A 57671-nucleotide genomic window follows, 5' to 3' on the forward strand; every position below is an offset into this window, starting at 1 on the left:
GCCTCGGGAGACAATGTCAGTCGGTAGGTCATGTACAGCCTCATCTGGTGGTCGGTGATGTGAAGGCCAGGCAAGGCATCGATTCCCTCTTGTCGAGACGAATCAACAGCTTGCACCAGCCGCACCCAGCCGCCAGACCGGTCCGAAAAACGCGACGCCGATGGGAACGGTCCTCCGGTCGGGCTACGCCCTCCCTTCGGTCCGTCCCCATCGGCGCAGTCTCATCCTGATTGTCGCTAAGGTCTCACCTTGATCGCCGCCGCCCAAAGCGGGTTTGAAACTCTTCGCCCATGGCTTCGACCACCCGGTCTCCCATCGCTGCATGTTCGCCCGGATCGATGCGCTCCAGCACCGTCTCCCAGGGTTGCCAACGGCTAGCCATGTAGTTGGTGAACTGGCTTGCTTCCCGCTCCCGGATCAGGTCGAGCGCCGCCGTCGCATCATCCTCGCTTACGTGAGAGACCGCCAGGAAGCGCATGTCAGGGGCGAGATGACTGAGCTCCAGCGCCTCGCGCAGCCGATGTTGATAGGCCAGGTAGACTTCGATGTCGTCTACGTTCGGGTTGCCGCTGGCGAGCGAATTGATCCTGTCGCGCGCGATCTCGTCCAACGCCTCCAAGCGGAAGGCGACGCGGCCGCGCTGAATCAGATCGCCAAGCCGATCGTCATATAACCCGTCCTTGACGTCAGCGTTGATGCGCGCGGTCTGCATACCATTCCAGTGCAAGGTGACGCGATCCTCGCAGCTCGTGTTGGCTTCGGAAGCCTGCGCAAAGAACTGCTCGCGCAATGTCGGATTGGCGGCCGCATGCCGCAGATCATCAGCCACTGCCTGCCGAAACCCGTCACTGCCGTAGTTCACGGTGCCTCGTAGCCTCTCCAGGAACTGTGCGTAGTCTTGGGCGCCGGGCTCATCCGCAAAGTGCTGCCATTCGGCCAGCGTGGCCGGGTCGTCTGCGAGCCAGTGGGCGGCAGCTTCATGCAGGGATTGCTGCGCAAGCTGCGGTGGCGCTTGAGCCGCCGCCAGATGAGCGAGGACGTCGTCCGGCAGCGCATTGTCGGCGAACTCGAGGCTCTCCAGATGCGGGTAGTAGAGGCTATTATTCGGCACAAGAGCATCTAAAAGGCCTTCAGGCAGGCTGGTCAGCCGGTTACCGCTGACATTGAGTGATTGGAGCGTGCTCGGAAGAGGGTCGGGGAGGTTGGCCAACTGATTGCCGCTGACATTGAGTTCAATGAGCCACGAAGGGAGGGATGCGGGGAGCTCGGTCAACTGATTGCCACTGACCGCAAGCGAGGTGAGCCCGCCCGGAAGAGCGTCCGGCAGGCTGGTGAGCCGGTTGTCGTTTGCATTCAGGATCTGGAGCCCGGCCGGAAGGTTTGCCGGCAGGCTAGTCAAGCTGTTGTCAGCGACCTCCAGCTCAGTGAGGGTCGCCGGAAGATCATCCGGCAAACTGGTCAAGCGATTATGGCTAATGAAAAGATGCTGGAGACCGGGTCGGAAAATAGCAGGCAGGCTGCTTAGCTCGTTGTGCCTGGCGCGCAGTTCGAGCAACCTTGGCGGCAGGGCGGCGGGCAGAGCGGTCAGCGAGAGCGAGGACAAATCCAGCGAGCGCGAGCCTGTGCTATCCGAATTCCTGATTCGTCTGCGCCCCTGTCGCCTATTCTCGGCTTCGCCCTGCCCCTCTTCGGCAACCCAATTGTCCAAAATCTGCGCGCGCGCGGAGGCTGGGGTCCGATACCCAGTCACGGTTTCGACCAAATTGGCCACGGCACGATTGAAGCCGCCGAGGTAGCTTTCCTGGTCCGCGTCTTCAGAAAGCGCCGAGGAAGAACCTGCACTCCACTGTGCCTGTCCCGTGTTCATCAATTTCTCCATCGTCAGAACAAGAATACCCCCCGCTTCCCAAGGCCGGGAAGCAGCTAGGTCCGCAGAGCAAATGATCATTCGAAGGCCCGCGCGCGCGGGCCGCGACGGCCGTCCAGTACCTCTTCGACACAGGCCGATACGAGCCCAACCTGGACAATAGATCGATACTGCTGCCCGCACTCTGCCATCTCGTTGGCCAGATAAGTCCGGAGATCCGTCAACGGTGGCAGCCTCCGCCCTTAGCAGGCGCACCTGTCGATCAGCTGACGGGTGTCGCTGCAAAAACACCCAGATAGTTGGGCTCGCCACCAACGGCAAATACCAGCACGGCAGCGATTGTCTTGGCACGAGAGAGGACCGACGCGGACGTTGGGCGTTGGGCGTTGGGCGTTGGGCGTTGGAGCGCGTGCGCTCTTGCATCGCAGGAAGTTGGAGAAAGGCACCGTCGCCACGCGAGGGCCTTATGCTCGAGCCGCGGCTGCGTGGTTATGCGCGGAAACGCGTCAGCGGAAAATATCTTACGGTCGGGGGATCGACCGATCAAATCCAGCATCCAAGGTCATGCCAGCTTCGTTGCGACCGACGCCACTTACGGCGACAGTTTGTCAGCTTATCGAAAGCTCAGGGTCCTAGAGCATTGTCACCGTGGGCTGAGTCTGCGCTCAATTTCATGGGGAGGGTGGGATGGATCCATTTGAGACAGGACATATTCAGCGCAACGGTGGCATCCCTTCTGTATCTTCCGGAGGGCAGGACGGGCAACACGAAGACGCGGCGCAGTGGAACGCGGTCGTCGCAGGCTCCGCAGCAAACCCCGGAGATTCCGCCCATATCGAGGGCGCTGGAGATGAGGTGCTTGAGATTTGGGCTGCTGAACCGGAGGTAGGCCCGCTCGAGGATCGGGAAGAAGCGGTGCGCCGAGTGAACACTCTCGGTGAGACCACTACACTGGATCTTGGATCGCTGTCCCTTACAAGCCTGCCAAGACTGCCGAACGCTGTCGTTGCGCTTGATGTGCCCTTCAATCGGTTGACCACTCTGCCGGATAGCCTCCCTGCTTCGCTCCAGCGTCTTGACGTTAGGGGCAATCAGCTGACCAGCCTGCCCGCGCTTCCGACCGAGCTCAGAGGTCTCGACGCGAGCTCCAACCGGCTGAGGAGCTTGCCAGAGGTCTTACCTGCTGCGCTGGAGTTTCTCGGCGTCAGCCACAATCAGTTGCAGGATGTGCCCGAGGTTCTCCCTGCTTCGCTCCAGTTTCTCTACGCCGGCCACAATCAGTTGACCAATCTGCCGGAGGTCCTTCCTGCCACGCTTCGGTTTCTCGACGTCAGCGAAAACCAACTAACGCGTTTGCCGGAGGCCCTCCCTGCTTCACTGGAGTTTCTCGACGCGAGCCAAAACGAGTTGACGAGTCTGCCCGAGGACCTCCTGCCGCAGTTGGGCACCGGTGGCAGAATAGTTCTGACTGAAAATCCGCTGCCCGAGCAGGTGCTCGCGAACCTGGATACAATCCTAAGCGCCGGGGGCTATGCCGGTCCGACCGTCTACCATTCGCGCAATGACGAAAGTGAATTGTCCGAGACAGACGATGAACAGGCCGATGCTCTCACTGAAGCGGTCGCAAACTGGCTCCGGGGAAATCCACAGGAAGGTGATCGAGAGGTGCTGGCCTCTTGGCAGAGCGTCGCTGAAGAACCGGGCGCCCGACAATACGCGCTCTTCCTTGGCAAACTGTTCGACTCCGTGAACTCTGGCAACGAAGAATTCCGGCAGTCGGTGGCCAATGATCTGCGCCAAGTGGCGAGAAACCCGGAATTGCGTAAGCGCTACTTCCAACTGGTCCTGGACGCCAACCAGAGCTGCGAGGATCGCAGAACTTTGACCTGGAACGGCATGCAGACCGCACGCCTCATCGCAGAGGTCGAGAACGGCGCCTATAACAACAAGGCCAGGCTTCCCGATCTCATCGATCTGGGGCGGGTCATGTTCCGCCTGGACGCGCTGGACAGAATTGCGCGCGAGAAGGTTCACGCGCTAGGCTCGGGCAACAACGTCGAAGACATCGACGCCATTGAGGTCTCTCTTGCTTATCAAAATAAGCTCCGCGAGCGGCTGGGACTGCAACACGTCGCCCCGAACATGCGCTTCTTTGAGGTTTCCGGTGTGACCGACGCTGACGTTGACAGCGCGGAGACATCCGTGCGCAACCGAGAGGCGGCGGAATTCGCCGACTATTTGGCGGTGGACTGGCAACCCTGGGACGACGTTATGAGTCGCATCGCACCCGAAGACCACACCAGGGCGCACGACCAGCTCCTTGCTGCAATGGGGACGGAGTTCGACAGCCGGCTGCAGCAACAGCTCACCGACAAAGGTTTGATCGGGGCCGAAGCTGACCTTGTCGAGGATGCCAAGCTAGAGTTGGGTGCCGCAGTTCGCAAAGAGATCGCCCGTGAGATCAAGGGGGCTCTCAGAGATAAGGTGCTCAATAAGCACGGCCTCACCCTATGACGTGGCCTCTGCCGTATTAGAGCAGCTCCGGCCTGGTCACTCCTAGCTCGTCCTCAACCCGGATCGTTGTCTCAGCCCGCCGGTGCTTTGCCAGACGGGCAGCTCTGATCGTCTCGGATATTGTCGAGACCAACCTTCAGTGAGGGCCGACGAGACTCTGGACTAAGAAATCCTCAAGCGAGGCTGTTGCGGGAGGCTGGTGAGCAGGCGCTTCGTCAGCGGCGGACAGACGTTGTGACTTGCGTTGATCCATGAAGGAGCGGCTCCGAATGCCTTTCAAATCGAGGCAATGCGCCCTCTGTTTCGCTACGCAAGACGGAAGACTTTCAAAGCCTCGAAAGAAGATTCAGAAGACGTCGCCCGCCTTCGTCGTTGCCGCCGAGCAGTGCCTTCGCTTGGCTTTTGAACGTACTCCCCCCGTGCCATTTAAGACCTCCATGTGCAGAACCCGACAGCAAATTTCGATTGTGTCGATCTGAAATCTCAAAGAGATGATGGTCTGAATCAACTTCGCGACCTGGCATGTCAATTGCTGGGAAGTGCCCGCTACATCATGCCACTAACTAGACGCAAAGGCCGAGTCAGACCCGACTTGCCGTCCAAACTAAGTCTCTAGCATAGAAGCGGCTCTGTTAACTGCCGCTCCGCCAACGGAGCCAGGTCATGTTGATCGACACATCCGAAATTCTCGACTCCATTCGCATCAATAGGCAGGAAGCGCAGGAGCGCCAGCCCGCGGCGCTGTGCGAATGGCCTGCCTGCAAGAACAAGGCTACCCATCCCGCGCCCAAGGGCCGCGACCATGCGCGCGCCTATTGGCACTTCTGCATCGATCATGTTCGCCAATACAATCAGTCCTACAATTTCTTCTCGGGAATGGACGCGGAAGCGGTCGCTCGCTACGAGAGGGACGCGCTGACCGGCCATCGTCCCACTTGGAAGATGGGCGAGAGCATCAGCGCACACAAAATGACCGGCAGCACTGCCAATTTTGAGGACGACTGGTATGCCCGCTGCACGCTCGTCGAGCTGAACGGACGCGCCGGTGCCCGCGAAGGCGCGAAGGCCAAGCCTGAGGCGCGCAAGATTTTCAATGTCGAGGGCAACGCGTTGCAGGTGATGGGCCTGAATGCTAACGCGACGCTCAGCGATATCAAGGCGAAGTACAAGGCGTTGGTCAAGCAGCACCATCCCGACGCCAATGGCGGCGACCGCTCCACGGAGGATCGCCTGGTCGAGATCATCAAGGCCTACCAGTACCTGAAGACCCTGGTGCGCTAGCGCTAGCCCGAACATCTCAGCGGACCTCAACGACGCATCGGAAGTGGAGGACGGAACCATCCAGAGCTTGCTCTGGCTATGCGGGCAATTTGACTCCCCTGGCTAACGCTTTCGGGCGACCATGGCGGACAATCGACACGATGACCGGTTCCTTTCGTTCCGCGCAGCGGTCAGGAAGAAGGGCCGGAAAAAGGGATGCGGCAAGATCCTGTGGACCTGACGGCTGCATCGGCCCAGCGGTGAGTTCGTGGAAATGCCAAACGGCTCCTTCCACTCCTGAGGGCTGAGCCGCTACTACCGCCGGTGCCACCTTTGAAGCTCCAACAGGAGGTGCGCACGATTGACCCCTCCGTTCTTCGGAGGCAACACGAAAGTACGAACCTTTCCGGGGACACGCGTTGGCAGTATGGAAAGGGTTACGGCGCAGAAGCGACCGGTCCAGCCCATTCGCTCGGTGGCGCCGGATCAACGATCGATCACGAGAGCCCGACGGATCGCGGGGTTCACGGCCGGTTCTGACATAGCCAGGGCTGTACCGCCCCGCGCCACCTACCTATCTCAAGAGCTCTGCCGTCGCCGCGAGGCAAGGCAAGCATCGTGAACTTGACGCCTTCCACACCGTGCAACGCGTTCATCAAGCACTGGGCTATCGCACGCAGTTGCGCGTTTCCCTGTTCGTGAGTAACCGTCTGGTGAGGCTTTCGATTAGCCGCAAATTTGGTGCCAAGCGCGATGTCGGTCCTAGCCCACGCCGCCGTGATATCCGCACTCCCCCGTCATTCATCCGACGATCGCTTTCGTCTCGTCACCGTTGCTTTGTCGTCCATCGATATGGTTCACTTGGCAGCCAATCTGTGGCTCCTCCGAAGAACACGCTCAGCGACCATCTTGCAGCTTCGCGATCTGTCAGTTGATGGGAGTGAGGCTCGCGGGCTGAGGGGTTGGCCCCGACGCCGAAGGATCGGTATTCAGCATAATAGCTTGTCCTCAACGTATCGGTCTTGCCGGGCGTCCATTCGCGCCACCCTTCCGCGATCACGGGGGCATCTATCTTGGCCGCCAGGAAGACCACTGTGGCGTAGGGGCGCCAAGGGCGGCCAAGTGCGATATAGCCCGCAGCAGGGTCGGCAGTTAGCCTGCAATGATCAAAAACATAGCCACTGTCCTCATCCGGCGCTGCCTTGCTCTGAGCCGTATAGATGACCGCTTGATTTGCGATGCCGTGCAACTCACATTGCCGGAACCAGGCCTTGGCGTTGCCAAATATGAAATCGACATGCCCTTCGATGTAGCAGTTCGAGAAGTATTGTCGTGACATTCTGCCGTTTGGTCCCTTACCGGCAAAGAGGGTGTCCTGGGCACCGAGCAGGCGGACTCGCGTAACGACGTCCCTGTCTCCGGTAACGGACAGCGCTACCGCCTGCGAGGGTGGATTGGCCGGATTGAGGGCGTAGTCGTTCTGGATGGTCAGATTCTCGAGCCGCAAGTCATCGCCAGCGGCATCCAGCGTGGCCGAACGGGCGGTTCCTCCTACATTGATCGCGCCGTCGCCATACACAATGACCGTATCCTCCGGCTTCCTGCCTGTCCCTTCGATATGAATACCGGATTTGGAGATTCTGACCTTCTCGCGATACACGCCCGGCCCAATCCGGACATTTCCGCCTTCCGCCGGCAACGCGTCGATGGCTTGCTGCACGGATTGATAGTCTGCATTTCCGGCATGCGACACCGATACTGACTGAGCGTACGCTGCCGAGATGAAGAAACATCCGGCCAGAAGCGCAGACGGCACCAAAACTCGCATGTGATCTCACTCTTCGTTGTGAGTTCGCGGCACGGTCGACGCAGCCGATGTAAGATAGCGCCGCGGGATAGCCGCCACGCATGGTCAACACATTTGTCGCGCCGGCCCTGCAAACCATCGGACAGTTGCAACCAACTCGGGGCATGAGGCTGACCTTCGTCAGCACCGGTCATCTTGCCCCAGATGCGGAACTCAGCAGCCGAGTTCGGCACCGGGTGTCATGCTTACCGATTGCCGTCGCGGAATGCCCTGGAGCATACCTCCGATCCGCGCAGCAGGGGTTCTGCAGCTCGTCCGGGCAGCGGCGGTGATACGTCAGAATGTTTTGCGGTGAGGTTCGCATGTTCAACTTGCCAAGTCGCGGAATTGGCAAATCGGACATCTTCGAGTGTCACGTCAAGTGCATGCCGCTCGTCCAGGCCGCGCATCAGCAACACACCGGTGTCGCCATGCACATGACGGAGAACGATTTGCCGATAGACCGGAATCCTCGTGCCTTGCGCGCGCGGATCATACTTTGTATCGAAAGCCACCGGCCATCTGTTGCCCCGCATGCACACATACTCATAAGTCACGCTCTCGACTACACCGCCTCGGCTGACATCGCTCTTAATGCGCAGGCCAGACGTCGTACCATCCAGCGTTAGATTACGCACCAATATGTCTCTGGCCCCCGAATTCACCTCACTGCCGATCGACATGCCATGCCCCCAGCCAAAATAATTATCAATGATCGAGATATGGCTGCTTGAGCCACTATCGCCGGCCTTGATTGCGACGTTGTCGTCACCCGTACGGATCAAGCTGTGGGTGACGGTCACATCCTGACTCGCGCCAAGATCGATGCCGTCGGTGTTGCGAGCATCCGCCGGTGAATCGATCGTGAGGCCCCAAAACGTGGCACCTTCGACCCGGCTCAGCGCGACGTGAAAATTGGGAGCGTTGCGCAACGTGACACCAGAGAACGTGATGTCCTGCGCATGGTCGATCTGGATCAATCGCGGGGCGTTCTGGTTGCCGCCCAGGGCTTGGGCGCGGCGGGCTAGCTGCCACCAGCTTTCCGCGCCGCCGCCAATCATTGCCCCGCCCTGACCATCGATGACGCCCTCTCCGTAGATGCCGCCGCCGCGCGTTTTAGAAAAGCTGATGAATGGCCGGCAGCCGTCGCCCTTTTCCGCGATGCGACCACATTGTCCGAGGCCCTTGTCGTAAGCGGCAGGCTCGGGAATGGCGATCAGCGTCGCACCGCGTCCGACCCATAAGGTCACGCCCGATTTCATCTCGAGTGGACCTGAGTGAAACTCGCCGCGCCCGAGATAGACTGCAGCCCCAGCGGGGCAATGTTCAATGGCGTCCTGTAGGCTAACTGTATCGTTCTTGCCGGAAGGCACAGGGCGATCGCAGATCGTATCAGGTGCAACAGGTTCGACGATAGTCCGGCGGTCTTGCGCTTTTGCGGCGGAGCAGACAATCATGGAGGTGAGTATGGACAATAGGACCCAGTTGCGAAAACGCTTTATCATCGACCTGCTCGTGCTTTGTCACACGCATCCTTGCCGCGTGCGTTGTCTTGTATTGAGCGCTGGCTCGATCGAGCCGTCGCGCGCGTCACTGGCCCGCGCAAGATGACATTTATAAGACGCGTAGCAGAGGCCTCCACCGTGCGATCGCGCCGTAGCACCTTGCCTATGCGCGAAAACGACGAAGCGTTGTGCGGTCGTCCAAGATCCAAACAGCTTCTCAGCGTTCTCACAGAGTTTAAGCGCCGACCGGCCCCGATTTGCGGCATGTCAACCGCGCGTCACTCCGTACGCTCGGTCGCATCGACGTTCGATCAAAGACCCGCACGACAAGAACTAACAGCGGCCCACAGGGTCACCCGACACCGAAGCTGCCGTTCAGCCTGGAAGGCGCGCCGCAAGACGTGTAGCGACACGTCGTTGGACGAACGCGCGGCCGGATCGGCTTTCACGGCGGCAAGATCGAGATCGAGCGCCCGCAAGGTTAGGGACCTGGACTGTTCATCGCCGCTGCCGCTAAACTTTGTTCAAGGCGATCCGCTTCGCTTCGATTGAGCCACGAGTCCATGCCAGCCTCCGTCCAGAATCATCCGTATTCGGAGAAGCTTTCGAGAAGCTGACGAAGCTACGGCCGGCACTGGACCGCATTCGCACCGGGAACCCTCTTCCTGGGTTCTCACGAACTTAGGCGACCGCCGTTGCCGGCCCTCTCTCGTCTTCCACGCGGTCAGGACCGCCCGTGACTCGCATGCCTTGCCCCACGGGCATAACAGACGACCGTGTCATTGGATGCGCCCCCTCGCGCACCCTCCAGACAGGTCTACCGGTAATTTAAGCGCCTTGAAGACGGACAAAACGAGCGAACTGGCTGGCTCAAGGTGGAGAGCTCTTTGGCATTCGATTCAGGACATTTACGTGAGCAGCCCCCGAAACAGGCGACTCTAGCCAAAACCCGGCGATGCGTCCCTTATGTGGTGCTACTCTGCGCCCATCCCTTGGCCAACGCACCGGGATCAACCAAAAGCCGAGCCTATCGGCAGTGCCGCACCCAGTTGTCCAGTTCGCCCGCCGCGCTCGCAACACCATGCGTCTCGAGATCTTCGCCAAGCCCGTGACAAAACCTTTCGCCGCTAACGTGCGCGGCGGCAGCTTTCAGCGGTCCCATGATCGACTCGAAAACGCCACGGCAGCATCCTGGTCAACAGGATCATCGACGCTTCGCGATTGGGGCGGTCGTGCGTTACGTATCGAATTGTTTGCCGCAGAGTTGCGCTGGCGTTTATCGATCGAAGATGAGACCGCTCGACGCTCGAGCCTTCGCTCCAGATCCGCCAATCCTGCCTTACATTCGGCGACAACCGATTGGGCGCGAAGCAGCTTGACCTTGAGCTCGTCCTGTTGCCTGAGTATTTTCTCAGGATCCCAATCGTCCTGCATCAGCTCACCGATTTAAGGCCGCCGCTTAGCTTCACGAAGCCAGGCTCGGTATCTCGCAGATACCCGGCGCTTGAGCCACCGGCCAAAACTGACGCAAACAAGCGTCCTGAGGTACAACGCCTTTACCGTGGTGTGCACCCTCTTGTTGAGGACCGCCATTCGTCCCTAGCCTTTTACAAGACGATCGGATTCGGCCCGGCAAACCGGAGCGCGATCCGAAGATGGCAGAGTTCGTGACGCAGGCGCACGGCTTGGAAAGCGCATCAGGAGACCTCTGCTATCGATCGGGCGGGCAAGTTTCATCTGAACACCTGGATTGGGCGCCGAACGAGCATCATGGTCACAAGTGGTTTCGCCACATATTCAAGCAACCGGCATGCCAATGCCGCTTGAGCGTTTTTATGAAGTATTTTCCCGCAGCACCTAGTTAGAGGCGGCGCTCTTGTCGGGTTTGAAACGAACAACGTCTTGAACGAGACAGCTAAAGTCGCAACCATGACGGTGATAGGAGCGCTCACTATGGCAGAGGTCAATATAGAGCAAAGAATCTTGCGGACGTGACCAGAATGCTCTCACCATTTTGAGCGGTGCGTTCGCTGGCCATGGCGCCGATGCTGCGACCGCGACCGCGACCGCGACCGCGACCGCAACCGCAACGACGAGATTGTGTCAGCGACGGCAGAAGGATAGCTGAAGCGCGCAATCCGGGGCGGCGTGTTCATGAGGAAGACAGCAGAAAAAACGCCCGCATCGCGGCCTCGTCGGCTGGCGAAATGGGTAGCTGGCCGTCAACTCACCGACGAACTCGCCGCAACCGCAACACTCGCCAGCCCGATCGCGCTCACGCAGCTCGGACAGATCGCGATGATGGCGACGGATCTAGCCTGGATCGGCCATATCGGCACTGAGGCAATGGCGGCAGCCGCGCTTGCCGGCATGATGTTGTCGGTCGGCGTGACCTTCGCAGCCGGTGTGATCTCGGCGGTGGGTCCGCTCGCGGCCCAAGCATGTGGTGCGGCGGACGGAGCTCTGGTACGGCGCTCGGTGCGCATGGGGCTATGGGTTGCAATCGTTCTCTGGGCGCCGATCATGATTTTGCCACTGCAGGGCGAGTAAATTGCGCTTGCGCTCGGCTACGAACCAGCCATCGCGCGGCAAGCTCAACAATATCTGTTCGGGCTAGCCTCGGGCATCTTGCCGGCATTGTGGTTCCTGGCGATCCGCAGTTTCATGGCGGCGGTCAACTGTCCAACGCCAGCCTTGTGGATCACGCTCGCCGCCATCCCGACCAATGCACTGCTGGCCTATCTGTTGATCACCGGCCAATTCGGCTTGCCGCAACTTGGCTTGTTCGGAGCCGGCCTTGCGACCGGCCTCGTGAACAGTGCAACTTTCCTTGCCGGGATTTGGTTCGTCACACAATATCGCCCGTTTCGCGACTACCAGGTGCTCCGATCTCTGTGGCAGTTCGATTAGCCATTGATGCGGCAGCTCATCGTGATCGGGACGCCGGTTTCGGTTGCCATTTTCATGGAATCGGGCCTTTTTTCTGCGACGGCGCTTCCGATGGGTGTGATCAGCACCACGGCCGTTGCCGCCCATCAGATTGCCTTCCAGGTCGCAACGGCCCTGTTCATGATTCCATTCTGCATCGGGATGGCGGTGAGCGTACGCGTCGGACACGCACTCGGCCGCAACGATCTGTCCGGCATCAGGCGAGCAGGTGCTGCCGGCATGCTGCTCGGAATCCTGATCGCGGCGATTGCTACGATTGCGGTGGTCGGAACTCGGTTTGAAATCGCCGGGCTGTTCATCGGCCAATCGGCCACTAACGCCGAAGCCACGATCAAGCTGACTGCAACTCTCATCCTTGTTGGCGCGAGCTTCTTCATGACTGATGCCGTCCAAAGCATCGCGGCTGGCGGCCTTCGTGGCTAAGGACACACGCGTGCCGCTCCTCTTTGCTGGCATCGCTTACTGGCTGATTGGTTTTTCGCTCAGTTACGTGCTCGGCCTGAAAACTGACCTCGGCGCAGTTGGCATCTGGATTGGCCTATCGATCGGCAAGGCCGTCTACGCGGCCCTTCTCGTACTGCGCTTGTAGCTTTTGGCGGACAGACCTCCCATTGCAAGGACGAGCGATGCTTCAGCCTGAGTCTTCAGCCATCGATCGCGCCTTCGCGCTAAGCACGTCGAGGCGACGCCGAATCTCGCTCCAACGAACCTAAGTTACTCTTCGGCGACGGATGCTTGAGGGCGGAGCGCGATCGACCAATCTCTTGATCTTGCGACAAGTTGACAAGGCCCTCGCACTGCCTGACCGCTTCGGGTCGTCCTCGGCACTCTTGAAGAAGCGGGATCTTATACCGATATCTCGGCCGCACCCCGGCGCCCGCGCACATCGCGCGTAGCGGTGGCTGCCGAAATCATCGCCTCGTTCCAGAGGGTGGGGCTGGCGCGCCTGCCGGAAATAGTCTCCGCGGGACGCCGACGGGAGGCAGGCAGACTCGGCCTTCGGCGCGACATGGGTCTATTCCTAGGGCGTTGGGGCTGCTGCCTCTTCCGGCGCTGGATCCGCCTGCTTCAGGCGCTCTAGGTAACACCGTGCGCGCGAAATCACCGCCTTGGCCGCCGTGTCCAGGACGGGATCGCCGCCGGCAGGCATGGCTTCGACCTCAGCCTTGGCCGCCATTACACGGTGCGCCACGGCCTGAGCAATCTCGGAGACGCGCCGGATTGTCTGCGCTGGAGAGAGCTTGCAGTCGATGGTGAAGCGCTCCCGGTGGTTGCGTCCGAGCTCTTCAGCCTGCTTCTGCCCGCCGATCTTCTGCGCCATGTTACGGGTGATCTTCGGATATGGCGCCGCACAGACGATGTCGTAGCGTGGCGCCATGGCGGCGCCATAGCATGCCGCCCCTCTTGCGTATTTCCCGGCCAAGAGCATCGCCAAACACAAAGTCCGCCTGGATCCGGCCCGTGTTCCGCCAACCGCTTCATGGGCTCGAGGCGTGCGCGACTTCCCGGCTGTTCACGAGCGTACGGCTCGACGTGGCTAGCTGGCCGAAATACGTTGCCACAGCGGCACTGCGACCTGGCTGGTAGAGCTGTGTCTCTGGCTCCAGCGATTGGTCGATGGTCCCAGAAGATCGAACCTCTCAAGCGGTTTACGCGACAGCCCCATGCGTAGAAGAGACGGTCGAAAGGCCGAACGCCCGGCGCGCCGTGACAGGCATCGCCGGACAGGTGCGAGAACACGCTTTGTAGAGCAGTGTCCGGAGGCGGGTCGGATCAGCCAACCCGGAGATCCTCAGCTGAGGTCTTACCAGAACGCCCGGCCTTGAGCTCATAACTTACCCGGGCCCCCTCTTCGAGGGTGGTGTAACCGGCCTTTTCGACGGCACTGATGTGCACGAAGACATCGGGACTTCCGTCCTCAGGCCTGATGAATCCATAACCTTTGGTCGGGTTGAACCACTTCACAATACCCATTGCCACGGCGGCATCTCCATAGTGAACCATTGTGATCTAGCGAAGAGTCTCCCCGTCATCAAGACGGTCGGCAAGAGATGCCCAAAATCGCTCCGCTGATCACGTGCTTGTTTTCTGTATGGCGTGGTCTAGCTGCGGCCGCATGTGCAAGCGACAAAAATCCTGACGTCGACGACAGTTTCGCCGCAAGGCTTCAGCCCAGATGACGTTTTGATATTCGCTTCACTCGTCGCGCACCACTGGCTTACAGAACAGTTGCGTAGCCTCGAACATGCCGCGCTCATCCAGAGCCGGCGGATGGTTTTCATCGACCTTGAATGACAGCCGGCCGCCAACTCCTTGCGCGGCCTGGAGCAGGAATGTAAATCCGAGCGTGCCTGCATGAAGATGCCTGACATGTTTTCTCAAGCACGAAGACGCTCCCACGGCTGCGCTTTGGCTGTTCGTCTTCCGAGGTCGCCCGCACGTCGCGCCCCGTCGGACGAACAGGGCGTGCCGAGACAATCCTCGAGGAAGCGCATTTGGCAAGTTATCCGCTCGTCCTGTTGTATTCGGGCGAAGCGGCAAACCCGCTCGACAGCGGCAGAGCCTGTTCAAACCGGTAACTTGCGCATCTGACGAACTTCGTCGCGCCGCCGGCTGCTCACCAGCCTCTCGCAGGGTCCGATGAATTCACCGGAGCAACGTGAAGGCGTTGAGATAACCGTCTCGATCTGATCTGCTTCGATCAGCCCGTTGACGGAAGTTTACTCAGAACAAAGCCGCCTCCATGCATAGGTGTATTCAAGCGCCAGTTGACGAGCGTGTTCCGTGAGATTGGCCGCGGCGCTGTGTCCCCCGTCGATGTTCTCGTAATACAGGTAAGGTTGGCCCAGCGCGGCGAGCTTCGCGGCAGCCTTGCGGCCGTGTGCTGGATGCACGTGGTCGTCCTTGGTGGAGGTAAGAATTAAGGGAACGGGATAGGTTTTGCCCGCCACCAGCTTCTGGTAGGGCGAGTAGCTTTCGATCCACGCACGCTGCTCGGCAATGGCGGGGTCACCGTACTCGCCGATCCAAGAGGCGCCCGCGCCCAGCTTGGTGTATCGAAGCATGTCAAGCAGCGGCACCTCGATGATCGCCGCGTTGAATAACTCGGGACTTTGGGTGATTGCCGCGCCAACGAGGAGGCCACCCTGGCTGCCGCCAATTACTCCAAGCCGGCGTGGACTCGTGATCTTGCGGCGGATCAGGTCCTCGGCAACGGCAAGGAAATCATCCCATGTCGTCTGCTTCGTTGCCCCCTGGGCGGCTTGATGCCATTGTGGGCCAAACTCGCCGCCTCCGCGCAGGTTCGCAACGACATAGGCATTGCCCTGTTCGAGCCAGAGCCGCCCCCCCGGCCCCAGATCAGAGGGCAGAAGCGGAACCTGGAAACCGCCATAGCCATGGAGAAGTGTCGGAATTGCGCCGTCAAACCTTGCGTTCTTGGGCCGCACCAGAAAATAGGGAATTGACGTGCCATCACGCGAAGTGGCTTCGAGCTGCTCCACGACATGCTTGGACGCATCGAAGGCAGACGGTGTCTTCTTCAATTCCGCAAGTCTTTTGCTTTCCGCATCAAAATACCAGACTGAAATTGGTCCGAGATAGCTCGAGACGGTAAACTTGACCCGGTCCGCTTCGTCGTAGGTAACTGACAGGCTGACACCTGTATGTTCCGGCAGCGGTATGGGCGTCGCGGACCAAGCTCCCCGAGCGTACTTATAGACGAGCGCTTTGCTCTGAACGTTCTCAAGGATCGTCAGGATCAAGAATTTCTTTGTGGCGGTTAACTCGCTGACGGCCTGGCGGGGTCCAGGCTGAAAGACAAGCGAGGCTTTGGCGCGCAACGGATCCTGCTTCCATTCGTCGAGGTCATACGAGATCACCGAGCCCGCCGTGAAGCGGTTGTCCTCGGACGGCGTCCAGTCCTCGTCAAGTTTCACAAGCAGGCGGCCGCACGCGAGCGCGACGATCGCGGCCTTCTTCGGCAGATTGAGCTTGACGGGCCCATCGGGGCGGAAGACCACATATTCGGACTCGAAAGAGCTGATTGCGCGGACCGCGCCGGTCGCATGAATATGACGCTCGCTGTCACGAAGCACGAGGGACTGCGTCTCACTGTCGGTGGGCTCGCCACGATAGATCTCGCGAGCCTCACTAAGCGACTGAGCGCGTTTGAGCTCCTTCACCACAAAGGGGTAGCCGGCTTGCGTCAAAGTCCCCTCGCCCCAGTCCCGTGCAACAAGCAGTGTGTCACGATCGACCCAGCTGACGTCCTGCTTGCCCTCCGGGAGACTAAAGCCGTCCGCAACGAAGGTCTTCGCGGTGCGATCGAACTCCCGCATGGACACGGCCTCCTTGCCGCCATCGGAAAGACTAATTAGGCAGAGGCGCTCTTCAGGCGGAAGGCAGCTGGCACCTCGAAAGACCCAATTTCTATTCTCGGCGACGGCCAAGGCGTCCACGTCGAGGATGGCTTCCCACTTTGGGTCCTGGCCACGATCGCTCTCACGCGTGGTGCGCCGCCAGACGCCGCGCACCTGGTTCTCGTCTTGCCAGAAATGCTCCAAACCGCGCCCTTCCAATTGAATATCTGCGATCCGATCCTTCTGCAGGATGGAGAGCGCCTGTTCGTAGAAGTGCCGATAGCGAGGATCCGACTGAAGCACCTCGAGCGTCTTCTCGTTCTCGGCGCGAACCCAAGCCACTGCGGCTGGCCCTTCGATCTCCTCGAGCCAACGGAATGGATCATCAGTCAGTGCCGCATCGGTTCGCTCCTGTGAAAGCGTCGTGGAGATCAAGCAGGCAATCGCCATCAGCGTGGCGAACAGGAGTGATGACTTCATGGATTTGCTCCGGCTGACGTCCAGCGGCCAGGCTCGCCCCGAGTCAATCAGAAGCAGCGGAAAGCACGCAAGCGCGTGACACAGCGCGGCTTGCGCTATGTCGCGCCCCCTCACTGCAAGCTGCGTGCCGACTAAAGAGTCGCAAGTTTCAACCGCTCCGGTTTCAGCACGATTGTCCGCTTCCCTTCACTGGTTGCGAAGCAGACACCGACAACGTGTCGACCGGACAGTCCGTCAGATGGCACCGGTCTTTTCGGATTCAGCAACCAAGAACGGATGCTCCGCCTGTGTAGATCCCTTCGAGCGAGTATATTTGGCAGACTTGTCGACGGGGATCATCATGACAAAGAGCAGCGCCTTTCCCAGGGGATTGCACTCAAGACGATAAGGGCAGAAGCAAGGACTACGGCTCCTAGTAGCAATGCGTCTTGAGCTCGAGGCTCTAACCAGACGGGTTCAAGCGCCGGGTCAGGTTCTATCTTTCGATAAGTTGACGAAACGAAGCTGTCATCAGGAGTTCTTTTGTCGCTAGGGTCAGGCTCAAACAGTCCTGACCCTACCGGCGGAAATCGGCTGCACGAGCCCGTGGTCCTTCAAAGGCGTACCACCCGGACGAAGGGGCGAGATGTCGATCGAGAATGTCCGCTGCTGGCGGAGCAGCCTGGCGGGCGCGAGGCGAGTGCGAGCCACTCTGTGCTAACGAGGCTTGCGGCCTCCATTGCAATGGGCAGCCTTTCCGGCGCGGAACGACCAAAAGCTCGCTGATGCCGACGCCACTTGCATAAGCGTCGTTTACGGGTACGGAACAACGCCTTGGCTGCACACCGCCCCCTCCACTATGGATCACTCCCGTGATACCTTGATGCAGCTCGTTCACTCATTTCCGGTCATCATCCAGGCTTGCGCAACCTGCAAGAACCGCGTCGGCGTTAATTCTATTCGTTCCTCTGTGCTGCTGCAGAACAGCGTAATCTGCCGTGCTGTGCTCCTCGCCTGCTCAATCCTACCCGACACCGGGCTCTTGTTCGGGACGACCGCTGAGCGAAGCTGTGACTATCGGCAGCTCCCAGAGCCTGTCCTGAGTGTGCATCAGTCGGGCCTCTAGCGCTTCATAGGCCTTCTTCTCGTCTGCACGCGCGGCCTCCTTCAGGGCGACATCCGCGAGGTCGATCTCGTTGTAGGTGGCCAGCGCCACGGCATGGTTCAGGTACAGCGGCATCTGAGTCACGTTGGTCCAGCCGCGACCGATAATAAGGCACTGATCAGCCGGAACGGTGACACGGCTCTTGTCCAGCTCACGGACATAGTCTGCCGACCAGCAGCAACATCACCGCACGAAAATGCGAAGGACAGCGCTTCGCGTCTCCAGCAAGGTGGGGTTGTGAGCAGGCTACAGCTTGTGCTGGTCGCGGCTGACTCGCGCCAAACGAGCCGCGCGCAATTTGCGATCCAGGTTGTACCGGAGCGACCGCAGTGTAAGCGTAGCTCTGCGGCCCTTTTGATTGACGCTTGACGTCTATTTGAGCCGCGTGGCGCGACGCCGCGGCTTCCAAATTCCGGACAATGCGTTGACGGCGGCCTCGAGCGTCTTCCGGTCGACGACGTTGGGATCGAACTGTTCGGGCCCCCAGAGGCGCATATTTTCATGTTCTGGATGGGTAGGGTCGCCGATGGCGTCGAGGTAGTCGGCATAGCCTGGCGCACCGCCGACGTCCTCCGGAGGACAACGACCGGCGGCCTCGAGCAGGAGGGGAAGTCCCTCTATCGTCGTGTTGTCGAACCATTTTTCGAGTTTGATCACATGGTCCCAGCTGTCGCCGAAGTCATAGAGATAATGGATCGTCTTGGCGCCTGTCTCTTGAACGATATCGGAGAGCCGCGCCTTGCGGGCATCGATCGGCTGGGGGCCAAAATCACCGTCGGGATCAGGGATGCCCCAACGCCCTTCGCCAGCTAGGAACTCGAAGAGGTGGCTGTTCGTCCAGCCAAACGCCGCCTGAAGCGTCAGATGCAGCCGATCAAGGCGCAGGGTGACGGGTACGACAAGGCAACGCATCACCTCCGGCTTCACGTCCTTGAGGGTTACCCTGATCCGGACGGCGGTCGTGTTCAGGCTCATGCTGCCAGCCTCGGATCGTGCGCATGCATCGTGTAGGTCGACGCCCAGGGAAGCAGTTCGTCCAGTCGCGCCGCAGGCCAGCCATTGACGAGCTTCGCAAAAACGTCGGAGAGCCAGTGCTCGGCGCTGACGCCATTGAGCTTGCAGGTTTCAATGAGCGAAGCCAGCAATGCCCAATTCTCGGCACCCTCGTCGCACCCAGCGAACAGGGCGTTCTTGGCATTGAGCTTGATCGGCCGCATCGCACGCTCGACTGCATTCGTGTCCATCTCGATGCGCCCGTCATCAAGGTAGAGCGTCAAGCCGTTCCAATGACGCAGCGCATAGCGCAAAGTCTTCGCCGTGTCGCTTTTCTGCGCAAGGTGATCAAGCGTTGCCTCAAACCACTGCTTCAAGGCTGCAGCCAGAGGCCGGGCATGCGCTTGTCGGCCCGCGCGGCGCTCGGCATCAGATCGGCCGCGGAGGGCTTTCTCGACCGCATAGAGCTGGGCGATGCGCGCGAGGGCCTCGCGGGCAACCGGAGCCGGTGCCGGCGAAGCTTCGCGCTCGATCTTCACAAACTGACGCCGTAGATGCGACCAGCAGAACGCGAGCGTACCGGACAGGGCGTCCGCACGCGTCTCTCGTGTCATGGTCTTGTAGGCCTCATAGCCATCGCAATGGATGATGCCACGGTAGCCTTCGAGCAGCCTCAAGCCATGGACGGCGCCGCGGCCCGGTGCATAGGCATAGATCATCCCAGGTGGGTTAGGTCCGGCCCAAGGCCGGTCATCGCGCGAGAGCGCCCAGAAGTAGCCGGTTTTGGTCCTGCCACGCCCCGGATCCAACACTGGCGCCGGGGTCTCATCGACACAAAGCTTTGCGGAGGCGAGCAAAACCTCGCGCAGACGGCGCCACAAGGGCTTCAGCTCCTGGGCAGCATAGCCGACCCAGAAGGCGAGCGTGGAACGATCAATGGCAATTCCGTGGGTCGCCAGCATCTGCGCCTGGCGGTAGAGCGGCAAATGCCAATGATACTTGGCGTCGATCACATGCGCGACGAGCCGCTCGGTAGGCAATCCACCCCTGATCAGTCGCTCGGGAGCAGCGTGCTGGAGAACCACGCCCTGGCAGGCGCGGCAGGCCAGTTTGGGCCGGCGGGTGACGATTACGCGATACTGCGCCGGTACGACGTCCAGCCTCTGGCTCTCATCGTGACCAATCTCAACGAGATCGCCTTTGCAGGACGGGCAGCAGGTTGCAGCCGGCATCAGTGTTTCAACGATGCGTGGCAAATGCTCCGGCAACTGACCGCGATTGGCCCTGCGCTCGGCAGCTCTCTTCTCGCATGTTTTGGGATTGGCACGATCCTCGGCTGCTTCGAGAGCCGCGACGGCCTGATCGATATCCTCCAGAACAAGCTGGAGCTGATCAGCGTCAAGCTTTTCCGAGGATCGACCGAACTGCGCATCTTTTGCAAGCTTGAGCAACCGCTCGAGCCTGGCGCAGCGCTCCAGCAGAGCCGCGGCAAAGGCACGCAACTCGGCTGGATCGCTCGGCAGCACATCAGGCAAATCACTCATTGGCCCGAGTCTGCCATGCTTCGCGCCCCGATGCAGCGAAGATTTTATGCCCTACGCAAGTGCTTTCGGCTGCGGGATTCGAGGTGCGTGCATGCGTGTCCAATCCATGCCGGCCAGAAGCGCCGACAGCTGTGCGGCGTTCATCCGCATTACACCGTCAACAACCGGCGGCCATTTGAAGGCGCCACCCTCAAGCCGCTTCCAGTACAGCACAAGGCCACTGCCATCCCAAACGACGATCTTCACCCGATCGGCACGCTTCGCACGGAAGACCACTGCCACGCCCTTCATCGGATCGTGGCCCAGCGTCTCCTTCGCCAAGAGTGCCAAGCCATCTGCGCCCTTCCGGAAGTCTACAGGTCGGGTCGCAACGTAAATCATGAGGCCAGCGGGAGCCGTCAGCATGAACGTGTCCGGCGTAATGCCACAAACACATCACTCAGCACGGCAAGCCCAGGCGTTCCGCGCACCTCCACCCGTGCCCCCAGGAACTCAACCGTAACAGCGGCAGCCTCCGACGATCCGGAGGGCGCGGCAGCCGCCGGCAGCGACGTCTCCGACACCAAAGGCACGAATGATAGTGTATCCGCCGAAGCCGGCAGCACCAGTTGACCTGAACGCGCCCGGCGCCGCCAGTCATGCACCTGCTGCGGCCGGCAGCCATGGCGGCGTGCGATATCTGTTACAACCGCACCTGGCTCGAGGCTTTCCGCGACAATCTGTGCCTTCAAATCATCCGGCCACTGCTTCCGGCCTGCGCCAGCATACACTTCGATACGCTGCGTCAACGGTCGTCTTATGTCGTCCGAATGGTCGTCCATTATGAGCACCCTTGCCGAAGATGACTCTTCTAACGGTGCTCCCAAGGCTGCGCACAGACAATCTGAAGGGCCTCGGCGCTACGCTTACACCGCAGTTGATGCACATCGCAGTCATGATTCCATGTTGCGGCTGTTATCGAGCTGGAGGACGAAGTCGCCCCAAGGGTTCGCCTCTCAGAGGCAGAAAGGCGCCTTCGCGCGCGCTCGTCAGGGGCTAGTAGCTGGCCTCAAATCAGGATGCCGTTTCCGCCATTTATCACGCGGCCCGGCTCGATTGCGCTTCGGTTTCGCTTCGGTTTACATCTTTGTCGAAAACGAAGGCCAGATCTCTCATCCGAAAGGCCGGCTCTTCGGCTTCGCTGCCTGCCGCGCCGCAGAATGCCAGTGGAAACGCCCCTCATCCCTACTTTGATCAAGTTGGGCCTTTGTCACGGAAGATTTCGTCGTATTTTCACCCTCGAGGATTTCCTGCGCAGAGCGGCCATCTCGCGGCGGAATTCGTCTCAGGCTCGGAGGTGATTATGCAGTACGATCGGATAGATGCCCGCATCCTCGAGATCGTGCAAAAGAATAACCGTCTGACTTCAGACGTGATTGGCGAGATGGCCGGGCTTTCTCCTACCGCGTGCCAACGACGGTTGAAGAGGCTCCGCTCGGAGGGCATCATCCAAGCCGACGTGTCGGTTGTATCGCCAAGGGCGGTCGGACGACCTATTCAAGTGCTTGCACTGGTGACCTTGGAGCGGGAAAGCGCCGATATCATCGATCGATTCAAGAAGGCCATCAAATCATCAGTTGATGTCGTCCACGGGTTTTACGTCACGGGCGATGCCGACTTCGTCCTGTACATTACCGCGCGGTCCATGGAGGAGTACGAGGAGTTCACGCGGCGCTTCTTCTACGAAAATCGCGATATCAAGGGCTTCAAGAGCATGGTCATATTGGATCGCGTAAAGGTTGGATTTGCTGTTCCGGTGGAGCTGCCCCCAAACGATTGATTGCTTCGATGCGGGCAATCGTCTCGCGCCCGCAATCGAGATGTTGACCAGACCGTTTCGCTCTCCTGCGGCTTCTTGGGATCTCAGTCAGGAATAGAGAAGAGATGCCCGTAGAGCCGGGTTATATGGCAATGCCGTGGACGCAATCAATCGTACCGCTAACGGCAAGGTGCAAGAGCAAGAATGTGGCACTTGAGTTCGAGCCGGCGCGAGCGCCTCCATTCGCCTGGTCGAAATTCGTCGAAGACAGGCCCCTCAACGCGGGATTTGGGCGCCGCTGAGTAACTCCCTGCATCAATCAAGATGAAGATGTCGCTATAGTCTTAATCGCGTTCTCGTTGCGCTCAGGCGCAGGCGAGCGAAGGCCTCCTGCCGGGTGAGGGACCATGACCGATCGCGTGCCCGCCGTCCCCGAAGTGCTTGACTGCTCTCAAGATAGAGCTGTCCCACAGCTGCCTGGTCCACGACCGGAGCCTGTTCGTTCTCTTCAGATGCGTCCTGCAAAACGGCCCTTTGTGAAGAACGTGATCTTGGCGCGTCTTTCACTCCAACAGCTTGCGGCAATAGGGGAGTGTCTCGAGCCGGTCGTCTTGAAAGAACGAATGGTTCTGCAAGAGCCAAAAAGGCCGGTCGAGCACGTCTACTTTGTAGAGAGCGGCCTCGTGTCGCTCAGAGTTGTTGCCGCGGGCAGTATGCTCGAAACGGCAGTCATAGGTTATCAGGGCGTGGTCGGCACTTCCTTCTTGTGGGGAGGACATCTTTCGACGCATCAATCTGTCGTCGTTTTCCCCGGAAGCGCGCACAGAATTCGCGTCGAAGATCTTCGTCGGATCATGAAGGTGCATCCCGAGATCAGAGACCATCTGTTTGAGTACGTGCAAGCGCTGACATTTCAGTGCGTCCAGACAGGATTGTGCGGCGTTCGGCACCATCGTGAACAGCGCCTCGCGAGCTGGATTTGCCTTGCTGGTGAAGCTATCGACTCCCGCGTGCTGCCAGTCACCCACGACTACTTGTCCTCGGTGCTGGGACTTCGCCGCGCCGGTGTGACCGAAACCTTGATCCGCTTCGAGGAGCAAGGCTTGATTCGCAAGATGCGGGGCGTCTTGCAGATCGATGAACACAAATTGCTCGAAGAGAAAGCATGCTGTTGCTACAAGCTCGTCTCAGCTGCCTATGCCTCTTTACAAGTCCGCACTCTCGGCGAAGAACAGGCGAGCTAGCAACTCGCGACTGGCGTTTCTGCGTCCTCTGAGTTCTTGTGACGCGAAGTTGAGGCAAATTCGCCCAGAGAAAGGTCATCCGTCACGAATCAATCGTTCCTGTTGCGCCGTGTAGCTGGCGGCGAGGTAACCAATCGGTGGCGATGAAAAACCAACGGGAGACGAACATGAAAAGCAAACCGAAAGACGTTCGTCCGCACGGAATCTTCGTAGTGAGCGAAGGTGATAACACCTTCTGGACCGCGCCGCGTAGCTGCACGAGGACGGCAAGGGCTTCAATATACTGCTGACCGCTATGCTTAATGGCCGCCTCGTTATCCGCGAACCGAAACCGGCTGAGGAACGCCGATAGGCCGCTCCGGCACGGCCGGGCGAGGGAGCCCAAACAACCGGCTCCGCAACACCGTCATTCATGGCGATTGCGTCAAGGTGACGCGAGCCATCGCCTGCGCATCCGTGGATTCCATCTTGAACGACCCGCCCTATCTCGTGAGCGATCGCTGACGCGACGGTCAGACCGTCCCCAACGACAATAACGGCGATTGGTTTAACCGGCCTTTCGAGAAATGTACCGCGTCCGGAAGTCCTCTGTGCGTTTCCTTGAAAGCCGGCACGAGCAGGCATACCTTCTTGCCAAGGGCGACGTGGCCTTGGGCCTTCGCGCGCCCGATATTATCGACTGGTCCTTACACCGGCAATTGCCTGCATCCGACCCAAAAGCCGACCTCTATTTTGTGGCCGTTCATCGAAGCGTTCGGGCGGCGTCGTGCTCGACCCGTTCTGCGGTTCAGGGTCAACCCTGGTCGCCGCGAACGCCAGGCCGCCGGGACTACCTTGGCATGGAGCTTGAGCAGAGGCATTGGCAAAGCGCACGACGCCTGACTGGCCAGATGACGCAGCTAACGGATCGGGTGACGCCTGCGAAAGATCGAATTCCGGCACGCCGGCAACGAAGCGAGATCCTATGGGACGATCGCGATGAGGCGACGCCGATATATTGACCTGTAGAGACCCGAGGGGCGAGACTCGCACCTTTGCTGCACGGTATGAGCAAGCGGTCCATGAAGACAGGCCATTCGCCAACGGCGCTAGTTGCGACCCGACGTGGCATTGAGGCGAGTGGTGGCTCGTTCGTAATACGATTGGAGCGCCCGGAACAAAACCTCCAGAGTGACCCATCCGTTGACCAGCTTCCCCCTGAGTTCGCGACCCAGTCCCTCGAGCGCATCAAAGGCGGCAACCACTGCTGAAGCGTCGGCTTCAGTCGGCTCATTCGCGGCCAGCGCCGGTCCGAGGTGAAGAAGCCAATCGATCGCCGCGATCCGCGCATCATCCCGCGTGATCGACGGAAATAACTCTTCCCAGTGCGCCTCCACCATACCGCGCAGGACGCCGAGGCCGACGGCAAGACCCTCATATCCCTCGACCCGAAACAAGCCATAGATAGCCCAGGAGGCGACCAGCATGTCTTTTGACCGGCTCGACAAAATGTTGAGCGACAGAGTATTGACCTTGCTCCAGTCAACCGCAGCCGGTCCGTCCAGGTCCATGAGCCGAACCTCGGCCTCGAGCCGTTTGAAAGCGGCTGTCTGTCGAATATTGTTGCCGGCAGGTCGAGGGTCAGGCACAGGCGCAGCACCGTAGCGCGAACGCATAGCAATGTTATCGCGGACTACGATCCAATAATCGATCATGCTGACAAAACAATACGCGCATTGAGATGGGTCGCCTCATTGGAAAAGTCGATTTCATGCCCGGCCCAGACAATGAACTGAGAGCCGATGATGTTGTAAGCCACCACTGCCGCTCCTTGCACGGGCGCTGCTGTTGACATGCCTCAATCAAGGCTCATGCCAAATTCCATAGCTTGATTGTAAACGCTATTTGCTTAGTCGGACGTGTCATGGGCCCGACAGCATGTTGCACACCCGACATCAGAGACTCTGGGGGCCTTAGGCCGGGGCAATGATTGGCCCGCGGCGTCGCCTAGGGCGCAGCAGAACCGCGTCCCGCGCACGCCCCGATAGCAGGACGCGGTCGATGATTTTTCACTCCGAGCTAGACGGTTTCGTGGACTGGGGACCGGAGGCTCGAGGAGCGATTAGACATGATTCCTGCGCGGCAGCGCCGAGACGCACCAATTCTGTGCCTCGGTCAACTATCAACTCTCGTCATTGATCGAGATGACAGCGCCGTGTCACCTATCGAGTGATGAACGTCGGCCGGTCAACGCACAGGCAATCGGCATGCAAGACCACTCGCAATCTCTCCTCGCCAACGGCCCTGATCAATCCGCTGCCCCCTCACTTGTTGAGCTGCTGCGCGCTCAAATCAGTTCCAGCAGCGAACTTTCCTTCCTCATGGAGGCGCATGATGGACTCTCCGCCGCGATTGCTGAGCGCGCAGGCTTCAAGGGTCTCTGGGCGTCGGGCCTGTCGATCGCCTGCTCTCTTGGATACCGCGACGCCAACGAGGCGTCATGGAGTCACCTCGTCGACGTGGTCGAGCGGATCGTGGACTCAAGCCAACTTCCTGTCCTGGTTGACGGCGACGGTGGCTTCGGGAATTTCAACAATGCTCGGCTGCTGGCGCGCAAGCTCCTCCAGCGGGGCGCTGCCGGCGTCGCACTGGAGGACAGCTGTTTTCCGAAGATGAACTCGTTTGTTGGCGATCGGCACCCCCTCGCCGATATCGACGAATTCTCCGGCCGCTTGCGTGCCGTAAAGGACGCAGTCGCGGACGACTTGGTGCTCGTGGCCAGGATCGAGGCGCTGATCGCCGGGCATGGAATGGACAAAGCCATTTTGCGCGCTCACGCTTACGCCGACGCAGGAGCCGACGCGATCCTCATTCACTCGCGACAGAGTACAGCGGACGAGATACTTTCGTTCGTGAACGCCTGGCAGAATCGGTTGCCCATCGTGATCGTTCCAACCAAATACTATCGAACACCGGTCTCAGCGTATCGTAATGCCCGCATCTCCACGGTGATCTGGGCCAACCACTCCATGCGAGCCGCAATAGCGGCAATGCGGCAGGTCTGTGGTCGCATCATCGCCGAGGAGAGCGCTGCCAGCGTTGAGCCCAACATTGCGACACTCGACGAGCTATTCGAATTGTTGAGGTACGACGAACTCGCCGGCGCAGAAGCGCGATATTTGCCTCACCCCTTGACGGACGACAATAGACTTCATCCACACAGCGGCGTTCATTCCTGACGGACCGATATGCTGCACTTCTTCCCTTGCAGTCAGGTTTGACTGCAACCCTGCAACGAACTCCTTATTGGAGATACCCTCAAATGGTGTAACAGCCCTCACCCTGCCAAACGTGTAGTCTGACCGTCGCGCGGGCTCGATGTGTGATGGCAGACACCGCAGCGAGAACCGCGCGGGGGCTATCTTCGAGCGGGCAGACTTTGCGCCCTGCGGCCCTAGGCCCGACGGCCTGAGACACTCATCGGAGCTCTTAGCGCCTGGAAATGGCGGAACGCAACGCCGTGCGATGAAAGGACGAAATGGCAACCAGTGCTCCCAAGAACGCGATCATTCTCGCCGCCGGCCGCGGCTCCCGCCTCCGTCCTCTGACAGATCTGCGCCCGAAACCGCTGGTCGAGGTCAACGGGACGGCGATCCTCCATAACGCCCTGCGCAATCTAAAAGCCGTAGGCGTAGAACAGGTGACAGTTGTCGTTGGTTACCGGAAGGATGCCATTCAATATGCCTGCGGTAGGCGCTTTGCCGAGCTCGAAATCAAATATGTCGAGTCAACGGTTTTCGATCGTACCGGGAGCGCCTATTCCTTGTGGCTGGCGCGCGACGCGCTTCTTTCCGGAGACTGCTTTCTTCTCGAAGGCGACGTCTTCTTCGAAGAAGATGCGTTGTCCTACCTGATGATGAACCAAGCAACAGACGTCGCTGCGGTCGCTCCCTTCAATGAATTGATGGAAGGTTCGGCAGTTCTGTTGTCGGATGGCGGCCTCATCACAGCTTTCCGCATGAAACAGACCGCTGCAAACCTTGTCGCGGGTGGTCCGACACTCTTCAAGACGATGAATCTGCTACGATTTTCAGCGACAACCCTCAGGGCAACGATCGTTCCAGCGCTCGACAATATCATCGGGTCCGGAGCTACGCAGGCCTACACCGAGGAGCTCCTTGCCTATCTAGTGGAACAGCGTGGCCTACAACTCGCAGCGGCGCGCTGTGACGATCTCAGGTGGTACGAAATCGACAGCGCCGAAGACCTGCGCGTTGCGGAGCGCATTTTCGTAGAGAGACGAATGCGTCCGGCTTGCCGCACGAACTGAAGAACAAAGTGAGACCGCAATGCTAAGCTGCCTGAGCTGGCTCTGGCGGCACCCGCTCTCGGTAGTATTGCCCGATCTCACAGTCGTGCTTGTGTCAAGTTGCAAGAAGAGCTGAAGCAACCTGTACAGGCTCCCTTGGCTTCCCGCTGATATGCAAGCCACGCTAGCCAAAATGGTTCTAAATTAAGGATGGATTGTTCTCTCTCGGCAAGGTCGAACAAGCGATCGGCGCTCCCTCAAGTGCCTGCCGGCAACGATCGAACATCTTGTGCGAGCGGCGGCATTCGCTGGCAAGGTTCACGGCGCGATCAACCACCAAGACTCGTAGTTGATCTGGAACCCGCAAGAATGTCACCAATGGCAGATGAACGTCGAGCTAGGCGAGCGCAGATGCAAGAAGTTTGCATGCGAGATCAATCACACCGCGCCAACGGCCCTGATCGAGGGTCTATCCTCAGTCGCAGAAATTATGCGCGCTGGGATCCGCCCCCACCACTGCCGCGTCTTTCCTCGTAGAAGGGCGTCATAGATTCTCCGGCGCGATCGTAAAGCGCGCTCGGGTGCGCGAATCACTATGTGGCCGGTGTCCATTCGCCGGCTCATCGCCTGCAATCAAGCCTGATCATGCGGTGCCCGACCAGATTGCCTACAACGATCATAGGTTTCGACCGGCTCAGAAGCCCGACAGTCAGCACAGGAGGAACGCACATGTTGGCGCAGCGGATTTCTTTGCTTTCGGGTTCGGGTACTGCCGCAGCGCGTGAGGCAGCCAAAGAAGCTGCTGCGGCTGGTCATCAGATCATCGACCTTGCAGCCGGCGAAGTCATCATCGAGCCTCCATTATCCGTGCGTGAGGGAGCGATTGCCGCCATCACGGCCGGTACAAACCGGTATACCGAGTCCGTAGGCCTACCGACGCTGCGCACGGCCATCGCCAAAAAGCTGTCGGCGCAAACAGGCATCGATTGGAATACTGACAACATCGTAATCACGGCTGGTGCAAAGCAAGGGCTCCTCGACGCCGCATTGGCCGTGCTCGATCCGGGTGATGAGGTCATTATCATTCGCCCCTGTTGGCCGACATTCCCGTCCCAGGTTGTTCTGGCCGGCGCAAAGCCGGTATTCGTTGATGCTTGCCCGCCGAGATATATTCCGGATATCAGCGCTATCCGTGGCGTGGTCGCGCCGCGCACCAAGGCGATTATCATTAATTCGCCGAACAATCCCACCGGCGCTGTCTATGATCGAACGACCCTTCAAGCTATTGGCGATCTTGCAATTAACTACCAGCTCTGGATCATATCGGACGAATGCTACTCAAGCTTTGTATTCACCGGTGCGCGCCATGAATCCATCGTGAGTGCGCATCCGGGCGTACGTTCTCGAACGATTCTCGTCAACGCCTTTTCCAAAGAGCTGGCGATCACCGGATGGCGCCTGGGTTACTTCGCCGCGTCCGGGAAGATCACTTCCGCGGCCAGGAAGCTGCAGACCCACACCACCTCGAATGCCAACGTGATCGCGCAGCACGCGATCTTACACCATCTTCAAGTCAGTGACGGCACCTTTGAACGCGAGATGCATCAGCGTCTGGCCGATGCCCGCAGTATGGGTCTTCGCATCCTGGCGGGTCTGGAGGATGCAAGCCCGCCGAACGCCGATGGCTCATTCTTCTTCTACCTTGATCTCAGTGGGCTGGTCTCCGCTCTGCCGGCTGGAGTTCCTGTCCGATCCACCGATGATATCGCACGATTGCTCTTGAAGGAGGCCGGCGTAGCGTCGGTTGCCGGCGGTACGTTTGGCGACGTGAACGGCCTTCGCCTCTCCTTCGGCGCTCCGCCAGACCTGTTGGTGTCGGGACTAGAGCGCGTGGTCGAGACTTTGAATGGCCTGAGGACCAGACAAGCAGTGGCCTAACCCTCAGCGGATGGAGATTTGATGTGCTCAATGGCACAGCGGTTGGAGCCCTTGGCGGTGGATTGGGATCAGGAATGCGCCCTCACCTGGGATACGTTCCAAAATCCTTGAGGGTCTAAACAGGCTCCCAATGCTGCAACGCGTCGCCGTGCAGAACTTGCCGGCTAACCTTTGTCTTGAGCTACCGCAAGCAATTCATCCGACGGTTCAGCCGTCGTGAGGAGATAGATACCGGATCGGTCCACAACTTCAGTTTCGGTCGGACTGGCAGCATTCCCCATAGCTCGGTTGGAATCTAATGCTCGGCACCATCACCATCCAGGAAAGGAAACATGTCCTTGGAATACGGCATTCACGGGACGCAGACTTCGAACGGTCTCATCCATTACCAAGCGGATCTTGGCGGCTATTATGCGGTCGACGCATGAATCAGCGGCTCGGCGGTCGGGCTGATGGTCGATGTTTTCTTGTATGGGTCGAACACGTCCTCACGGCCGCTGCTCAAGGCTCGGCGGCCACAGTGCTGGGTGCAGCGATACACAATTGTCCAAGAACGGCAGTGGGCATGAGTGGAGCATGCAATTTCGCATTATCAATGCACTGCGCGAGGCCCCGTGCCGCGCTTGGCTCACTAATAGCAAGGCTACCGCGATGATCGGGTACTTGCTGGACTATGCAAATGCGATTACGGCCTTCGGCTACCTATTTGCCGTTATCGGCCTCTTCATGACCCTCAATGGCGAAATAGAGTTCGGCGCATCGGCAATGCTCTGGACGTGGTTTCTGGATCATTGGGACGGGCATGTTGCGCGCAAGACCAATCATCTCCGTTCCTCAGACGTTGCGAATTTCGGAAAAAGCTTTGATGGATTTGCGGACTTCCTGCACGGCATCCTCTTCCCCGCGACGATCATTATTCTTATCGGTAAAGGCACGATATTGTCGCTTGTCGCGAGCTTGATTTTGATATCAGCGGGCGCAATCAGGCTGAGTTATTTCGAAAATGTCGGGCTCACAAAGGATACAAAGTTTACCGGGATCCCGGTTTCATACGATACACCACTAGTTGCTGTCCTGCTGCTCGCCCGCCCGTTGTTGCCGGACGATATATTCGCGACGATTACCGCTGCGGCATTCATCATCCTCGCGCTCTTGCATGTGACAACAGCAATCCGCGTTCCAGCCATTCGTGGAGCCGGGGTGCCGATCGCAACTGGTTTTGCCCTAGCAGGCTCGATCGCGCTGGCCTCGCTTGGCTTCGCGATAGGTCATCTCTAGCAATCATCCCTGACCTGGCACAGGATCATACAATGGCCGAGCTCCTAGATGTTGCTCATCACCGCGTGTCATCTTCGGCGATCTCTATAGATCTAGCGCGAAACTTTCCGCCACCCGGCCCACTTATCCGAAACCGGCTTGCTCTTGCGTTTGATGGGCTCGAGCGTGCTGACATAGCTGGAGCTATTCGGTTTCCCCGCTTTAACGGAACGGTACGAGATCGATCCGCCGCAGCAGGATGGGTTGCCCGGCGCCTGCGGGCCGCTCCTGATCAGGAGCGAATCATTCTATCGAACGGTACGCAAAGCACTTTGCTGATGCTTTTGGCCTCGCTTGTTCAGCCTGGCAATATCCTGTTGACGGAGGAGTTAACGTACGCGGCAATGAAGCCAATAAGCTCACTGCTCGGGATAAAGCTGTCTCCAATCAAGATGGATCACGAAGGCGTAATTCCCGACGTGCTGGACGACGCTTGCATCAAACTTGGAAGTGAGGTGCGGGCTCTATATTGCATGCCGACGCTACACAATCCTACGGCGGCAACCATGTCGGTTGAACGTCGCACCGCGGTCGCTGAGATAGCCCGGCGGCATAACCTCTGGATTTTTGAGGACGACATCTACGGAGTTTTGCCTGAGATCGCGCCGCCGCCGCTACAAACATTTGCGCCCGAACGCACATGGTACGTCTTTGGCCTCAGCAAATCACTAGCGGCGCAATTGCGCGTTGCATACACCGTCGCGCCAACCGAGGGAATGGCACGCGAGGTGTTCTGGCCCGGTGTCAAGACAACCAACTGGATGGTCGCGCCACTCATTGCTGAGATTGCGACTCTGTGGCTTGAACAGAGTGCTGTCGAGCCGCTCTTGGAATCAGTTCGCCGCGAAACAAATGCTCGTCAGGACATCTTAAGGAATTCGCTTCCGTCTTGGACCATAAGAGTCCCGCCATTCTGCTACCACGTATGGCTAGAGTTGCCTGAAGATTTGTCCGCCAAGGATTTCGAGCTAGCTGCGCGAAGGCGAGGCGTATCCATTACAACGGGCGACTCCTTCTCACCAACATCCGGCGGATTTTCTGCTCGGTTTCGAATTGGAATCGGCTCCCCTTCTGATCATCAGAGCCTCCGGGCTGGATTGGGCATTCTGAATGACATCCGCGGCGAACTGGCGTCGACTTAGATGCGAGCAAGGAGGGTTCGATGCCGAATCCCCAGGTCCACGACACGATGGCCTCTCCGCTAAGCACGACACACATTAGCAGAGCGCCAGGCTTTCTCCTCGCCGATCACACGCTTCACATCGGGAGCGTGAAGGAGGCAGACTGTTACGGTCTAAGAAAAGCAGGGCTTCAACCGGCAGAGGCAAGAGCCGTGCCGGCCTATCCGTATGCAAAAGAGCAATTCCATTTAGCTGCGTTTGCCGGATTCGAGCTTGTGTCAGTGGCAACTTTCCTACTTGAGGACCAGTCGCAAGATGGCACCTACTCCGCGGTCGGATTTTCATGGCGCCTAAGAGGGATGGCAACTCATCCTCGGCACCGCAATTCCGGTTATGCGACTGCCGTACTTGAACACGGTGTCAGGCTCCTTCGGCGTCGACAGGCGTCACTTCTGTGGGCTAACGGGCGAAGCTCGGCAATCGGATTCTATCTTAAACACGGCTTTATCCGTGTTGGCGATGAGCAAGTTAAGCCCGGGGTCCAGCCCCACTACCGCATTGAACGACGACTGTAGCCGTCGTCGCTGTCTTGGTTCAACCAGAAGCTAACGTGGTGATATTCATGACATGCTCGGCTCTGTCAAATCTCGGGAATTTTACCAACTCGGCCTCATACTACGGCGATCGGCCGCGATATGATCCAAAGGTGTTGGACATGCTATCGTTGCTGATCCGCAATTGCTTTCCGAATCCGGCGGTGGCCGACGTTGGCGCCGGTACAGGTCTGTTGACGCGCGAACTCGCGGCGCGGGCATTCGCTGGTACCGCAATCGAGCCCAATGACACGATGCGGCAAGAAGGGATAAGGCACTCTGAGTCCGGTTTCCCGTTCCGATGGCTCCATGGCAGTGGCGAGGCAACCGGTCTCGCTGATCAAAGTATCGATTGGCTCCTGATGGGAAACGCGTTCCATTGGACAGACATGGACGCCGCTCTCCGAGAATTTCGCCGTGTCTTAACGCCGGGCGGATTCTTTACACCAATCTGGGTGATGCTCGACACGGAATACGACCCGACGGTCCAGTCTATTGATCACCTCTTATCGGAAACGGTTCCTTCTTTCTCACGCCATTCAGACGTCGTTCTCGAATTCATTAACAATCTTGGCGCCGCCACGAGCGACTTCTCTGAACATCGCATCTTTTTGGACTCTCGTCACTCCGAAGTTATGTCTAAAGATCGATATCTGAACATGTGGCGATCAAGGAACGATCTCCAGAGTGCATTGAATGCGCAGGAATGGGATAGTGCTATTCAAAGGATCAGTGGGCTGTTGATTGAAGACCGTGTTGTATTGAAGCTGAGAACGTACACCTGGATTTTTGGACAAGGCGTATCCGACTAACGAGGATGACTTCGGGGGCGTCGCGCTAGTCCGGCGTGGTGCTATCTTCTTGCAGGCGACAAGATCTTCCAATGTGTGGAATGAAGCCATGGCGGACATACCAAATGTAAGGTTAGTTGGAATCGACTACGATCGCCAAGGGAAGAGCCACGGGTACATCGGAATTCAGCATTCCACAACCCGCTCATGCTATTACTGGCTGCCGGTGCCTATCACCTGCATAAGGAACGGCTCAGGTCCAACTGTACTCCTGATATCAGGCGTTCACGGCGACGAGTATGAAGGTCAGATTGCGCTCTCCAAGCTTGCTGCGGACCTTCGGCCTATTGATGTTACTGGGCGTGTCCTTATTCTTCCAATGGCGAATTTTCCGGCAGCAAGGGCTGGCACGAGAACTTCCCCAATTGACGGCGGAGATTTGAACAGACTCTTTCCCGGCGAGGCGAATGGCAGCGTGACCCAACAAATCGCCGCCTACATCGAACACGGATTAATGGCCATATCCGATTTCGTTATCGATCTCCATGCCGGCGGCTCGTCAATCATGCACGTAGCTGCTGCGATAGTGGTTGCCGAAGGAGATGCGCTTCGCTTTCAACAGCAGATGGCGCTGGCCGAGGCTTTCGGGGCGCCATACTCGATCGTTTATGCTTCACGATCGCAACCTCATTTTGGAAGAATTGCGCTGACAGCGAGCGCACGCCAGGGTGCGATAGCGATAGGTGCTGAGCTTGGGGGCGCCGGATCGGTGACTTCCAGTTCACTCTCTTTAACAGAGCAGGCACTCGTTCGGGTTCTGCACAAAATCGGTGTTCTAGCCGAGATCAGTGATGCTCCGCCGCCAATGAGAACGCAAATTCTCTCGTCTGACCAGCCAGACACCATGACTTGGGCAATGGAAGCGGGCCTATTCGAACCCTCCGTGACCGTGGGCAGTGAAGTTCGACGTGGAGATCTGGCTGGACGGATACATATTGTTGATAGTCCCGGCCGCTCGTCGACAGAATATCGTTTCGACCAGGACGGCATTGTCACCGTCGCGCGATTTATGACGCAGGTTGAGCGCGGCGATTGTCTTTATCGAATTGCGTTCAAGCGGAACGCTCACAAAGATGGGCATCAGTATACTTCCGGCGTTGCGGACCCACCAAGGTGATCCGAGGACAAATATGGCGTTCTGGACAATGCGGCTTAGCGCCCCAATGTATGAGCTGATCGATTCCGTCCACCTTGAGAGGAGATTGCCGGGTCAGACCTGGTGTAACCGAGAGGATAGAAACTGAGGCTGTCGCCATCAATTTTCGGTCGCTCTCGGTCGTTTCCAGCCCTAAGAGAAACGCGCGGTCAACAGAGGGGAACAATGTGTAAACGTCCAAAGGTATTCAACACGTCGTGGGACGAATTTACCGGCGAAGGCGAAAACTATGACCGCTCCCAACCCGGTTATCCGTCTGATGTAGCAAAATTGATATCGCAGCACATTCAACGCGCCCGGCTCATCGCAAGTATTGCGGATGTCGGCAGCGGAACTGGCATTTTCACTAGGATCCTAGCGAAAGAACTGGATGGCATCGTTCCGATAGTCGGAGTTGAACCCAATCTCGACATGATCCGGGTGGCAAGGAAGGCTATGCCACCTGACCTGCAGGTGAGCTTTCAAGATGCGCCCGCAGAACAACTGCCTTTCCCGCAAGCCTCGCTATCGGCGATAGTATCCGCTACGGCTGCGCATAGATTCGATCGAAAGAAATTCTTTGGAGAAGTTGTGCGAACGGTTCAGCCCGGCGGTATGGTGGCGCTCGTTCACAATCGACATCGATACTGGGATAGCGAAGCACTAACTGAGTTTCACCGTTATATTGAGGGTTGTATCCCGGAATATCGCCGCGGCGCCTTTACTAACAAGGATGGAGGTTACTCCAACGTGGATTTTCGATCCGAGCTGTTGGAAGACGATCATTTTTCGGATGTAACGGTACGGTCGTGGGAATGGGACTTTGAGACCAACTTGGAGCACTTCGTCATTGCGGGGCTTTCAACAAGCATCGTTCAGCGATCCGCTGAGGTGGTCGGGCGCAATAAAGTGGTCGAGTTTCTGCGCGATCTCTTTCGTCGCCACTCCATCGACGGCTCCTTGAGACAACCGTATGTAACCGAGGTAACGTACGCGATTGTGTTTGATAGGCAACTCGGCAGATTGAATCAATCAACACTCCATGAGCGTTTGCTGCGCCATACAGTCTTTCGTCCCGGGTCTAGACTCTGACCTTCCCCAAAGGTTTGTGCGGTTATGGGAGCGAAAGGTCCTGGCGCGGAGCTTTTGTCATAGCTCAGCGTCAAGTCCCATCGCGATTGGCGGCGGTGAGGCTCACAGCATAGTTGTCGGCTTGAGCAGCTCCGCCTTGTTCTGATGGCCGACCGCGATTGCATCCTTGCGTCTGCGGCTTTCGGCAACTATCTCATTGTAGAATTCAACAGCGTTTGGGTCAAAATCGCAACGCGGACGTGGTTCGGCGACAAAGTTTCGATACTTATCGATTCCCCGCACTAAGGTCGCGCTGTCCCTAAATCCCCTGGTCTGACTGACGTGCGCAGCGACGTATCTAACGGTGATCCCTAGGCGTCGCGTGTCCGACAAATTCGGCTTTGAACCATGAATGAGCATGGTGTGATGGAGAGAGATCTGGCCGGGACGAAGCTCCAAATCCACGGCCTGATCTTCTTCGACATTGACCTCGACGTCCTGCCCTCGGCTCAATAAATTGTTTCTATCGCTGGTGTCTCTATGCGGCAATTGGCCCCGGTGATGGCTGCCGGGAATCACTCTCATGCATCCGTTCCTGCGGTTGCTGGGCGTCAACGCCACCCAAGCCGTGACAACGCTCGGTTCGGAAAGCCCCCAATATGTCCCATCCTGATGCCACGTTACAAAACTCGGGTCATGAGGCTTCTTATCAAAGTGGCCGGTCGCCCAAGCCATAATATCTGGCCCAAGCACGTCCTCGACGGCATCCAAAATACTCGAACTTCGCATTAGATCATTGAGCCACATCATCAGCAGATGGGGCTTTATTTTGGACCGCGCCCACAGGTCTGGCTCTCGATTTTCGAGATCCTCCATTCGCGCAAGGAATTCAGCAGCCTCTTCGATTGAAAGAGCGTCAACTGGGCAGACGAACCCTTCCGAACGATATTGTTCAACCTGGGCTTCACTCAGCATTTTGGGCATCTTTTCTCTCCTTGATAGCCAGTTGAATGCTCTGGCCTAAGCGAAAAAGCACTTTGGCAGGAAATAGCCACAGATCCGCACCCACCACCAACCATCACGACATGCTAAGGTCGCTCGAGCTGGGCCCCGCTGGAAGTTGGCGGCTGACCAGATGGTTCTTGCTACCTCATGGCGCCGGAGCGCGAACATTTCGGCCTCCACACAAGAAAGCGCAGATTAATTGACCCAACCACCCGAAACGTAGCAGGCGCTGTCCACGTGGACGCGGCGTAGCGTCTGCGCGTAGGCATCAAGGCACGCGTCAAAGACCTCTTCGCGAATTGACGGGCCAACTTTGCCTGACGGTGCGGTCAGCTCACGGAGCACACGCCCGGTCATGCTCTGCGGCACGGCCAAGCCGAGCAGCTGGAGCATCGTCGGGGCCAGGTCGCAGATGCCCGACGGCACCGATGAAAGGCAGGCCGCAGCAGGGAAGGCGGAACCGGCGACGATTCCCAAGGCGGCCAATTCCTTCGGGTGCAGCCCCCCATGCAGGCCGAGGCCTGTGCGACGGTCGTTGTCGTAAAAAGTGCCCCCGACCAGGCCGAACGGATCGAGGCCGTCGTCGGCGCGAAAGGAAAAGGCGACGTCCGGCGCGCGAACATGATCCGCGAAGACGAGGCGATTTGAGAGGCTTCCTGGGGCGGTGCCGTTAACCTCGTCCTTCGCACACGTAAATACCGGCCCGCACCATGGCTGGGAGGTCATGGTCGCGACTAACTGGGCAACCTTTCCCTCGTCTGGATCGGCAAGATAGAGAGCGCCGACCTGGCCAGGCACGACCACAACGTCAACGTCGGGAGCAGGCGCGACCCCGGGCTTGAAGCCGGCTGCACGCAGGCTGTCGGCCACTGAAATGCGCGTATGGCCAGTGATGTGGCCATGGTCCGAGATAGCGATGATCTGCACTCCGGCCTGTCGGCCCTCGACCTCCCACCACTCGAGCACGCGGCCAAACTGACGGTCGCAATGGCTAATGATAGACCGAGTTGCCTCAGCTCCCGTGCCGTGAAAGTGAGAGGTGACGTCCGGCTCGCCATAGGAAAGGATGGTGACATCGGGCCGATATCTCGGCCAGATAACATCGAGGAAAGCCGAAGTGATCCAGTCTTGTCCGATACGGTCCGGCTGCGACTTGGGGGGGACCGGTGACAATGGACTGATACTCGCTTCCATCTCGGCCAGGACATCGTCTGGCGTACAAGCCTCACGGAAGTGACCGGAGAGGCGAATGTGGCCAAATTCCTCCGCCTTGTGGTGGAACAACCGGGTCGTACCTGGGGTGTTGGTGGCGAGCACGGCGAGGCTGCGCCCGTGCGCGGACAATATCTCGCCCAGCGAGGGAACCGAGTAGAGCTTGCCTCCGCTTGCCAGATCAAGATTGCGAAGGAGAATGGCGTCCGCCGTGTCGATGTAGCGCGGCGGCACTACCTCGCGGTCTACATACTTGTTGCCAACCATGCCGTGACGGCCCGTCACAGCGCCTGTGACGAGGCTAGGAAATGCCGAGCGCGTCTCACTTGGATACACCGTTCGGTGATTTCCGAGAGTGATGCCCGCATTTGCCAAACGTGTCAGGTTCGGCGTTAGCCCCGAACTGACAAGATCTGGACGCAGTCCGTCGAAACTCACGAGTAGAAAATGTCGCTTCTCGTGAGGCAACGGCCGCTCCTATCCTATTGTCAATGCATCGCTGGGTGCGAGCTACGCTGCAGCTCGTAAGTTTCAGACCAGGCGTCGATTACGAAGACATGCTAGGCTCCAACACACTCCGATACGCGTCCCGCACAACCTCTAAGCCTCGTGAAAGTTGATCACGCGTGAGCACAGTGCCCAATCCTACTCTAAGCGCCTCCGGGGGAATGCGATCCCCGACAACGAATGCGTCGCCGTGCCCGACGATGACATTCCTGTTTTGCGTCAGTCTCGCTATTTCGAGGCGCGCTCCGGATTTAGGTATTCTAACCCATAGATTCAGTGCACCAGGATTGGTCGTAACCGGGATCCCGTCTAGGATTTCCCGCGCGAGTTCATGCCGGTGATCCATCTCAAGACGGACAGCGCCGACGATCTCATTGGCGTGGCCCGACAGGACAAGGTTGGCTGTGACCTCCGCATTCAACGGTGCCGGCATCCAATATGTCGACTTAACACCAGGCCAGAATGCACGGCCCGCGGCCGCGCTGTTGGGTGCTACGACATAAGCCACCTTCAGCCCTGGTGATAATGACTTCGCCGTCCCAAGAATGTACCAAGAGATTTCTGGAGCCAGTGTCGCAAATGGAGGTGGCGCGTCGAGTGGAAGAATACTGTAGATGTCATCTTCTATGAACTGAACGTTATTTAAGCGCGCGATATCGACAACTGCCTTCCGGCGCTCAAGCGTTGTTGTCGCCGTCGTCGGATTATGCAACGTCGGCATTGTGTAAAATGCACTTGGCTTATCTCGCTTACAGACATCAGAAAAGCTATCGGGCACTAATCCGTCATCATCGATGCTCACTGGGCAAAGCCTAATGCCAAGTCTCGCTGCCATCGGTTTGATAGCTGGATAAGTTAGTTCCTCCACAGCTATCACGCCACCTCGGCCAGCAATGCTATCGAACAACCGGTCAATTGCGCTCTGCGTCCCATTCGTAACAACAATCCTGCTGATGTCTGGAAGCGAGCCAAGTCGTAGTGAGGCAAACCCCGAGCCCGCCCTGCGGTCTTTCTCGGTGCCCATGAATCGATGGGACCCGACCAGGCTGCTAAGCTGCTCTTGCGTCATAACTTTGGAAAGAGCGCATCTATACCGCCGCTCGAAAACGTCGGCTACAATCGGCGGCAGATTGCCACTCAGATTAAGTGAGCCATCGCAGAGTGTTGGGTCGGTCTGACGGGTGACTTCCCGCGGTTCTTTCATACTCGGTCTTTCACTGTTTCTACGTTCAACTTGTTGATGCGTATCCGACAATCCGTAGGTCGTTCGTCTGCACTTTCGGTCGGCGTCGAGCTGCCTTTTCGTCGACTGCGTGAGCCAACGCCCTCTCCTGTCCACTCCGCGCCTTTTAGTTTCCCCCAACCGGCGATGAGCGTCCTGTCAAGAGCACGTCATGGGCCAGCTTGTTGGCAGCCCGAGTTCTCGACGAACAATGTCGGTGCCTCTGACCAGAGCCCGAATCTTCCCGAAAGCTACCTCGCGCGGTAGATGCCACATCCCGCAATCAGAACTCGGATGAAGCCTCTCCGGAGGTATTACCTCCAGCGCGTCTCGAATTCTCGAAGCGATATGCTCTGGCGTTTCAATATTCGTTGTCCCGAGATCAAGCAGTCCCAAGACGACATGTTTATCGCCACAATGGCGTAGCAGATCCGGCTGATGCCGTGGTTGCTCGTACTCTATGCTCATTGCTGTCAGACCTTTGACGCTTGCAAGTAGTTCTAACAGCTCGGGATAAGTCGGGCTTGGCGCTTTGCTTTCCTTCGAATACGCGTACCCATAGCAAACATGCACCGTTGTCGGCCGGGTCAGCCCTTCGATCATCCGTTCGATTGGAGCGATGCCGAGTCGCTTGGATCGGCTGAAGCGAGAATGCATGACGGGATCGTCAATATGCAGCACCGCCGCACCGGCCTTTTCAAGAGCGAGCAATTCTTTATTGAGAGCCGCCGCGACAGCCATCGCAAGCTCGAGCTCGTCGTGGTAATATTCATCGGCCAATCGGTCGATCACGGTAAACGGCCCGACAATCTGTGTCTTGAGCGGTCTGCCGGTTTGACGCTTCGCAAACTCGAGCTCTTTCACGGTGATTGGCTCAAGCCATTCGATGGGACCGACCACACGAGGGAGACCATCGTCATCCTCTCTCGACCATTCGCCTTCTTCTTTGAACTTGACCGTGTCGATTTCCGAGGGAGGCACCACGATATTGGCCGGCCGAGCAATGTTCAGCCCCCCCAGCCTGGAAATGAAGTGCCGGTCCCATGCTGACCGCCAAGGCTCGCCATCCGTCAATAGATCCATGCCAGCTTTTTCTTGATCATAGATGGATAAGCGCGCAACGTCTGCTTGTGCGCCTTCCAAGAGATCGGACTCAATCAACCAAGCACGACCGCCCAAACGATAGATTTCATTGTGCTTGATCAGCCAAGTAGGCTTTGTGTAGCTTCCGACAAGCTGGGTTGTAAGAGGATGAAGCATTTTTCGCGGTCCCTGTGCATGAATACGGTACAATCTTTGTGCGCCATCACGATTGTGTGTCGTGGCGCGCAATATCTTTCACGGCGCAGCGTCGTGCACGTCGCTTATGGAATACGACTGGTAGGCTACGGATAGACTGCGCTCTGAGACTTACTTTAGGAGCGCCTCAACATCCTTTGTCATAGCCTCAAGAGCAACGTCGGGCTTCGTTTTGAGTGTGACCACGGCCCGCAGCTGCTCACGAATTGTGTCGCTAATCTTGACGGCGTTTCGTCCGGGGAATGCGGTCCAGCTCGTGACAATCGGAAGCTCCTTCAAGCTTGTCAGGTAGAGCGGATTCTTGCTGTAGAACTTTCCTAATAGGCTTGGGTCACTTGCTGGAAGCTCGTTACACGGCATCATGCCAGTTTGCTCAACCACCAACGTCTGTGCGACCGGTCCTGTTGCGAACTTAATGTACTCCCACGCTGCCGCTTGCTTCTTGGGATCCCTGGTCGTCAGCATATAGATTCCACCACCCGCAGGTAACCTGGCATTACTTGCTGAACGCGGCAGGGGAGCTGTCCCGATGGAGAACTTGTTCGCTGAGGCTCTCAGGAGATTGCCCAGCTGCGCGCTGGACCCCACGTAGATCCCAAGAACGCCAGCAGCAAACGATTGTCTCGCCTGCTCACGGGGCATGTCGGACGTGCTCGACTGACCAATCTCGCTCAAAGTCGCAAGGGCGCTCAACCCCTCCGCATTGTTGAAGCCAATCTTTCCTTCTGACGTCACGAGTTGTCCGCCTCGGAGATTGAGCAGCGCCTGAAAGGTCCAGTTACCGTCCGCTTGGTAGTCGAAAAAGATTCCGGCCCGCTGGTCGCCGAGGGCGGTGATCCTCTTAGCGACTTGCAAAATGCCTTGCCAGTCGGAAGGAAATTCGCTCGAGCCTTCGGACACCGACCGAACGAGATCGGCGTTGTAAAATATAATTGGCGTTGAGATGCGGAATGGTAGTCCCCAGATTTCGCCATGGTGTACCCCAAGACCGGTAAGCGCTGGGCTATAGCCCATCGATGACCAGTCTTCTTCTTGCTTGATCAATGAATCCAAAGGCTGCGCCAAGCCACGATCTACGATCTCGCCGAAAAGATTGAATGCATGTTCAGCAACGTCAGGTCTATTCCCCGTGGCACTGTCAAGAATAGTTCGCTGCAGTTGATCTCCCCACGCTTCTACTGGTGAATCCAGAACGACAGCGATGTGGGGGTGCATCTGGCTAAAGCGCCGGGCGATTTCCTCTTGTATCGGCTTCATATAGGAATTCACGTAAGAGACGCGAATGGTGACCCGATCCTCCGAATAGGCCGGGGAGCCGCCGAAGACCCAAACTACGACGCAGAGCATTGCACATAGGCAGCTTTTCATTTTCATAGAGCTTTCCGTTCGAAAGTACCGCGATTTCTGATTGTATTATTAGCCTCACCTGTCCCACTGTCGGCTAGGCCACTTATTTCACCGCTCCTCCGGTCATGCCTTCGACAAACCATTTCTGAGCGGCAAGGAAGGCGATGATCAGAGGCATTACGACGAGAGTTGATGCGGCCATGAGGGGGCCATAATCATTGCCCGCCTCCTCGTTCTTGAAAACCATGATGCCGAGAGGCGGCGGCATCAGCGATTGATCGCGCACGGCGATCAGTGGCCAGAAGAGATCGTTCCAGTGACCGACCACCGAAAAGATGGAGAAGGCGATGAGAGCGGGCAGCGCCATCGGCAGCATGATCCTCCAGACGATAGCCAGTTCAGAAAGACCGTCGAGGCGCGCGGCGTGCACCACATCATCGGGAATAGTCTTGAAGAATTGACGGAACAGGAAGATCCCGAACGGCGAGATGACGTAGGGGAAGATGAGTGCGGCATAGGTGTTAAGGATGTCGAGCTGGTAGCTGAGAATGAAGAGTGGCAGCGAGAGAACTTGGTGCGGCAGCAACAGGCCGATGAGCACCATGCTGAAGAGTAGGTCGCGACCAGGGAAACGGAGCTTGGCGAGTACGTAGGCGCACGGCGTGCAGACCAGGATCTGGAGCACCAGGATGATCGCACAGACGAGAACGCCATTGCCCATGTAGCGCGGCAGCGGCACTTCCGTCAGCGCCTTGGTGTAGTTCTCAATCCCGTAGAACCGCTCCGGCCAGAAGGAAAAGGACACCCGGAAGATCTCGCTTGCCGGCTTGATCGACAGCGACACCATCCACACAAAGGGGGCAAGAATCAGCGCGCCGGTACAGAGCAGCACAGCGTGGCGAAGAATGGTGGTCGGCAGCGACAGGCGCCTGGCGGATTTGAAGGCGCTCATTGATAGTGCACCCTGTTGCCCATAATCCTTGCCTGGACGAGTGTGAGCGTCACAACGATGGCGAGAAAGACGACCGCAACGGCGGCACCAAATCCGGTGCGCAAATACTCGAAGCTCTCCCGGTACAATGTGTAGAGCAGCATTTCGGAGGCGTGCCCGGGGCCGCCCTGGGTAAGCACTTTCACGGCGTCGAAGGGCTCAAATGCCCTCACCGCCACGACGATGACGACGAACATCGAAACCGGCCCCAACATCGGGAGCGTGACGATGCACAGCCGATCAAGCCAAAGATCGGCACCGTCGACGTCGGCGGCATCGTATAAATCCTGCGGGATGCTCTTCAGGCCGGCCAGGAACAGCACCATCGCATAGCCGAGGTTCTGCCAGATGCCGATGATGGCCAACACTGGAAGGGCTGTATTCTCGTCTCGTAGCCAGTTGGCAGTTGGCAAGCCTATGACGGCGAGCGCCTGGTTGACGAAGCCGATCGTGGGGTGCAGCAACGCCTCCCAAGCGATCGCCATGGCCGCGAGTGTCGCCATGAACGGCAAAAAATGGATGGCGCGATAAAAAGAGCGCAAGGACCTTCCGCTTTCGATCAGCACTGCGATCATAAGACCGAGGATGACCGAACCCGGCACGACGATCAGAACGTAGACGACGGAATTGAGAAGCGACGCCCTGAACCCAGCGTCGACGAAGACCTCGCGAAAGTTGGCAAAACCTACGAAGGAAAGGGAGCGTGCTCCGAACTGCCAGTCACTGAGTGCGATGACAAAAACTCCGGTCACTGGCAGCAAGAACAGGACAAGCAGAAAGAAGACTGCGGGTCCAGCCAGCCCCCAAGCCACCAGCGTCTGCGCAACGGCAGGGGCACGAGCCGGCGGCGTGGCGGGGATTTGGGCCCTTCGAGCGCCGCCAATTGCAGAGTGCTCGACGCGGACACCGGAAAGGCAAAGAGGCTCGCTCATCGGGCGATCTCCCGGATCGGTGTGACCGATGCTCGGCCGGCTTCCACTTCCCGGCGCAGCCGCCGCCCATCACGGGTAAAGAGCAGCACGCGATCCGGCCGGACGCCGACATGCAGGGTCTGACCGACGGCGATATGAGGCGCCCGTTCCGCCAAGAGCCGTGCGATCACCAGATGATCGACGCCCGCCAAATCAAAATGCACAAGGAGATCAGAGCCCATGTGTTCGATCATGCGGACGGAACCGGTCAGCACACCCGGTCCGCCATGGTCGGCGAAATGAAACGCCTCGGAGCGAATCCCGAGGGTGATATGCGCGCCGGCGATCGCGTCGACCTCGATGGCAAGCGCCGATCCGGCCACATCGACCACGCCTCGTTCGCGCACCACGCCGTCCAGCATATTGATTTTGGGCGAACCGATGAATTCAGCGACGCGGCGGTCGTCGGGATCGACATAGATGTCCTGCGGCGCAGCGACCTGCAACAACTCGCCGTCGACCATTACGGCCACTCGGTCCGACAGTGTCATGGCCTCAGCCTGGTCATGGGTAACATAGACGAAGGTGCCGCCGAGCCGCTGATGCAGCTCCTTGATCTCGGCGCGCATCTGCACACGCAACTTGGCGTCGAGGTTCGACAGTGGCTCGTCCATCAGGAAAACAGCCGGATGGCGCACCATGGCTCGGCCGACGGCCACGCGCTGGCGCTGTCCACCGGAGAGCTGCCCTGGTTTGCGCGCCAGCAAGTGGCCGATGCCGAGGGACTTGGCTGTACGCATGACTTCCACGTCGATCTCGGCGGTGATCCGCGCCGTTTCTGGCAGCAGGCGACCGACAAGGGGAAGCCTCTGGACGGCCGAGAGCCTGCGCATCCGGAGCGGCAGCGCCATGTTAGAGGCAACGGTCATATGGGGATAAAGCGCGTAGGACTGAAACACCATCGCCACGTCCCGCCATTTCGGCCTGAGGCCGTCCACTGCTCGCTTGTCGATCAAGACCGAACCTGCGTCCTGCACCTCGAGTCCAGCCAGAATACGCAACAGCGTCGACTTCCCACATCCTGATGGCCCCAGAAGCGTAAGAAACTCGCCATCCGCTATCGATAGTGAAACGCCACGCAGAACAGACGTCGGGCCATAATTCTTTTGGATGCCGTCAATCGATACGGATGCCATGGTGGTTATTTCCACATCATTATGAGATCTTTGCGAAGCACAATGAGAATTGCCTATCTCACTTTGACTGCCCGCCGATGTGCAAGACCTTCAAGACCTACTTTGCTACATCCGAATGACGCTCATCGAATAATTCGATACTAACTCTGCAACATGCGATAACGAGGAGGAGTGGCCAAAAGCAACGACATGCTCACCGCGACACGTTTCGTGGATATCGCTAGCAAACAGCAAACAAAGCCTACTTTGTGCAGCGAAGAGCCTTGGCATGATCCAGGGCTCCATCAACACATCTCTCTGTCCTGGAACGCCATCTTAACTCGAGGTTTGTCGATGGCGCACCGATGCAATCGATTGGCGGGGCTCCATTGGCACCTCGCCTGTTATGTCGCCAAGCTAGACATGATCCTGTTCACTACCCCGCACGCGAGGACGCGACCAGCCGAAGGAAAAGCCGCCCTGTCGTGAGCACCTCATTCAAAAACCTGGACGTGGTTCGTTTCAAACCTTCAAGCTTTTGATTTAAAAATTGGATGCGCGGCGGTCGAGGCGATCAGCTTGTTGGTATATGCCATTCGACCGAGGGCCGCGCGATGCGTTGGGTAACGCGCGGACCGATTGACTTTTTTGCACCGATTTGATCGAGGTGAGAAACGCGGTCTGCATGATCCGCAATTCGCCGCCCGGATGCCGACCTATCGCGCCATTCTCGCCCTGTCGCTGACCGTTACCTCCAGGCTTGACGCACTCCCCTCACATAGTCTGCGCACCATCAAGCCTGAAGATCCTCACGTCGCCCGTCCCTGTACCCTGTCGATGACGCGTATCCGCAACGTGGCCATGCCCGGCGGACTCCATTTTGAATGATCGCAACGATCGATCGTCTCATTCAAAAACGAGATAGCATGATTAGTTACGCCGTTTGAGAGCGAGTAAAAGCCCTTGAAACTCTTCCCTCTAGGTTCGCGGGTGCTCTACCTTGTCTCTCGTTGCAGAACGGCTCAATCTCGTCCGCCCCTCCGAAACCAAGGCTATCACGGCTCGTGCCGCCGAGTTGCGGGATGAGGGAGCCGATGTGATCACGCTTAGTCAGGGCGAACCGGATTTCGACACGCCTTCCGCTGTTTGCGAAGCCGGCATCCAGGCGATCCGCCAGGGGCGAACGAAATACACGGCGATCGCGGGGATCAAGCCGCTGCGTGAGGCGATCCGCACGAGCTTCGGCCGCGATCACGGACTCGATTACGATATCGACCAGATCACGGTGGGTTGCGGCGCCAAGCAAGTCATATTCAACGCACTCTTCGCGACCCTCAATCCGGACGACGAGGTGGTGATCCCGACGCCGTGCTGGGTTTCCTATCCAGATATGGTGACGCTCGCAGGCGGCAAGCCGGTTCTCGTCGCCTGTGAGGAATTCCATGGCTTCAAGCTGCGCCCGGCGGCGTTGGAGGCGGCAATCACGCCTCGCACCAAATGGCTGATGCTGAACTCGCCGTGCAATCCGACCGGCGCAGTCTACAGCCGCGACGATTTGCTTGCGCTCGCCGCGGTGCTGGGCCGCCATGCTCACGTCCATGTGCTGTCTGACGACATTTATGAAAAGCTGACTTACGATACCGACTTCGCTACCATGGCTGCGGTCGCGCCGAACCTCTACGAGCGCACGCTGACAATCAGCGGTGTGTCCAAGTCCGACGCAATGACGGGGTGGCGCGTCGGTTACGGCGCAGGGCCACGGGCGCTGATCAAGGCTATGAACCTCATCCAAGGTCAGACTTCCTCGCACACCAGCTCGATTTCACAATATGCCGCCATTGAGGCACTGTCCGGCGATCGCAGCCATATCGAGCTATTCGCGAGCGCTTTTCGTCAGCGCCGGGATCTCATTGTTGCCAAGCTGAACCAGGCCGAGGGGCTTTCGTGCCGCGTGCCTGACGGCGCCTTCTACGTTTTTCCTTCCTGCTCTGGTGTTATCGGCAAGCGCAGGCCGGGCGGCGAGGTGATCAAAACCGATACTGATTTCGCCCTATATCTGCTCGACGCTTTCGCCGTGGCTGTTGTGCCTGGCAGCGGATTCATGGCCTCACCCTATATCCGCATTTCCTACGCCTCCTCGCTCGAAGACCTCACTCGCGCCTGCGATCGCATCACCGCTGCCTGCGCGGCCCTATCCTGAAAGAATGCCCGATGTCCCCTGCCAACAACCTCCGCGCTCGCATCGCCGAGACCAGCCTGCTCCACATCATGGCCGCCCATAGCCCGCTTTCGGCCCTCCTCGCAGAAGAAGCCGGATTCGACGGCCTATGGGCTTCCGGCTTTGAGCTGTCGGCGCTTCTTGGCTTGCCTGACATGAGCCTGGTCTCGATGACACAACATCTCGACATGCTCCGGGCGATCGCCGGACGCTCGACGCTGCCGATCGTCGCCGACATCGATACGGGCTATGGCAATGCGATCAATGTCATCCACGCCATCAACGAATACGAGCGGGCCGGCGCCAGCGCCGTCGTTATCGAGGACAAGACCTTTCCCAAAGTATCAAGCCTCATTGCCGGCGGGCGCCAGGATCTGCTGCGTGTCGAGGAATTCCAGGGCAAGATCGAGGCCGCCGTTGCGACAAGACGAGATCCGGATTTTCTCGTCATCGCCCGCACCGAAGCCTTGATCGCCGGCTTAGGCGAAGCCGACGCCCTGCATCGTGCCGAAGCCTACGTGGAGGCTGGCGCTGACATGATCCTGATCCATTCGAAAAAGACAGATTCCTCTGAGATCGAAAGCTTTTCGCGCGCCTGGACCGGGTCAGTGCCGCTCGTGATCGTACCAAACGCCTACCCAGATCTCGACGGCGAACGGGTTAGGGCGCTCGGCAATATTTGCATGATGATCTACGGTAATTACGGCATCCGCGCCGCTGCAACTGCAATGCAGCAGACTTTCCGTCGGATACGCGCCGACGGGGGCGTTCAGAATGCCCATAAGGACATTCTGCCCGTCGAGGAGATTTTCAGACTCCAGAAAATGGAGACGGTCAGAGCAGCGGAAGCTCGCTTCCTTTGCTGAATGATTCCGGCCGATCTTGACTATCGACTTTGAACAGATACACCGCCTCTCCAGTCTTGCTCAGGCGCTGTGCTAGTTCGCCATTCACCGAAGCACCTGAGCTACCGCGCGCTCGCGAAAGTCTTTGTGTCCATAGCGAACAGATCGACCGCCGCGGCTACAATGAAGGCGCGTCTAAGAGACCGTGACGCAAAATTAACTATAAAGACCATCTCGCCGATCGTGTCGCTCCAGCAAGATGCTTTGCTCGCGATATCGCGTTTAGAAGCAGCAATCCGGCCATCGACATCGAAAATCTGATGGAATATGCATTTTTGGACATGCCCTGCCGAAGGAGCAGGCTTTCGAGAAGTTACCGGAGAAGATGACGACCGAACACGATGACGTCCCCCTCAACGCGATCTGAGTATTTGTGACGATCGCCCAGGAAGCGTGACCGGCGCAGCTAGCGTGTTGAGGACGACGCAAAGCTCGGTTAGTTGCTACCTTGACGTGTAAGACTATCTCGGGGCAGACCTCATCGAAAGACGCGGTAGGCGGAGCGGCTTGACGAAATTCGGAAGGCTTTTTCAAACACAATTTGTGAACCGCTGAGACCGTGTGTTTCACTGCTCGGAGAATGTGCCGGCGGTATCGTCCGGGCCAATCGAATTGTGGTCCGCACGTCCCTTTCAACCTTCGCCTACTCTTTGCCGATTCCAACTCTCCAAGCATTTTCGTCCGAGATGAGAGGCGCGATCGTAGATGTGATAAGTTCACTGTCATCGCCGACATCTTCCGACGATTTCGACATTTTGACTGCACGCGATCTTTGTGTCATCGAAGCGGCCGACGATTGGAAACTCTTACAATTAGCAAGTCGTGCGCGTGGGCGCTCCAAATCACGTGAATGGCAAGAGCCTCTCCGTCATTCGATCGATGCCGATTCTGAATGTCACATCCCGACCTGACATATGCCAATGTGGCTAAGGGCGATGAACCTGACTTCAGCAGACATAAAGTCGGGGCCCCGATAGATCATAACTATCTCGCCCTGCCGGCGTTCATGACAGGAACTGCCTTCTGGTGGGCCGGAAATCATTGTTAGCGATCTGGTGCGCCGGGGGCGATTTGAATGTAATACCGGGATCACGTACTCCCAGTGGCATGCGGTATAGGGCGTATGCGGTCGACCGCAGTGATAATCCTGAAATCGACCGCGCTTTCCGCCGGTGGCTAGTCCGCCTTTGTAAAAAGACCGCCCTTCTGGACAACATCTAGCGACATACCATGAGGCTACGGCTACTAAGATGGAAGATTTGAACGCCGCCCCCCAACGAATCGCTCCGCCACATGGCCCGCTGCAGCACCAAGCTTTCTCGAACGCTGTCTGTTGAAACGAGCGGATGAATCCGTTGGATGGTCCGCAACCAAACTTCGGGCTCCTCAACAAGCGTTCTCGTGAGAAGGCCCTTCTGTCGTGCCATCCCTACAATGCTCAAGCGCTGGTGGCTAGAATCGAACAAGGATCATGCTGTGAATACGATCAGCTGTTCCACCACGAACCCCGTTCGCGTCCGGAACCACCAGCGTTCGCGATCCATGAAGATACTCGAGGCCCAAGTCGACCGATGGCACAGGGCTGTAGATCAGATTGACACTGGTAGCCCACAAGCTGCTGTTGATCGCGCTTGAGGTCGTCGTGAATTGGGTCACGTAACTCGGGTAGCTGAGACTGGTGGCTGTAATGAGGGCATTAGCCTGAAGATTTGGAAGAAGCTTATACTGCAGCCCAACAAGGCCAGCGGTCGCCGTCACCGTATCGATTTGAGCCGCCTGAGATGTTACACCAGGCAAACCAAAGTTGGTTACCGCTCCGAATCCTTGACTGACCGTAATGAGATAACGACCGATGCCGGGTCCATAGTTTGCCGTCGCAAACAGCGCCAGACGGTTGTCCAAGAGATTCAGCCCGCCGGTCGCACCTACACCGTAACCTATGGTCGATGCGTGATATCGTTGGGCGAGAGCGGAAGCAGCCTCGTTGTTAATTCCAATGTTACGGACCATCCCTCGGAGGGCGAAAAATGCGTTGTCCCCTCGCCAGATGACGCTCGCGGCGCCATCTGGGACCGAGCTCAAGGTAAAGCCTGCGCCACCATTAGAATCTGGATAACTCGTTCCAGCTGTACTTGTGACGTCGCTGTAAGTGTTCTCCAAGCCCACACTAAACGTCGTAGCGCCATAACTCTTTCGGTATTGAATGGCCGCTTGGCGAACAGCGCTCGTTCCGGGCGTCGTCCAGTCAGAGACACTGCGTAGTGGGTTAAGTGTGCAATCGCTGAAGACCGAGTAGGTCTGTCCTGCAACTACTGACCCCCAACCATCCGTATTGCCAAATTCTCCAAAAGCCAGCCGAAGCCTTGTGGTGAAGCTCGATGCAGTTGTCTGACTCGTGGGATCGGACTGTCCAGCCCAATCGACCTCGAAGTAGGTACGGGCAGCTCCGAAGCTTTCGCTAATTGGAGTTCTTGCATCAAGGGCAACGCGAGACCATCGAGCTCCGACAGCAACGTCTCCGGGAGTTTGGAGACCTTTCGGCCCACCCGATAGCGGAAGGGACGGCACTGCAATATTGTCGGATCTGTTGCGCGGACCGAGATCTCCGTAGGCATGAACCTTTGCATAGCCAGAAATCTTGAACGACGTGCTGCTGCCCGGAACTCGCATGCTCCCGGGAAAGCTTCCTTGTAGAGGATCCGCTCCACTCTGCGCCGCTTGCGCCTTCGCGCGAGCAGCTTCAGCCTGAAGTCGCGCCTGCTCTGCGTGCGCGCGTGCCTCTTCTGCTTCTTTTTGGGCGAGCTTCGCTAAATTGGTCCCAGCACGATCGCTGTGGGCCTCCGTTTGCTTGGCGGCTTCAAGTGACTGGACGCGGGTCTGCAGACGCCTTAGCGCTTTCTTTAGATCGTCCAACGACTCTTCGGCATGAGCTGGAGAAGGATACAAAAGCGCCCAGCCAACCAGGGCGCTCATCGCGAGCCATCCCGATGCAACCAACCTGCTGGCTTGCCGCGACCGCGCAAAATCAGGTTCATATCTAGTACACAACTGTCCGCCAGATCTTTTTAGCACTGAAGCCCCCACATATGCGTAAACATAGCCAGCCATGTTTTTCACGTTGGAAAGAGAATCGTAGATGTCGGTGTTAGCCGCTAAGGCATTGCGCCTAATAGCCGAGGGAGAGACGCGTTCCCCTCAAGCCAATTCGTGTCGACGGGAGTCCGCGCCGCGCCAGTTCGTTTCTGTAGTGGCAACCGCAAAGCTTCTCACGCGAGACAAAGCCCGTGTTCACGCAAGATCCCGACGCGCAGCGTTCGCCCATCAACAGGTTGAGGCATGCGCACGATATAGTGGTCGACCTTTTACACGATCGCCTCGCACGACTATCTGCTGGCGCGCCCGCAACGCTGCGAAGTCGAATAACGCTGGCCGTCAATGCAGGCCGCACATGGCCGCAACGACGCAAGCCAACGCGCTTGGTTGAAAATGTCATGCCTTAGTCCCTAGCCAGACCTCGTTTGCGCCGTCGCAGATATCGTTGGGATGCGATAGGCCAGTGACAGACATCAACTAATCCGATGAACCCTTCTCATTTGACGATTGACTTGTTCGAACGGTTTTGCCCGTCCGTTTGGCGCCGGATCGTCTCCACACGACGCGCGGACTTCCTGGCGTCCTATCTGCAATTGGGTAGTCGCCAGCTCGCAAGCGTAAGGGAAATGTTGTCGGTGCTATCAGCCAGCTCTAGGGTCTGTACCTAATTTGCGAACTCTGATTCCCTCGCACCAGGTTGATTCCGCGCGGGGGACTTCGATGCGCAAAGGACTGTTCTGGCTCAACGACAAGCAATGGGCTCTGATAGAGCCGCATCTGCCAACGAACCAGACCGGTCCGGTGCGCGACGACGATCGACGCATCATCAGCGGTATCATTCACATGCTTCAGTGCGGCGCACGCTGGCGCGATTGCCCGCCCGACTATGGTCCGTACACGACGATCTACGATCGTTTCAACCGCTGGGCCAAGCGCGGACATTGGCGGGCGATCTTTGAAGCGCTCGCCCGCTGCGGCAGAGACGGCGTGACTTTGTCCATCGACTCCACCACGATCAAAGCGCATCGCTCGGCGAGCGGCGGAAAAGGGGGGAGCATGAACAAGCGATCGGCCGCTCGCGCGGCGGGCGGACCACGAAAATCCACGCGCTGAGCGACCCTGGTTGCAGACCTTGCGCATTTCATCTCACTCCGGGGCAAGCCGCAGATATTGCCGCAGGGCCGGCCCTCTTGGAACTCGCGCCGTCCATGTCTACCCTCATTGGCGACAAAGGCTACGATGGCGACGGCTTTCGAGCCGAAATCGTCAATCGCGGCGCCAAGCCGGTCATTCCAAACAAATCCAACAGGGTAACCCTCCACAGCTTCAGCAAACGTACCTATAAAGGGCGCAATGTTATCGAACGCTGCTTCTGCCGCCTCAAGGATTTCAGGCGTCTCGCAACTCGCTACGACAAACTCGCCAGGAATTTCCTGGCTACAGTTCACCTCGCCGCCATCGTTGCCTATTGGATCAATTGAGTCCGAACCCTAGAATGAGATTTCGATCATAATGGACCGGTTGCTATCGAACCATCGCTGCAGCACCGCCTGTCGCGCAAGTTCTTCTCGCAAGTCCTTCTTCCGCAAGCCGTAGAAGTTCTCGCGCGTCCGCCGTTGCCGGGGGCGTGAACTACACCCATCGCCCGGTGCCCCCCGAGCTTCTTCGGGGTTGGACCGGCAACCTGAAATCTTTGCCGATTGGTACGCCAGTGCTAGTCTTCAGCTGCTGCAAGATGCGCAGTCGCGCAATCGAAATCTGCAACCCTTTCCATGCACGCGCAACTCGAGTTCGAGCCTGCGCTAGCCCAGGAGAATGCGAGCAGTCCAAGATGTTTTCGAAGAAAATGGGTAAGACAAAGGGGGCACAGCAGGTCATAACCGACTGGCTGGAGGCCAATAAAGACGAACCGCGCGGCTTCTTCGAGATCCGCAGCGGCGGCTTTGCCGTCCAAGATCCCGGCCTCCGTAAGGCAATCATGGACAAATACAGCGCCTTCACTGACGACCGAGGCCCGGCAGAAGTTCTATTCGATATCGCAAAGAACCGCGGGTGGCGCGACGAAGACATCGATCTGCTGGCAAAGGTACGGGACGGCGGCCCCCCCTTGAAGGCGCGAGTCACGGCAGTGGATCAGGATAGCGTACGGTCCCCCCCCCCGACATACCAGCAGCGGTCGTGATCCGATGGACAGACGCTTGCCCTACCGCGTATCCGCCACTCTCCATCTCGCGAGAGCGTTTCCGTGCGTATCGACTAAGCGGCCGAAGGTGAACATCTCCCTCCCGAAATCAATGAAGACTGCAAATAGCCGGAGTGATGAGGGGGTGTTGCAGCCCCTATGCATCGACCGCATCGCCGGGCCCCACATCAATAGCGCCTGCTCGCTGAACCCCCCTTCTCTTCTCAGAACTGATAGGAGAACTCCGTTTCCGTTTGGGCTATTCCTTCCAGGCTGAGCCGCCCAGCCAAAGCCACAGCCAATCGGCGGCCAATAGCCGACCTTTAAAGTCGCTGATGCTGGTTTCGAATGCAGCGATGTGAGTAGCACATAAGTCGATCGCGAGCCGGAGCACCTCCGCTATGGTTGTTCAACATGAGTGTGAGCTGTCATCCCATCGAAGGGGCATGGTGATTGAGGCCCTCGATTCCCGTTCAAGTGACTGCGCTCCGCCGATTGTTTTTGTCGGTAGAAATCGGGCCGGCAACTGGGTTGCCCGCGAAAAACGGGGCGCATTTGGCGGGCTTTTTATCAACCGCGCTGAAGCTCTGAAATACGCTCTTTTCAAGAACGGACACCATCCAGAGAGCATCATCGAAGTGGCGCGTGAGATCGAGCTCGATATTCCCAGCCCGTGAAGTGCAAAACAAGGATTGACCGGCCTTCTGCATCCCCCGACCCGTCGGAGCGGACACTCGCCAACCGATGTTCTCGAGCGTGCGCACTTCAACCTTCAATTAAGCAGCCCACTGGCTTTCCCCTGCAGGTTCTGTCGATCGACAATCACGGCCAATCATTGCTTCCGCTCGATGAGACGTCACATCGTTATAAACCTGAACATTAGCCGTCCTGCCTCGTCACTGTTCCATCTAGCACGCGGTTCATTACCCAAGCATAGCACAACAAACTAGTCGATTTCATTTGGATCGGCTATCGGGAGGTGGAATACGTTCGCGGGCTTAACGCCATCTCGTTCGCAGCGATACTCAGAAACACCCCGATCGCGGCGTCCGCCGCAAACATATTCAACTTGTAAACTCGAATCCGCTAGATCATCGAGAACGCAACCTTCGCATTGGTGGTCCGCGAAAAGGTAGTTCATTGAGCTAGTTAAGCTTCGTGAGGATCGCCCGAACTTGGTTGAGCGCGAAGAGCGCAAGAGTATCGTGCAACGTCTACCAGCAGCGCACCTTTTGAAATGCGTTTACGGACCATCATTGCCATCTCGGTGTCCCGCCGCACCGTGTACGCCGCTTTTCCGATGACCACGATTTCAGTACCTAAGCCGCTAGGATCGCGACACTTCAATTTGCGACACGTATACGACCGCCGCGTCCGCTGCAGGGGAGACGGAACGATCGCAACGTTGGCATTTGGGATCCGACCGGCCGTCACGCCTTCAAGAGCGTTATGCGCCGATGATCTCACCTCGCCCAGTGGTACGCGGCGCCCCGCAATGCCGATCGGCGACGAAATCGAAGCACGCCCTATTCATAGTAACAGCGCCTGTATTATGGCTATACAGCTGCGCACATGTAATTCGCCTCGCATTCCGCCGGAGCAACCAAAGTCGCCCCTTACATTTTGCTAGATTTGCATCAGCGGCAACGGAACCGCGGCCGTTACTCAATAAGACGCATACGCCGCGCCTTGACAACGCATTGGATACGGGTGCTCGTTTCCAGCTTTCGCATTGCATTTTTGACATGAAAGTTGACGGTGTTCTCGCTCACTTTCAGGATGACTCCGATGGCCCAGGATGTCTTGCCCTCCTCGACCCATCGTAAGCACTGTCTTTCCCGTGCCGACAAAACAATCTCTTCATCCGCCATGAGTTTCTCCCGGAGCAGAGAGGACGTAGGACGAGATCAGCAAATGCCATACCAGTCGGTGGCACCGCAAACTCTGGCGGCAGACCAAGATTTTTGGGAGATTTTCCGGCGCACTTCTCCAGGAGACTGCGGTTCAACTGCAGTCCTATCGACGGGATCGCGACATACGTCGACAACGCAACAGCAGTATTTCCGACAACCGTAGCAGTCGATATTTGCTCAACATCAATGTGAGCTAGATATCACCTTTTGGCCAAGCGTTCCTCTCCCGCAAGGGGTGAATGCTCCGTGAAGGGCCGTAGCACCTGGCTCGCGAGCCGAGACCCTCATTTGTACCAAACCAACGTGTCGGCTGCGATCCACCATTACAACAGCCCCGCGTTCGGCGCCAATCCTACGGCGATAATGCAAGCTCTTATCGCCCCAATCAACTACCAAGGCTGGTCATTGATCGGACTCACAACAAAAAGGATATGAGCAGTAGGGTTTGTGCCAAATCGAAGCTCGGCCTCCAGGACTTCTGCATGAAGTATCGTCACAATCCACTCGGCCCAACGCAGGTCATCAATGCACTCGGCCATCGCCTGTCGAAATACTTCGCGCCCAGGTCTGCTCGAATGGTGAGCTCTCGTTTGTGATGGAGGCGCATGACGCCCTGTCCGCCACAATCTCTCAGCGCTCAGGATTCAAGGGGCTCTGGGCGTCTGGCTCGTCGATTGCTGGCTCGCTCGGCTACCGCGATGCCAATGAAGCTTCATGGACCCAGCTCGTCGAGAGCATCCAACGCATAGTGGACTCGACCGCGCTAGCTGTGTCGTTGACGGCGACGGGGTTTGGGCAACTTCAACGATGCCCGCCTCCTCGCACGCAAACCCCGTCAGGGTCGCGCGGCGCGCGTCTCGCCTGAGGACTAAGATGAACTCGCTCATTGGGGAACGGCATTCGCGCGCCGACTACGACGAATTCTCGGGCTGCGAAGGATACGGTCGCTGAAAACCTGGCTCTCGCGGCTAGGATCGAAGCGCTGATCGCCGGCCATGGATTGAACGAAGCCATCTTGCGTGCTCACGTCTATGCCGATGCTGGAGCCGATGCAATCTTCATTCACGCGCGAAAGAGAACCGCTGACGAAATGCTTTCGGTTGTCACCGAGTGGCGGAACCGGCTACCTGATTGTTCCGACGACATACTATCGAACGCTCTCAGCCTATCGTGGTGCGCGCATCTCCACGGTCATCTGGGCCAATCACTTATGCGAGCTGCAGCAGCTGCAACGCGGCGTGTCTACGATAGTATCCTCGCTCAGGAGGGCGTTCCGAGCATTGAAATCTCATATCGCCCCAGTCAGCGAGATCTTCGAGCTCCTGGGGTATGACGAACTCGCATTGGCCGAAAAGCGATATCTGCAGCCCCTCTAATCTATGGTGACAGGTTTTGTCACCTAACGTTGCCCTCCTGAAAAGCCGCCGCGATCCGAACACCCATCGCCTCTCGTCAGTCTTGCTTCGGTGTCAACCAAGACTCGAGTTTCTAATCCTGGCGACGCTTTGACACGGCGGAACAGCTTTCCCCTGCCAGTTGATATTCCAAGCGCGGATGACGATGATACCGACGTGTTATCCACGATGGTCATGGGTTAACGTCAGAGAACGTCGCATTTACTTTAGGTCGGGAGCGTATGCTTAAAAGGGCAGTCCGGGTTATGGCGTTAGCCAGATCAGCTTGCCATCGATGAGCGCCTTCGCCGCGGACATCGCTCAAGCCGATCGGACGGCCCGGCTCAACCATATCTGCGAGCCACGTCTGAAAGAATCATGCGCCGTTGCGTCAACGCTCACGCGCGCCTCCCTCACCAGATTGTAAAAGGGATGTGGGACTATCAGGCCGGTGCTCATGTCCCTCCAGCACGGCCAA

The 57671-nt window shown here is 58.1% G+C and carries 46 protein-coding genes and 3 pseudogenes; 25 read left to right on the forward strand and 24 right to left on the reverse strand.

The window, feature by feature from the left end:
• Nucleotides 1–256: 256 nt before the first annotated feature.
• A pseudogene (gene nopM / locus CVM73_RS30520) lies at nt 257–1867 on the reverse strand (T3SS effector NEL-type E3 ubiquitin ligase NopM); the annotation flags it as partial.
• A gap of 687 nt (nt 1868–2554) precedes the next feature.
• Here nopM and CVM73_RS30525 point away from each other — a divergent pair.
• Nucleotides 2555–4381, forward strand: a complete 1827-nt coding sequence (locus CVM73_RS30525) for an NEL-type E3 ubiquitin ligase domain-containing protein (RefSeq protein WP_100235496.1) — start codon at nt 2555–2557, stop codon at nt 4379–4381.
• Nucleotides 4382–5044: 663 nt separating this feature from the next.
• Complete coding sequence (locus tag CVM73_RS30530) at nt 5045–5662, forward strand: DnaJ domain-containing protein (RefSeq protein ID WP_100235497.1); 618 nt, start codon at nt 5045–5047, stop codon at nt 5660–5662.
• 805 nt (nt 5663–6467) lie between these two features.
• On the opposite strand, the gene CVM73_RS30535 is transcribed toward CVM73_RS30530, so the two are convergent.
• Together CVM73_RS30535 and CVM73_RS30540 are read right to left on the reverse strand one after the other, a co-directional pair.
• Nucleotides 6468–7469: a pectinesterase family protein gene (locus CVM73_RS30535; protein ID WP_100235498.1), complete on the reverse strand. Its 1002-nt coding sequence runs from the start codon at nt 7467–7469 to the stop codon at nt 6468–6470.
• A 224-nt stretch (nt 7470–7693) separates the two neighbouring features.
• Nucleotides 7694–8992 (reverse strand): glycoside hydrolase family 28 protein, encoded by a 1299-nt coding sequence (locus tag CVM73_RS30540; RefSeq protein ID WP_100235499.1) that lies wholly within the window; start codon nt 8990–8992, stop codon nt 7694–7696.
• Nucleotides 8993–11146: 2154 nt separating this feature from the next.
• Here CVM73_RS30540 and CVM73_RS41670 point away from each other — a divergent pair.
• The 4 genes from CVM73_RS41670 (at nt 11147) to CVM73_RS41685 (ending at nt 12530) form a co-directional block, all read left to right on the forward strand.
• The gene (locus CVM73_RS41670; protein WP_347338474.1) at nt 11147–11542 is read left to right on the forward strand and encodes an MATE family efflux transporter; all 396 of its coding nucleotides are present in this window, start codon (nt 11147–11149) and stop codon (nt 11540–11542) included.
• A gap of 114 nt (nt 11543–11656) precedes the next feature.
• Nucleotides 11657–11902, forward strand: coding sequence for a hypothetical protein (locus CVM73_RS41675; protein ID WP_347338470.1), 246 nt, complete (start codon nt 11657–11659; stop codon nt 11900–11902).
• 6 nt (nt 11903–11908) lie between these two features.
• On the forward strand, nt 11909–12364 hold the full coding sequence (locus CVM73_RS41680; RefSeq protein WP_347338471.1) for an MATE family efflux transporter: 456 nt from the start codon (nt 11909–11911) through the stop codon (nt 12362–12364).
• Nucleotides 12357–12530 (forward strand): hypothetical protein, encoded by a 174-nt coding sequence (locus tag CVM73_RS41685; RefSeq protein ID WP_347338472.1) that lies wholly within the window; start codon nt 12357–12359, stop codon nt 12528–12530. Before CVM73_RS41680 ends, CVM73_RS41685 begins: the two co-directional genes overlap by 8 nt.
• A 432-nt stretch (nt 12531–12962) precedes the next feature.
• Here the strand turns inward: CVM73_RS41685 and CVM73_RS30555 are convergent, their stop codons facing one another.
• The 9 genes from CVM73_RS30555 to tnpA all read right to left on the reverse strand — a co-directional run bounded on the left by CVM73_RS30555 (nt 12963) and on the right by tnpA (nt 21284).
• Nucleotides 12963–13319 (reverse strand): HipA domain-containing protein, encoded by a 357-nt coding sequence (locus tag CVM73_RS30555; protein WP_158237618.1) that lies wholly within the window; start codon nt 13317–13319, stop codon nt 12963–12965.
• A 395-nt stretch (nt 13320–13714) separates the two neighbouring features.
• Complete coding sequence (locus CVM73_RS30560) at nt 13715–13921, reverse strand: cold-shock protein (protein WP_208639263.1); 207 nt, start codon at nt 13919–13921, stop codon at nt 13715–13717.
• Nucleotides 13922–14137: 216 nt separating this feature from the next.
• Nucleotides 14138–14323, reverse strand: a complete 186-nt coding sequence (locus tag CVM73_RS39395) for a hypothetical protein (protein WP_146006674.1) — start codon at nt 14321–14323, stop codon at nt 14138–14140.
• Nucleotides 14324–14661: 338 nt separating this feature from the next.
• Nucleotides 14662–16782: a prolyl oligopeptidase family serine peptidase gene (locus CVM73_RS30565; protein ID WP_100235544.1), complete on the reverse strand. Its 2121-nt coding sequence runs from the start codon at nt 16780–16782 to the stop codon at nt 14662–14664.
• Nucleotides 16783–17785: 1003 nt separating this feature from the next.
• Nucleotides 17786–18001 (reverse strand): hypothetical protein, encoded by a 216-nt coding sequence (locus tag CVM73_RS30570; protein WP_208639264.1) that lies wholly within the window; start codon nt 17999–18001, stop codon nt 17786–17788.
• Nucleotides 18002–18298: 297 nt separating this feature from the next.
• Nucleotides 18299–18901, reverse strand: coding sequence for a plasmid pRiA4b ORF-3 family protein (locus CVM73_RS30575; RefSeq protein ID WP_100235503.1), 603 nt, complete (start codon nt 18899–18901; stop codon nt 18299–18301).
• On the reverse strand, nt 18898–20463 hold the full coding sequence (gene tnpC / locus CVM73_RS30580) for an IS66 family transposase (RefSeq protein ID WP_100235504.1): 1566 nt from the start codon (nt 20461–20463) through the stop codon (nt 18898–18900). The genes CVM73_RS30575 and tnpC overlap by 4 nt, the downstream gene beginning before the upstream one ends.
• 51 nt (nt 20464–20514) lie before the next feature.
• Entirely contained in the window at nt 20515–20868 is a 354-nt protein-coding gene (gene tnpB, locus CVM73_RS30585) for an IS66 family insertion sequence element accessory protein TnpB (RefSeq protein WP_100235505.1), read from the reverse strand.
• Nucleotides 20862–21284 (reverse strand): IS66-like element accessory protein TnpA, encoded by a 423-nt coding sequence (gene tnpA, locus CVM73_RS30590; RefSeq protein WP_100235506.1) that lies wholly within the window; start codon nt 21282–21284, stop codon nt 20862–20864. Before tnpA ends, tnpB begins: the two co-directional genes overlap by 7 nt.
• Nucleotides 21285–21805: 521 nt before the next feature.
• Here tnpA and CVM73_RS30595 point away from each other — a divergent pair.
• The 3 genes from CVM73_RS30595 to CVM73_RS41220 all read left to right on the forward strand — a co-directional run bounded on the left by CVM73_RS30595 (nt 21806) and on the right by CVM73_RS41220 (nt 24355).
• Nucleotides 21806–22282, forward strand: coding sequence for an Lrp/AsnC family transcriptional regulator (locus CVM73_RS30595; protein ID WP_100235507.1), 477 nt, complete (start codon nt 21806–21808; stop codon nt 22280–22282).
• A 386-nt stretch (nt 22283–22668) separates the two neighbouring features.
• The gene (locus CVM73_RS30600) at nt 22669–23505 is read left to right on the forward strand and encodes a Crp/Fnr family transcriptional regulator (RefSeq protein WP_100235508.1); all 837 of its coding nucleotides are present in this window, start codon (nt 22669–22671) and stop codon (nt 23503–23505) included.
• Nucleotides 23506–24271: 766 nt separating this feature from the next.
• The gene (locus CVM73_RS41220; protein ID WP_245452473.1) at nt 24272–24355 is read left to right on the forward strand and encodes a site-specific DNA-methyltransferase; all 84 of its coding nucleotides are present in this window, start codon (nt 24272–24274) and stop codon (nt 24353–24355) included.
• A 238-nt stretch (nt 24356–24593) separates the two neighbouring features.
• On the opposite strand, the gene CVM73_RS30615 is transcribed toward CVM73_RS41220, so the two are convergent.
• Nucleotides 24594–25199, reverse strand: a complete 606-nt coding sequence (locus CVM73_RS30615) for a type VI secretion system ImpA family N-terminal domain-containing protein (RefSeq protein ID WP_100235509.1) — start codon at nt 25197–25199, stop codon at nt 24594–24596.
• On the reverse strand, nt 25196–25339 hold the full coding sequence (locus CVM73_RS39840; protein WP_158237620.1) for a hypothetical protein: 144 nt from the start codon (nt 25337–25339) through the stop codon (nt 25196–25198). The genes CVM73_RS30615 and CVM73_RS39840 overlap by 4 nt, the downstream gene beginning before the upstream one ends.
• A gap of 481 nt (nt 25340–25820) precedes the next feature.
• On the opposite strand from CVM73_RS39840, the gene aepX reads away from it, so the two are divergent.
• From aepX to CVM73_RS30660, 9 genes are all read left to right on the forward strand, one after another.
• Entirely contained in the window at nt 25821–26723 is a 903-nt protein-coding gene (gene aepX / locus CVM73_RS30620; protein ID WP_245452474.1) for a phosphoenolpyruvate mutase, read from the forward strand.
• Between the two features lie 299 nt (nt 26724–27022).
• Nucleotides 27023–27814 (forward strand): phosphocholine cytidylyltransferase family protein, encoded by a 792-nt coding sequence (locus tag CVM73_RS30625; RefSeq protein ID WP_100235511.1) that lies wholly within the window; start codon nt 27023–27025, stop codon nt 27812–27814.
• 708 nt (nt 27815–28522) lie between these two features.
• Nucleotides 28523–29731 (forward strand): pyridoxal phosphate-dependent aminotransferase, encoded by a 1209-nt coding sequence (locus CVM73_RS30630; RefSeq protein WP_100235512.1) that lies wholly within the window; start codon nt 28523–28525, stop codon nt 29729–29731.
• 576 nt (nt 29732–30307) lie between these two features.
• Nucleotides 30308–31009 carry a CDP-alcohol phosphatidyltransferase family protein gene (locus tag CVM73_RS30635; RefSeq protein ID WP_245452469.1) on the forward strand — a complete coding sequence of 234 codons (702 nt, stop codon included), beginning with the start codon at nt 30308–30310 and terminating at the stop codon, nt 31007–31009.
• A gap of 32 nt (nt 31010–31041) precedes the next feature.
• The gene (locus CVM73_RS30640; protein WP_100235513.1) at nt 31042–32190 is read left to right on the forward strand and encodes an aminotransferase-like domain-containing protein; all 1149 of its coding nucleotides are present in this window, start codon (nt 31042–31044) and stop codon (nt 32188–32190) included.
• Nucleotides 32191–32237: 47 nt separating this feature from the next.
• Nucleotides 32238–32744, forward strand: coding sequence for a GNAT family N-acetyltransferase (locus CVM73_RS41825; RefSeq protein ID WP_430641325.1), 507 nt, complete (start codon nt 32238–32240; stop codon nt 32742–32744).
• Nucleotides 32745–32884: 140 nt separating this feature from the next.
• Nucleotides 32885–33574, forward strand: a complete 690-nt coding sequence (locus CVM73_RS30650) for a class I SAM-dependent methyltransferase (RefSeq protein ID WP_158237621.1) — start codon at nt 32885–32887, stop codon at nt 33572–33574.
• A gap of 88 nt (nt 33575–33662) precedes the next feature.
• Nucleotides 33663–34730 (forward strand): succinylglutamate desuccinylase/aspartoacylase family protein, encoded by a 1068-nt coding sequence (locus CVM73_RS30655; protein ID WP_100235516.1) that lies wholly within the window; start codon nt 33663–33665, stop codon nt 34728–34730.
• A 204-nt stretch (nt 34731–34934) separates the two neighbouring features.
• Nucleotides 34935–35840 (forward strand): class I SAM-dependent methyltransferase, encoded by a 906-nt coding sequence (locus tag CVM73_RS30660; RefSeq protein ID WP_100235517.1) that lies wholly within the window; start codon nt 34935–34937, stop codon nt 35838–35840.
• Between the two features lie 102 nt (nt 35841–35942).
• Here the strand turns inward: CVM73_RS30660 and CVM73_RS30665 are convergent, their stop codons facing one another.
• From CVM73_RS30665 to CVM73_RS30700, 8 genes are all read right to left on the reverse strand, one after another.
• The gene (locus CVM73_RS30665) at nt 35943–36803 is read right to left on the reverse strand and encodes a phytanoyl-CoA dioxygenase family protein (protein ID WP_100235518.1); all 861 of its coding nucleotides are present in this window, start codon (nt 36801–36803) and stop codon (nt 35943–35945) included.
• A gap of 216 nt (nt 36804–37019) precedes the next feature.
• Nucleotides 37020–38474: an alkaline phosphatase family protein gene (locus tag CVM73_RS30670; RefSeq protein ID WP_245452475.1), complete on the reverse strand. Its 1455-nt coding sequence runs from the start codon at nt 38472–38474 to the stop codon at nt 37020–37022.
• Nucleotides 38475–38583: 109 nt separating this feature from the next.
• Complete coding sequence (locus CVM73_RS30675; protein ID WP_100235520.1) at nt 38584–39747, reverse strand: aminotransferase-like domain-containing protein; 1164 nt, start codon at nt 39745–39747, stop codon at nt 38584–38586.
• A gap of 177 nt (nt 39748–39924) precedes the next feature.
• A complete protein-coding gene (locus CVM73_RS30680; protein WP_100235521.1) occupies nt 39925–41025 on the reverse strand; it encodes a hypothetical protein in 1101 nt (366 codons plus the stop codon).
• A 150-nt stretch (nt 41026–41175) separates the two neighbouring features.
• Nucleotides 41176–42438, reverse strand: a complete 1263-nt coding sequence (locus tag CVM73_RS30685; protein ID WP_100235522.1) for an extracellular solute-binding protein — start codon at nt 42436–42438, stop codon at nt 41176–41178.
• 76 nt (nt 42439–42514) lie between these two features.
• Nucleotides 42515–43363 (reverse strand): carbohydrate ABC transporter permease, encoded by an 849-nt coding sequence (locus CVM73_RS30690; RefSeq protein ID WP_100235523.1) that lies wholly within the window; start codon nt 43361–43363, stop codon nt 42515–42517.
• Complete coding sequence (locus CVM73_RS30695; protein WP_100235524.1) at nt 43360–44334, reverse strand: carbohydrate ABC transporter permease; 975 nt, start codon at nt 44332–44334, stop codon at nt 43360–43362. The genes CVM73_RS30690 and CVM73_RS30695 overlap by 4 nt, the downstream gene beginning before the upstream one ends.
• Nucleotides 44331–45509, reverse strand: coding sequence for an ABC transporter ATP-binding protein (locus tag CVM73_RS30700; RefSeq protein ID WP_100235525.1), 1179 nt, complete (start codon nt 45507–45509; stop codon nt 44331–44333). The genes CVM73_RS30695 and CVM73_RS30700 overlap by 4 nt, the downstream gene beginning before the upstream one ends.
• A 618-nt stretch (nt 45510–46127) precedes the next feature.
• On the opposite strand from CVM73_RS30700, the gene CVM73_RS39400 reads away from it, so the two are divergent.
• The 3 genes from CVM73_RS39400 to CVM73_RS30710 all read left to right on the forward strand — a co-directional run bounded on the left by CVM73_RS39400 (nt 46128) and on the right by CVM73_RS30710 (nt 48572).
• The gene (locus CVM73_RS39400; protein WP_146006677.1) at nt 46128–46376 is read left to right on the forward strand and encodes a hypothetical protein; all 249 of its coding nucleotides are present in this window, start codon (nt 46128–46130) and stop codon (nt 46374–46376) included.
• Nucleotides 46377–46488: 112 nt separating this feature from the next.
• A complete protein-coding gene (locus CVM73_RS30705; RefSeq protein ID WP_167407150.1) occupies nt 46489–47688 on the forward strand; it encodes a pyridoxal phosphate-dependent aminotransferase in 1200 nt (399 codons plus the stop codon).
• Nucleotides 47689–47699: 11 nt separating this feature from the next.
• A complete protein-coding gene (locus tag CVM73_RS30710; protein WP_100235526.1) occupies nt 47700–48572 on the forward strand; it encodes an isocitrate lyase/phosphoenolpyruvate mutase family protein in 873 nt (290 codons plus the stop codon).
• A gap of 1491 nt (nt 48573–50063) precedes the next feature.
• Here CVM73_RS30710 and CVM73_RS39405 read toward each other — a convergent pair.
• On the reverse strand, nt 50064–51584 hold the full coding sequence (locus tag CVM73_RS39405; protein ID WP_146006678.1) for a hypothetical protein: 1521 nt from the start codon (nt 51582–51584) through the stop codon (nt 50064–50066).
• An 840-nt stretch (nt 51585–52424) separates the two neighbouring features.
• Between CVM73_RS39405 and CVM73_RS30725 the strand changes: the two are divergent.
• From CVM73_RS30725 to CVM73_RS30735, 3 genes and pseudogenes are all read left to right on the forward strand, one after another.
• Nucleotides 52425–53185, forward strand: a pseudogene (locus CVM73_RS30725) (IS5 family transposase).
• 350 nt (nt 53186–53535) lie between these two features.
• A complete protein-coding gene (locus tag CVM73_RS30730; protein ID WP_100235529.1) occupies nt 53536–53886 on the forward strand; it encodes a hypothetical protein in 351 nt (116 codons plus the stop codon).
• 446 nt (nt 53887–54332) lie between these two features.
• Nucleotides 54333–54563: a hypothetical protein gene (locus CVM73_RS30735; protein ID WP_100235530.1), complete on the forward strand. Its 231-nt coding sequence runs from the start codon at nt 54333–54335 to the stop codon at nt 54561–54563.
• A 984-nt stretch (nt 54564–55547) separates the two neighbouring features.
• On the opposite strand, the gene CVM73_RS30740 is transcribed toward CVM73_RS30735, so the two are convergent.
• Entirely contained in the window at nt 55548–55757 is a 210-nt protein-coding gene (locus CVM73_RS30740) for a response regulator transcription factor (RefSeq protein WP_100235531.1), read from the reverse strand.
• A gap of 637 nt (nt 55758–56394) precedes the next feature.
• Here CVM73_RS30740 and CVM73_RS41830 point away from each other — a divergent pair.
• A pseudogene (locus CVM73_RS41830) lies at nt 56395–57132 on the forward strand (isocitrate lyase/phosphoenolpyruvate mutase family protein).
• Nucleotides 57133–57671 lie beyond the last annotated feature (539 nt).

It is taken from the genome of Bradyrhizobium forestalis, assembly GCF_002795245.1.
Classification (GTDB): Bacteria; Pseudomonadota; Alphaproteobacteria; order Rhizobiales; family Xanthobacteraceae; genus Bradyrhizobium; species Bradyrhizobium forestalis.

Excerpts from the sequence above, each read along its gene's own strand:
- CVM73_RS30655 (WP_100235516.1), top strand. The coding sequence starts at position 33,663 with ATGGCGGACATACCAAATGTAAGGTTAGTTGGAATCGACTACGATCGC.
- CVM73_RS39840 (WP_158237620.1), bottom strand. The coding sequence starts at position 25,339 with ATGTCAACAGCAGCGCCCGTGCAAGGAGCGGCAGTGGTGGCTTACAAC.
- CVM73_RS41675 (WP_347338470.1), top strand. The coding sequence starts at position 11,657 with ATGGCGGCGGTCAACTGTCCAACGCCAGCCTTGTGGATCACGCTCGCC.
- CVM73_RS41670 (WP_347338474.1), top strand. The coding sequence starts at position 11,147 with ATGAGGAAGACAGCAGAAAAAACGCCCGCATCGCGGCCTCGTCGGCTG.
- CVM73_RS30630 (WP_100235512.1), top strand. The coding sequence starts at position 28,523 with ATGTTGGCGCAGCGGATTTCTTTGCTTTCGGGTTCGGGTACTGCCGCA.
- CVM73_RS30625 (WP_100235511.1), top strand. The coding sequence starts at position 27,023 with ATGGCAACCAGTGCTCCCAAGAACGCGATCATTCTCGCCGCCGGCCGC.
- CVM73_RS30540 (WP_100235499.1), bottom strand. The coding sequence starts at position 8,992 with ATGATAAAGCGTTTTCGCAACTGGGTCCTATTGTCCATACTCACCTCC.
- CVM73_RS30525 (WP_100235496.1), top strand. The coding sequence starts at position 2,555 with ATGGATCCATTTGAGACAGGACATATTCAGCGCAACGGTGGCATCCCT.
- CVM73_RS30555 (WP_158237618.1), bottom strand. The coding sequence starts at position 13,319 with ATGGCGCCACGCTACGACATCGTCTGTGCGGCGCCATATCCGAAGATC.
- CVM73_RS30710 (WP_100235526.1), top strand. The coding sequence starts at position 47,700 with ATGTCCCCTGCCAACAACCTCCGCGCTCGCATCGCCGAGACCAGCCTG.
- CVM73_RS41680 (WP_347338471.1), top strand. The coding sequence starts at position 11,909 with ATGCGGCAGCTCATCGTGATCGGGACGCCGGTTTCGGTTGCCATTTTC.
- CVM73_RS30600 (WP_100235508.1), top strand. The coding sequence starts at position 22,669 with ATGACCGATCGCGTGCCCGCCGTCCCCGAAGTGCTTGACTGCTCTCAA.
- CVM73_RS30650 (WP_158237621.1), top strand. The coding sequence starts at position 32,885 with ATGCTATCGTTGCTGATCCGCAATTGCTTTCCGAATCCGGCGGTGGCC.
- CVM73_RS41825 (WP_430641325.1), top strand. The coding sequence starts at position 32,238 with ATGGCCTCTCCGCTAAGCACGACACACATTAGCAGAGCGCCAGGCTTT.
- CVM73_RS30615 (WP_100235509.1), bottom strand. The coding sequence starts at position 25,199 with ATGATCGATTATTGGATCGTAGTCCGCGATAACATTGCTATGCGTTCG.
- CVM73_RS30675 (WP_100235520.1), bottom strand. The coding sequence starts at position 39,747 with ATGAAAGAACCGCGGGAAGTCACCCGTCAGACCGACCCAACACTCTGC.
- CVM73_RS30685 (WP_100235522.1), bottom strand. The coding sequence starts at position 42,438 with ATGAAAATGAAAAGCTGCCTATGTGCAATGCTCTGCGTCGTAGTTTGG.
- CVM73_RS30595 (WP_100235507.1), top strand. The coding sequence starts at position 21,806 with ATGCAGTACGATCGGATAGATGCCCGCATCCTCGAGATCGTGCAAAAG.
- CVM73_RS30570 (WP_208639264.1), bottom strand. The coding sequence starts at position 18,001 with ATGCCGCTGTACCTGAACCATGCCGTGGCGCTGGCCACCTACAACGAG.
- CVM73_RS30700 (WP_100235525.1), bottom strand. The coding sequence starts at position 45,509 with ATGGCATCCGTATCGATTGACGGCATCCAAAAGAATTATGGCCCGACG.
- CVM73_RS30680 (WP_100235521.1), bottom strand. The coding sequence starts at position 41,025 with ATGCTTCATCCTCTTACAACCCAGCTTGTCGGAAGCTACACAAAGCCT.
- CVM73_RS30535 (WP_100235498.1), bottom strand. The coding sequence starts at position 7,469 with ATGCGAGTTTTGGTGCCGTCTGCGCTTCTGGCCGGATGTTTCTTCATC.
- CVM73_RS30730 (WP_100235529.1), top strand. The coding sequence starts at position 53,536 with ATGTTTTCGAAGAAAATGGGTAAGACAAAGGGGGCACAGCAGGTCATA.
- CVM73_RS30695 (WP_100235524.1), bottom strand. The coding sequence starts at position 44,334 with ATGAGCGAGCCTCTTTGCCTTTCCGGTGTCCGCGTCGAGCACTCTGCA.
- CVM73_RS30635 (WP_245452469.1), top strand. The coding sequence starts at position 30,308 with ATGCAATTTCGCATTATCAATGCACTGCGCGAGGCCCCGTGCCGCGCT.
- CVM73_RS30530 (WP_100235497.1), top strand. The coding sequence starts at position 5,045 with ATGTTGATCGACACATCCGAAATTCTCGACTCCATTCGCATCAATAGG.
- tnpB (WP_100235505.1), bottom strand. The coding sequence starts at position 20,868 with ATGCTGACGGCTCCCGCTGGCCTCATGATTTACGTTGCGACCCGACCT.
- tnpA (WP_100235506.1), bottom strand. The coding sequence starts at position 21,284 with ATGGACGACCATTCGGACGACATAAGACGACCGTTGACGCAGCGTATC.
- CVM73_RS30565 (WP_100235544.1), bottom strand. The coding sequence starts at position 16,782 with ATGAAGTCATCACTCCTGTTCGCCACGCTGATGGCGATTGCCTGCTTG.
- CVM73_RS30690 (WP_100235523.1), bottom strand. The coding sequence starts at position 43,363 with ATGAGCGCCTTCAAATCCGCCAGGCGCCTGTCGCTGCCGACCACCATT.
- CVM73_RS39405 (WP_146006678.1), bottom strand. The coding sequence starts at position 51,584 with ATGAGCGCCCTGGTTGGCTGGGCGCTTTTGTATCCTTCTCCAGCTCAT.
- CVM73_RS30660 (WP_100235517.1), top strand. The coding sequence starts at position 34,935 with ATGTGTAAACGTCCAAAGGTATTCAACACGTCGTGGGACGAATTTACC.
- CVM73_RS30735 (WP_100235530.1), top strand. The coding sequence starts at position 54,333 with ATGGTGATTGAGGCCCTCGATTCCCGTTCAAGTGACTGCGCTCCGCCG.
- CVM73_RS30665 (WP_100235518.1), bottom strand. The coding sequence starts at position 36,803 with ATGCCCAAAATGCTGAGTGAAGCCCAGGTTGAACAATATCGTTCGGAA.
- tnpC (WP_100235504.1), bottom strand. The coding sequence starts at position 20,463 with ATGAGTGATTTGCCTGATGTGCTGCCGAGCGATCCAGCCGAGTTGCGT.
- CVM73_RS30740 (WP_100235531.1), bottom strand. The coding sequence starts at position 55,757 with ATGGCGGATGAAGAGATTGTTTTGTCGGCACGGGAAAGACAGTGCTTA.
- CVM73_RS30575 (WP_100235503.1), bottom strand. The coding sequence starts at position 18,901 with ATGAGCCTGAACACGACCGCCGTCCGGATCAGGGTAACCCTCAAGGAC.
- CVM73_RS30640 (WP_100235513.1), top strand. The coding sequence starts at position 31,042 with ATGGCCGAGCTCCTAGATGTTGCTCATCACCGCGTGTCATCTTCGGCG.